This window comes from Alteromonas genovensis (assembly GCF_010500895.1).
Taxonomy (GTDB): domain Bacteria; phylum Pseudomonadota; class Gammaproteobacteria; order Enterobacterales; family Alteromonadaceae; genus Alteromonas; species Alteromonas genovensis.
In genome coordinates this window covers 115,343-173,013 of the sequence record NZ_JAAAWO010000006.1, presented here as the reverse complement: position 1 = coordinate 173,013, position 57,671 = coordinate 115,343, and the positions used below count along the sequence as shown (strand labels likewise).

Annotated in this window: 43 protein-coding genes (1 of these 43 cut by a window edge); 26 read left to right on the top strand and 17 right to left on the bottom strand. The window is 45.5% G+C overall.

The annotated features are described in order from the left end of the window. The first annotated feature begins 8 nt into the window (after positions 1 to 8). The 4 genes from dapF (at position 9) to GTQ48_RS10195 (ending at position 3,280) form a co-directional block, all read left to right on the top strand. Positions 9 to 839, top strand: a complete 831-nt coding sequence (gene dapF / locus GTQ48_RS10210) for a diaminopimelate epimerase (protein WP_163106595.1) — start codon at positions 9 to 11, stop codon at positions 837 to 839. After that, the gene (locus GTQ48_RS10205; protein ID WP_032094641.1) at positions 836 to 1,531 is read left to right on the top strand and encodes a DUF484 family protein; all 696 of its coding nucleotides are present in this window, start codon (positions 836 to 838) and stop codon (positions 1,529 to 1,531) included. The genes dapF and GTQ48_RS10205 overlap by 4 nt, the downstream gene beginning before the upstream one ends. A 62-nt stretch (positions 1,532 to 1,593) precedes the next feature. Beyond that, a complete protein-coding gene (gene xerC, locus GTQ48_RS10200) occupies positions 1,594 to 2,496 on the top strand; it encodes a tyrosine recombinase XerC (protein WP_420837603.1) in 903 nt (300 codons plus the stop codon). Positions 2,497 to 2,536: 40 nt separating this feature from the next. Further along, entirely contained in the window at positions 2,537 to 3,280 is a 744-nt protein-coding gene (locus tag GTQ48_RS10195) for an HAD-IA family hydrolase (RefSeq protein ID WP_163106594.1), read from the top strand. A 229-nt stretch (positions 3,281 to 3,509) separates the two neighbouring features. Here the strand turns inward: GTQ48_RS10195 and cysE are convergent, their stop codons facing one another. Continuing rightward, positions 3,510 to 4,310: a serine O-acetyltransferase gene (gene cysE, locus GTQ48_RS10190; RefSeq protein ID WP_163106593.1), complete on the bottom strand. Its 801-nt coding sequence runs from the start codon at positions 4,308 to 4,310 to the stop codon at positions 3,510 to 3,512. Positions 4,311 to 4,641: 331 nt separating this feature from the next. On the opposite strand from cysE, the gene uvrD reads away from it, so the two are divergent. Then, positions 4,642 to 6,813, top strand: coding sequence for a DNA helicase II (uvrD, locus tag GTQ48_RS10185; protein WP_163106592.1), 2,172 nt, complete (start codon positions 4,642 to 4,644; stop codon positions 6,811 to 6,813). A 40-nt stretch (positions 6,814 to 6,853) separates the two neighbouring features. Continuing rightward, complete coding sequence (locus GTQ48_RS10180; protein ID WP_163106591.1) at positions 6,854 to 8,116, top strand: GGDEF domain-containing response regulator; 1,263 nt, start codon at positions 6,854 to 6,856, stop codon at positions 8,114 to 8,116. Between the two features lie 77 nt (positions 8,117 to 8,193). Here the strand turns inward: GTQ48_RS10180 and rarD are convergent, their stop codons facing one another. Both rarD and GTQ48_RS10170 read right to left on the bottom strand, forming a co-directional pair. Next, entirely contained in the window at positions 8,194 to 9,156 is a 963-nt protein-coding gene (rarD, locus tag GTQ48_RS10175; protein WP_163106590.1) for an EamA family transporter RarD, read from the bottom strand. A 180-nt stretch (positions 9,157 to 9,336) separates the two neighbouring features. Next, the gene (locus GTQ48_RS10170) at positions 9,337 to 10,674 is read right to left on the bottom strand and encodes a magnesium transporter (RefSeq protein WP_163106589.1); all 1,338 of its coding nucleotides are present in this window, start codon (positions 10,672 to 10,674) and stop codon (positions 9,337 to 9,339) included. Between the two features lie 242 nt (positions 10,675 to 10,916). Here GTQ48_RS10170 and recQ point away from each other — a divergent pair, with 242 nt between their 5' ends. Further along, positions 10,917 to 12,755 carry a DNA helicase RecQ gene (gene recQ / locus GTQ48_RS10165; protein WP_163106588.1) on the top strand — a complete coding sequence of 613 codons (1,839 nt, stop codon included), beginning with the start codon at positions 10,917 to 10,919 and terminating at the stop codon, positions 12,753 to 12,755. A gap of 1 nt (position 12,756) precedes the next feature. On the opposite strand, the gene GTQ48_RS10160 is transcribed toward recQ, so the two are convergent. Beyond that, entirely contained in the window at positions 12,757 to 13,425 is a 669-nt protein-coding gene (locus tag GTQ48_RS10160) for a glutathione S-transferase (protein WP_163106587.1), read from the bottom strand. 487 nt (positions 13,426 to 13,912) lie between these two features. Here GTQ48_RS10160 and GTQ48_RS10155 point away from each other — a divergent pair, with 487 nt between their 5' ends. From GTQ48_RS10155 to GTQ48_RS10140, 4 genes are all read left to right on the top strand, one after another. After that, positions 13,913 to 14,245, top strand: coding sequence for a hypothetical protein (locus GTQ48_RS10155; protein WP_163106586.1), 333 nt, complete (start codon positions 13,913 to 13,915; stop codon positions 14,243 to 14,245). 63 nt (positions 14,246 to 14,308) lie between these two features. Further along, positions 14,309 to 17,326 (top strand): EAL domain-containing protein, encoded by a 3,018-nt coding sequence (locus tag GTQ48_RS10150; protein ID WP_239060071.1) that lies wholly within the window; start codon positions 14,309 to 14,311, stop codon positions 17,324 to 17,326. 315 nt (positions 17,327 to 17,641) lie between these two features. Further along, positions 17,642 to 18,256, top strand: coding sequence for a GTP cyclohydrolase II (gene ribA / locus GTQ48_RS10145; protein ID WP_032094651.1), 615 nt, complete (start codon positions 17,642 to 17,644; stop codon positions 18,254 to 18,256). A 217-nt stretch (positions 18,257 to 18,473) separates the two neighbouring features. Next, a complete protein-coding gene (locus GTQ48_RS10140) occupies positions 18,474 to 20,057 on the top strand; it encodes a DUF3300 domain-containing protein (RefSeq protein WP_163106585.1) in 1,584 nt (527 codons plus the stop codon). 128 nt (positions 20,058 to 20,185) lie between these two features. On the opposite strand, the gene GTQ48_RS10135 is transcribed toward GTQ48_RS10140, so the two are convergent. After that, complete coding sequence (locus GTQ48_RS10135) at positions 20,186 to 21,055, bottom strand: ATP-grasp domain-containing protein (RefSeq protein ID WP_163106584.1); 870 nt, start codon at positions 21,053 to 21,055, stop codon at positions 20,186 to 20,188. A 192-nt stretch (positions 21,056 to 21,247) separates the two neighbouring features. On the opposite strand from GTQ48_RS10135, the gene GTQ48_RS10130 reads away from it, so the two are divergent. From GTQ48_RS10130 to GTQ48_RS10120, 3 genes are all read left to right on the top strand, one after another. After that, entirely contained in the window at positions 21,248 to 22,732 is a 1,485-nt protein-coding gene (locus GTQ48_RS10130; protein ID WP_163106583.1) for a methyl-accepting chemotaxis protein, read from the top strand. After that, positions 22,729 to 23,250, top strand: coding sequence for a DUF6436 domain-containing protein (locus GTQ48_RS10125; RefSeq protein WP_163106582.1), 522 nt, complete (start codon positions 22,729 to 22,731; stop codon positions 23,248 to 23,250). Before GTQ48_RS10130 ends, GTQ48_RS10125 begins: the two co-directional genes overlap by 4 nt. Positions 23,251 to 23,373: 123 nt before the next feature. Continuing rightward, positions 23,374 to 24,162, top strand: a complete 789-nt coding sequence (locus GTQ48_RS10120) for a MauE/DoxX family redox-associated membrane protein (RefSeq protein ID WP_163106581.1) — start codon at positions 23,374 to 23,376, stop codon at positions 24,160 to 24,162. On the opposite strand, the gene GTQ48_RS10115 is transcribed toward GTQ48_RS10120, so the two are convergent. The 6 genes from GTQ48_RS10115 to GTQ48_RS10090 all read right to left on the bottom strand — a co-directional run bounded on the left by GTQ48_RS10115 (position 24,159) and on the right by GTQ48_RS10090 (position 33,196). Next, the gene (locus tag GTQ48_RS10115; protein ID WP_163106580.1) at positions 24,159 to 25,124 is read right to left on the bottom strand and encodes a histone deacetylase family protein; all 966 of its coding nucleotides are present in this window, start codon (positions 25,122 to 25,124) and stop codon (positions 24,159 to 24,161) included. The two genes, GTQ48_RS10120 and GTQ48_RS10115, sit on opposite strands and share 4 nt — an antisense overlap. Next, the gene (locus tag GTQ48_RS10110) at positions 25,121 to 26,962 is read right to left on the bottom strand and encodes a bifunctional acetyl-CoA hydrolase/transferase family protein/GNAT family N-acetyltransferase (RefSeq protein WP_163106579.1); all 1,842 of its coding nucleotides are present in this window, start codon (positions 26,960 to 26,962) and stop codon (positions 25,121 to 25,123) included. The genes GTQ48_RS10115 and GTQ48_RS10110 overlap by 4 nt, the downstream gene beginning before the upstream one ends. A gap of 213 nt (positions 26,963 to 27,175) precedes the next feature. Then, positions 27,176 to 27,676, bottom strand: coding sequence for an alpha/beta hydrolase (locus tag GTQ48_RS10105; RefSeq protein ID WP_163106578.1), 501 nt, complete (start codon positions 27,674 to 27,676; stop codon positions 27,176 to 27,178). Positions 27,677 to 27,774: 98 nt separating this feature from the next. Then, positions 27,775 to 30,876: an efflux RND transporter permease subunit gene (locus GTQ48_RS10100; protein ID WP_163106577.1), complete on the bottom strand. Its 3,102-nt coding sequence runs from the start codon at positions 30,874 to 30,876 to the stop codon at positions 27,775 to 27,777. Positions 30,877 to 30,897: 21 nt separating this feature from the next. Continuing rightward, positions 30,898 to 32,040, bottom strand: coding sequence for an efflux RND transporter periplasmic adaptor subunit (locus GTQ48_RS10095; protein ID WP_163106576.1), 1,143 nt, complete (start codon positions 32,038 to 32,040; stop codon positions 30,898 to 30,900). 352 nt (positions 32,041 to 32,392) lie between these two features. Next, a complete protein-coding gene (locus GTQ48_RS10090; RefSeq protein ID WP_287009514.1) occupies positions 32,393 to 33,196 on the bottom strand; it encodes a DNA-J related domain-containing protein in 804 nt (267 codons plus the stop codon). A 192-nt stretch (positions 33,197 to 33,388) separates the two neighbouring features. Between GTQ48_RS10090 and GTQ48_RS10085 the strand changes: the two genes are divergently transcribed. The 7 genes from GTQ48_RS10085 to GTQ48_RS10055 all read left to right on the top strand — a co-directional run bounded on the left by GTQ48_RS10085 (position 33,389) and on the right by GTQ48_RS10055 (position 44,560). Continuing rightward, positions 33,389 to 34,099: a DUF1499 domain-containing protein gene (locus GTQ48_RS10085; RefSeq protein WP_163106575.1), complete on the top strand. Its 711-nt coding sequence runs from the start codon at positions 33,389 to 33,391 to the stop codon at positions 34,097 to 34,099. Between the two features lie 237 nt (positions 34,100 to 34,336). Beyond that, positions 34,337 to 36,415, top strand: a complete 2,079-nt coding sequence (locus tag GTQ48_RS10080) for a TonB-dependent receptor (protein ID WP_163106574.1) — start codon at positions 34,337 to 34,339, stop codon at positions 36,413 to 36,415. A gap of 222 nt (positions 36,416 to 36,637) precedes the next feature. Next, positions 36,638 to 37,285 carry a chalcone isomerase family protein gene (locus tag GTQ48_RS10075; RefSeq protein WP_163106573.1) on the top strand — a complete coding sequence of 216 codons (648 nt, stop codon included), beginning with the start codon at positions 36,638 to 36,640 and terminating at the stop codon, positions 37,283 to 37,285. An 18-nt stretch (positions 37,286 to 37,303) separates the two neighbouring features. After that, positions 37,304 to 38,125: an alpha/beta fold hydrolase gene (locus tag GTQ48_RS10070; RefSeq protein WP_163106572.1), complete on the top strand. Its 822-nt coding sequence runs from the start codon at positions 37,304 to 37,306 to the stop codon at positions 38,123 to 38,125. 320 nt (positions 38,126 to 38,445) lie between these two features. Continuing rightward, a complete protein-coding gene (locus tag GTQ48_RS10065; RefSeq protein WP_163106571.1) occupies positions 38,446 to 41,325 on the top strand; it encodes a M14 family metallopeptidase in 2,880 nt (959 codons plus the stop codon). A gap of 338 nt (positions 41,326 to 41,663) precedes the next feature. Beyond that, positions 41,664 to 42,140 carry a hypothetical protein gene (locus tag GTQ48_RS10060; RefSeq protein ID WP_163106570.1) on the top strand — a complete coding sequence of 159 codons (477 nt, stop codon included), beginning with the start codon at positions 41,664 to 41,666 and terminating at the stop codon, positions 42,138 to 42,140. Between the two features lie 35 nt (positions 42,141 to 42,175). Next, a complete protein-coding gene (locus tag GTQ48_RS10055; RefSeq protein ID WP_163106569.1) occupies positions 42,176 to 44,560 on the top strand; it encodes an EAL domain-containing protein in 2,385 nt (794 codons plus the stop codon). Between the two features lie 94 nt (positions 44,561 to 44,654). On the opposite strand, the gene GTQ48_RS10050 is transcribed toward GTQ48_RS10055, so the two are convergent. Genes GTQ48_RS10050 through GTQ48_RS10040 form a run of 3 tightly spaced genes read right to left on the bottom strand, consistent with a single transcriptional unit; the run spans position 44,655 to position 49,986 of the window. Further along, on the bottom strand, positions 44,655 to 46,271 hold the full coding sequence (locus GTQ48_RS10050) for a phytase (protein ID WP_163106568.1): 1,617 nt from the start codon (positions 46,269 to 46,271) through the stop codon (positions 44,655 to 44,657). Then, positions 46,271 to 47,266 carry a metallophosphoesterase gene (locus GTQ48_RS10045; RefSeq protein WP_163106567.1) on the bottom strand — a complete coding sequence of 332 codons (996 nt, stop codon included), beginning with the start codon at positions 47,264 to 47,266 and terminating at the stop codon, positions 46,271 to 46,273. The genes GTQ48_RS10050 and GTQ48_RS10045 overlap by 1 nt, the downstream gene beginning before the upstream one ends. A gap of 17 nt (positions 47,267 to 47,283) precedes the next feature. Then, on the bottom strand, positions 47,284 to 49,986 hold the full coding sequence (locus GTQ48_RS10040; protein ID WP_163106566.1) for a TonB-dependent receptor: 2,703 nt from the start codon (positions 49,984 to 49,986) through the stop codon (positions 47,284 to 47,286). Between the two features lie 306 nt (positions 49,987 to 50,292). On the opposite strand from GTQ48_RS10040, the gene GTQ48_RS10035 reads away from it, so the two are divergent. The 3 genes from GTQ48_RS10035 (at position 50,293) to GTQ48_RS10025 (ending at position 52,531) form a co-directional block, all read left to right on the top strand. After that, positions 50,293 to 51,192, top strand: coding sequence for a GGDEF domain-containing protein (locus tag GTQ48_RS10035; protein WP_163106565.1), 900 nt, complete (start codon positions 50,293 to 50,295; stop codon positions 51,190 to 51,192). Beyond that, positions 51,176 to 52,210, top strand: a complete 1,035-nt coding sequence (locus GTQ48_RS10030; protein ID WP_163106564.1) for an AraC family transcriptional regulator ligand-binding domain-containing protein — start codon at positions 51,176 to 51,178, stop codon at positions 52,208 to 52,210. The genes GTQ48_RS10035 and GTQ48_RS10030 overlap by 17 nt, the downstream gene beginning before the upstream one ends. 126 nt (positions 52,211 to 52,336) lie before the next feature. Then, a complete protein-coding gene (locus GTQ48_RS10025; protein ID WP_163106563.1) occupies positions 52,337 to 52,531 on the top strand; it encodes a hypothetical protein in 195 nt (64 codons plus the stop codon). A gap of 18 nt (positions 52,532 to 52,549) precedes the next feature. Here the strand turns inward: GTQ48_RS10025 and GTQ48_RS10020 are convergent, their stop codons facing one another. Further along, the gene (locus GTQ48_RS10020) at positions 52,550 to 53,794 is read right to left on the bottom strand and encodes a peptidase C39 family protein (protein ID WP_163106562.1); all 1,245 of its coding nucleotides are present in this window, start codon (positions 53,792 to 53,794) and stop codon (positions 52,550 to 52,552) included. Further along, positions 53,784 to 55,250, bottom strand: coding sequence for a RimK family protein (locus tag GTQ48_RS10015; protein WP_163106561.1), 1,467 nt, complete (start codon positions 55,248 to 55,250; stop codon positions 53,784 to 53,786). Before GTQ48_RS10015 ends, GTQ48_RS10020 begins: the two co-directional genes overlap by 11 nt. 209 nt (positions 55,251 to 55,459) lie before the next feature. On the opposite strand from GTQ48_RS10015, the gene GTQ48_RS10010 reads away from it, so the two are divergent. Next, positions 55,460 to 55,687, top strand: coding sequence for a hypothetical protein (locus GTQ48_RS10010; protein ID WP_163106560.1), 228 nt, complete (start codon positions 55,460 to 55,462; stop codon positions 55,685 to 55,687). Positions 55,688 to 55,891: 204 nt separating this feature from the next. Beyond that, positions 55,892 to 56,524 (top strand): MCP four helix bundle domain-containing protein, encoded by a 633-nt coding sequence (locus GTQ48_RS10005; RefSeq protein ID WP_163106559.1) that lies wholly within the window; start codon positions 55,892 to 55,894, stop codon positions 56,522 to 56,524. Between the two features lie 51 nt (positions 56,525 to 56,575). Here the strand turns inward: GTQ48_RS10005 and GTQ48_RS10000 are convergent, their stop codons facing one another. Continuing rightward, a protein-coding gene (locus GTQ48_RS10000) for an aminoacetone oxidase family FAD-binding enzyme (protein WP_163106558.1) crosses the window boundary here: on the bottom strand, positions 56,576 to 57,671 show its 3' portion. 86 nt of this gene lie beyond the right edge of the window; 1,096 of the gene's 1,182 nt are visible here — the last part of the coding sequence; its start codon lies off the right edge, out of view — the gene reads right to left on this strand; its stop codon occupies positions 56,576 to 56,578.

The window sequence follows — 57,671 nt, the reverse complement described above, 5'->3', positions numbered from 1 at the left end:
CACCGTTAATGCAGGTTCAATTTTCTAAAATGCACGGTTTGGGTAACGATTTCATGGTGATTGATAACGTTACCCAGAATGTGTTTTTCTCAAAAGATAAAATAAAACAGCTGGCCGACCGGAACTTCGGTATTGGCTTCGACCAACTATTGATGGTTGAGCCTCCTTATGACCCAGAGCAAGACTTCCACTATCGCATCTTTAATGCAGACGGTTCGGAAGTGGAGCAGTGTGGTAACGGCGCGCGGTGTTTTGCGCGTTTTGTAAAACAACATGGCCTTATTAACCGCAACAAAATTGTGGTAAGCACCAAAGCCGGAAAAATGGTGCTGTATCTCGAAAAAGATGGTCAGGTTACCGTTAATATGGGTAAGCCCATGTTTGAGCCAGCATCTGTTCCTTTAAAAGCGAATAAGCAAGAAAATACCTACATTTTACGAGTAGGTGAGAAAACCTTATTTATTGGCGCCGCTTCAATGGGCAACCCCCATTGTGTAATGGAAGTCGATGATGTTGATACCGCCGCCGTACATGAAATTGGCCCACTGGTAGAGCGACACGAGCGTTTTCCTGAAGGTGTGAATGTTGGTTTTATGCAGGTTATCAACGAGTCGCATATTAAACTTCGTGTATTTGAACGTGGCTCAGGTGAAACCTTGGCCTGTGGTAGCGGCGCATGCGCGACAGTTGCAATTGGTCAAATACAAGGTAAATTAGGAACCGATGTGCGGGTAGATTTGCCCGGAGGCAGTTTACGTATTCGCTGGCCAGGCCCAGATAGCGTGATGAAAATGACTGGACCTGCTGAACACGTATATGACGGACAGATAATGATATGAGCGAATTACTAGGGCAATCTAACGCAACTCAAATTATTGAGCCCTTTACAGACACCTCTGCACTAACCCCAGCGCAGGTGCGTGACTATTTGTTAGAAAACCCTGAGCTCTTTGTGCAATACCCCGAGCTTCTCGAGAAAATAAACCTTCCCCATGAACAAAAAGGAAGTGTTTCTCTGGTAGAAATTCAAAGTGAACAGCTTAGAAAAAAAGTACGTCAGCTTAACTTCAAGCTTAACCAGTTGGTTTCTATTGCTAAGCAAAATGAAAAAATATACCGCGTTTACACCGATTTAAATGTTCAGTTGCTTCGCTGTGAAAGTGTTGCAGAAGTGCAGTTTACGCTTGAAGACGTGTTGCAAGAACGTCTTCAGTTATCTTCTGCGGTTATCAAAAGCTTCAAAGGCCCTCACGCCATTCCAGAGCTACAGCAGCGTTTGTTCACAGAAAAGCGCTTTAAAGAATCTAATTTCTTCTTCGGACGACTTTCTCAACACGAAAGACAGCTGTTGTTTGGTGAAAGCAGCGCCGAATCAGTTGCACTAATGCTGCTTGGCGACAACCGCGAACTAGGCATATTGGGAATAAGCAGTAACGATGCCAGCCATTTCACGCCTGAGATGGATACCTTGTTACTTCAACAGCTTCAGCAAGTACTCAACATTATATTGCCAGAGATGATGGGGTATTAGCCCCCGTGCCGGACGATTATCACGCTAGCTCAGGTGACATCCAGCCTGGTTCTAACGAGGCCATTTTAAGCGATGCCTGTCAGCACTGGCTTGATAAGTTTTTGCTACACCTTCAAGTAGAGCGCGGCTTGTCTACTCACACCGTAAAAAATTATCAACGACAACTCACTGAAGTGGCAAAGCTGCTTGGCTTATTTGAATGGTCAGGGCTAACCCCAAGCGATATTAAACGCGTTATGGCCGACTCAAAAATGTCGGGGCACAGCGCTCGCAGCATCGCGCTTAGACTTTCTGCGCTTCGCACCTTCTGCCGCTATTTAATTGAGCAGAAACAGCTTTTCAGCAACCCCTTAGAGGGTATCCATGCGCCTAAGCAAGGAAAACCCTTACCTAAACAGTTAAGCGTTGATGAAATGCAGCAATTGCTTACTGCTCGGCCATCAAGTGATGACGACGAGGGAATGCAGCTTCGCGATAACGCCATGTTTGAATTGATGTACGGCTGCGGATTGCGATTAAACGAGCTTACCGGCCTTGATCTCGCCGACTGTTTGAAAGACGGCACAGTGAGAGTAACCGGTAAAGGTAGCAAACAACGCATTTTGCCCTTAGGTCGCCACGCTCAAAAAGCCCTAAACGCCTGGTTAAAAGTAAGGCCGGCCCTTGCCTCGCCTTATGAGAGAGCGGTGTTTGTTAGCAAGCGAAAAACGCGGATATCTAACCGCCAAGTTGCCAATCGTCTTGATAGAATGGCCCAAGAGCAATCTATATCCCAAAAAGTAAGCCCCCATAAATTGCGCCATTCCTTTGCAACCCACGTACTAGAGTCGAGTGGTGATTTACGAGCGGTTCAAGAGTTACTTGGGCACGCCAACTTGTCGACAACGCAGGTATATACCCACCTCGACTTTCAACATCTCGCTAATGTTTATGATGCAGCCCATCCGCGGGCACATAAAAAGTAAACACGACATTTAAACGCGACACATTAAGGCCCGCTAGTTTATGCAGTTTTACAGACCCCTTAACGAAGTAAAGGCCATGACCTTTGACCTCGATGACACCCTATACAATAACGAACCCGTTATTCGGCAAGCCGAAGCTGCCCTAGCCGCCCATTTAAAAGCCCATCACAGTGACGCCGCGGCGCTTAGCCCTCGCGACTGGTACCTACTTAAGCAAGCTGCCGTTAATCTAGACGGTCGCTTAGCCTCTGACATGGGGCAACTGCGCAAGGTGATATTAACGGCAGCGCTTTCTGGCAAAACTGCAAAAACGCTTTCTGTAGAAATACCGAAGGATGAAGAGTTAAATAGCGCTGTGGATGCATGCTTTAATTGTTTTTACGATGCGAGAAGTGATTTAACCTTAGATGATGAGGTGCACAACGTACTCAAACTGCTGAGTGATAATATGCCCCTTGTTGGCATAACCAACGGTAATGTCAACGCCGATAAAATAGGCATCACGCCCTATTTTGAGACTATTTTGCATGCCAGTACAACTAGGCCGATGAAACCTGCACCGGATATGTTTAACGAAGCAGCCGCAATATTAGATATTCCTGCCGGCAACATATTGCATGTGGGCGATAACATTATTAAGGATGTACTGGGGGCAATAAATGCTCAATTTCAGGCAGCTTGGTTTGCCTGCAACAGGCCAATGGCGCTGCGAAACGAGCCTGTTTCGGTGCTGCCACATGTATCGCTATGCACATTGTCAGAACTCGCTCACTTTTGTCGTTAATAGGTAAAGCAGCCTAACGTTTTTTCTAAAACCATGCGCTATAAGCAAGGTGCTATACGCAGGGAGTTTTAAGTAGGGCACTTTAATTAGAGAGCTTTAATTAGGGAGCTTTAAAAAAAAGAGCACAGTCCCGTAAGCTTAGCGAATTGCTTAAACTTGGGACTGAAATTAAAGGCTGGGGGCTGAGTTTAAAAACTAAAAACTCGACTTGAATGCCTAAACATATTGTTTAGACATTATCCTCAAGCACGTTTTGCTGCATAGACTCGCAAGGGTGTTGACACACTGGGCGGCCCACCACTTTTGCCGGCACGCCAACTACGGTGACATGGGGAGGTACGTCGTTTAGCACCACGCTTCCTGCGCCAACTTTCGACCCTTCGCCCACTTCAATATTGCCTAGAATTTTAGCCCCTGCTCCCACTAAAACGCCTTGGCGAATTTTAGGGTGACGATCGCCAGACTCGTTGCCGGTTCCGCCTAACGTAACGCTTTGTAGCAAGGACACGTTATCCTCAACTACAGCGGTCTCACCAATAACGATACCTGTCGCATGGTCAAACATCACGCCTTTACCAATTTTCGCAGCCGGATGAATATCAACACTAAAGCTAGCTGAATTGCGGCTTTGAAGAAAAAGAGCAAGCTGATGACGACCGTGCATCCATAAATAATGCGCCATACGATGAACTTGAACAGCGTGAAAACCTTTAAAATGAAGCAGCGGCGTTAAGAAGTCGCCTACCGCCGCATCACGCGCTTTAATAGCTAAAATGTCTGCCGTTGCCGCTTCACTTATTCCAGGCTCTAACAAGTAAGCCTCATCAAATACCTCACGAATAGCGAGAGCAGGCATCACGTCGTCTGCCATTTTATTGGAAAGAATAAAGCTCAAGCACGATTCAAAGTTATGATGCGCCAATACACTTGCATGAACATAGCTTGATAATAACGGTTCATTATCTGCAACAACTTTTGCTTCTTGTTTCAAAGTAGACCAAAAATCGATGGGCGTAGAGGTAACAGACATAGCATTTCCCGTTGGTGTTTATCTTAGGCGCAGTGATATCGAATAGCGAAGCGTAAACGGTAGAGTTTACCTGAGATTGACGAATTGCAATATGACAGTGATACCTGCCGGCAGTCGATTTCGATCAACTTAGCTAAACAATTTATTATTAGTTATTCCATTAGGTTTTTTTCTGTCAATTTTCACCTTCCGCTTCACAAAAGTCCCAACAGTACTTGCACGCCTATTGAAGACATAAGAAGCCAAAACTTGACTGTATAAATTAACAGGCAGCTGGCATAATAGCCACGCTTTTCATTTGTGAATAAAATAAGATAACAGGTGCCACACTATGGATGTATCCAGACTGCTAGACGAGCTTAACGACAAACAACGTGAGGCTGTAGCAGCACCGCTCTCAAACGCGCTGGTATTAGCAGGCGCTGGTAGTGGCAAAACCCGCGTACTCGTTCACCGCATAGCGTGGTTGATGGAAGTCGAAAACATCGCGCCTTTCTCGATTTTAGCCGTTACGTTCACAAATAAAGCCGCTAAAGAGATGCGCGGTCGTATAGAGTCGCTCATGGGAAAGAGCCTGCACAACATGTGGATTGGCACGTTCCACGGGTTAGCCCACCGCCTGTTGCGCGCTCACCACGGTGAAGCACGACTGCCAGAGAATTTTCAAATCATTGACTCTGACGATCAGTATCGCCTAATTCGTCGAATTTTAAAGGCCATGAATTTAGACGAAAAGCACTATCCACCTCGCCAAATTCAATGGTATATCAACGGTAACAAAGACGAAGGACTTCGCCCTCAGCACATTGAAACCTTCGACGACCCTATTCAAAAAACCATGCGCGAAGTGTATACCGCTTATCAAGATGCCTGCGATCGCTCAGGCCTTGTAGACTTTGCTGAATTACTGCTGCGCGCTCATGAACTGTGGGCCAAAAACCCTGAAGTATTAGCCCACTACCAGCGTCGTTTTCGCGCGGTGTTAGTTGACGAATTTCAAGATACCAACAACATTCAATACGCTTGGTTACGCATGCTGAGCAGCGGCGATAATAACAATATTATGATTGTGGGCGACGACGACCAATCTATATACGGTTGGCGTGGCGCGAATGTAGACAACATTCAGCACTTTCTAAAAGACTTTGAATCACCAGCAACCATTCGCCTAGAGCAAAACTATCGCTCTACGGGCAACATACTGAAAGCGGCCAATACCGTTATCGATAACAACACAGGTCGTTTAGGTAAAGAGCTTTGGACTGAAGATAGTCAAGGTGAGCCCATTTCGGTGTATGCGGGCTTCAACGAGCTGGATGAAGCTCGTTTTATTGTGTCGAAAATCAAAGACTGGCTTAACCAAGGTAATGCACTTAGCGATACCGCCATTTTATATCGAAACAACGCCCAATCTCGTGTGCTGGAAGAAGCATTGCTTCACGAAGGGCTGGCCTACCGTATATATGGCGGCCTGCGCTTCTTCGAACGCCAAGAAATAAGAGATGCGCTAGGCTATATGCGCATGGTAAGTCACCCTCACGACGACGCTGCCTTTGAGCGTGTGGTGAATACACCAAGTCGTGGCATTGGTGAGAAGACCTTGTCTCAAGTTCGCGACGCTGCCAGAACCCACAACTGTTCTATGTGGCAAGCAAGCCAACTGCTGATTAACGAAGCCTCATTAAAGGGACGGGCTCTAAATGCTATTCAAAGCTTCGTGTTACTTATTACCGAGCTCGAGCAATCTACCGTTGACGATCCTTTAGAACAACAGGCAGACAAAGCTATTCGCCAGTCTGGGCTGTACGCCATGTACCAGTCTGAGCGCGGTGAGAAAGCGCAAGCCCGTTTAGAAAACTTGGAAGAACTGGTTACTGCGTGCAAAACCTTTATTGTGCCCGATGAAGCAGAAGAAATGACGCCACTGGCGGCCTTTTTAGCTCACGCGTCGCTTGAGGCAGGCGACACCCAAGCCGATAAAGATCAAGATGCAGTGCAAATGATGACTATCCACACAGCGAAAGGCTTAGAGTTTCCTTTGGTATTTTTGGCAGGTGTTGAAGAAGGCATGTTCCCCAGCCAAATGACCAATGATGAGCCTGGACGAATGGAAGAAGAACGTCGTCTCTGCTATGTTGGAATGACGCGGGCTATGCAAAAGTTGTATATCACTTATGCAGAGAATCGTAGATTATATGGTCAAGACAAATACCACACCGCGTCGCGCTTTATTCGCGAAATGCCAGAGGACTGTATTGAAGAAGTGCGCTTAAAGTCCACTATTTCGCGTCCTGTACACAATCGATTTAATCAGATGACGTCTCATGCGTCGTTTGAAGAAACCGGTTTTAAGCTTGGCGAACGAGTAGTGCACCGCAAGTTTGGTGAAGGTATTGTGCTAAATTATGAAGGTAGTGGCGAGCACGCTCGCGTGCAGGTAAACTTCGATGAGTTTGGCAGTAAATGGTTAGTTCTCGCCTACGCAAAATTGGACAAAGCGTAGTAATTATTCGGCAAGGTAGCCTATATCCAAGTTGGACTATATGCAGCAACATGTGCTGGTCATTGAAAATGGCGACAACAACCTTGAGATTATTTCCAGGCTCGTGAGGCGCGCAGGGCTCACACCTGTGGGCGCCACCTCGCTGACCGAGGGAAGAGCCCGCTTTGCGCAAAACACGCCAGAAACCTTTTTATGTGCCATTGTGGCTTACACATTACCAGACGCACCGAAAGGCGAAGCTATCGACTTTGCCATTGATGCCTATATCCCCACTATTGCCACAACAGAGAGTTTAGACACCTTTACTCGCGACAAAGTACTCGAAAGAAATGTGGTCGACTATATCCCCAAAGAAAACGCACAAAATTACGATTACCTCATTCGCTTAATATCCCGACTTGAAAAGAATAAATCTACCGGCGTAGTAGTAGTAAGTACCAACAGAGTGCAGCGAACGCGAACCTTATCGTTACTTGAGCGTCATAACTTTGTGGTATATGAATGCCTGACCGCCAGTGAGGCCATGACGACACTATCGACACACAAGCACATTCGACTCGTTATTACCGATAATACGCTTCCTGATATGTCCGGTACCGTATTTGTTGCCAGTCTTCGTAAAGCGTTCTCAAAAGAGCAATTGGCGGTTATGGGTATTGCCGGAGGTCATGGCATGCTGATGTCTGCCCACTTTATTAAAAGCGGAGCCAACGACTTTTTGCGCATCCCCTATTGTCATGAAGAGTTTTTGTGCCGTGTAATGCAAAACGTGGAATACATTGAAAGCGTTGAAGCAATAAGGCGCGCTGCAAATACCGATTATTTAACCGGCCTGCCAAATAGAAGACATTTCTTTTATACCGTTACCATGCAGTATCAGCAGTTGTCCGACAACCATGCACTGGCGCTCATTGATTTAGATTTTTTCAAGTCAATTAACGATACTCATGGGCATGACGCTGGAGATGCGGTATTAAAAGTCGTGGCCGCACTCATTGAGTTTTATTTTCCCGACGAAATCATTTCGCGGTTTGGCGGCGAAGAGTTTTGTATTTACCTGCCTAACACACCTTTTGAGCAAGCCTGCGAACGCTTAGATGACTTTAGAAAGGTAGTGGAAAATGAATCTATCGAGCTTCCCAAAGGGACTACCCACGTCACATGCAGCATTGGCATGAGCGGCGCAGTTACCCAGCGTATCGACAGGCTAATCAGCGATGCCGATAAGCAGCTTTATGCAGCCAAAAACAGTGGCCGCAACAAAGTGATGTCTAGCGAGGCGCTACACGCCACCCATCAGTAGCCGCCGTTTTTTCAGCACAGTTTACACCTACGTATCTACGCCCCTGAGCTCTACCTTTCTCATACTACGTGTATACCCTACTTGTCAGGTGTTGACTCAAGTTCAGCTGCCCGAATTTCTGCTGCCTGAAGCGCAGCAGCCCGCGCTTGTATTCGCTGTCTGCGAAAGTTGAATATCGAGTCTGCACTGAATACAGCGAGTGCCAACCATACAAATGCAAAAGTGGTTAGCCTAGCCTCTTCTAACGGTTCGCCGTAGAGATAAACCGCTAAAATAAACATCAGTGTTGGACCAATGTATTGGAAAAACCCTAAGGTGGAATACATGATGCGCCTCGCTGCAGCGGTGAAGCACAATAGCGGCGCTGTAGTTACTATACCGGCGGCGAAGATAAGCAGATTTAAGTCGATGCTATTGTTAAATAAGTTGCTGTATTGAGAGCCATAAAGCACCCAATACCCTATAGCCAGCGGCGATAACATGAGTGTTTCGATAAATAAGCCTGGCAGGGAGTCTACGGCCACCTGCTTACGCAGCAAGCCATACACACTGAAGCTTGATGCCAATACCAGCGCAATCCATGGTATTTCACCATAGGAAAGCACTAAAATACCGACGCCTACTACCGCTAAAATAACCGCCGTTCTCTGCAGATTGCGAAGCCGTTCGCCCAAGAATACCCGTCCTAAAAACACATTAATAAGCGGATTAATGTAATAGCCTAAGCTAGCGTCGAGCAGGTGGTCATTGTTTATGGCCCAAATAAACAGTAACCAATTGGCCCCTAGCAATAGGCCAGCGAAAAAGAGAATGACCATTACCCGCTTATCTTTTAATGCGGAGATCACTTTAGGCCATTGCTTTAGCGCAGCGATAAACCCTACAAGCAGCACCACCGACCAAATGACGCGATGCATTAATATTTCGGCAGCGGGAAGTACCATTAACTGTTTAAAATAAACAGGTGCTACGCCCCACATACTGTAAGCGGCTATCGCACAGATAACGCCCACTTGGGCGGCAGAAGCTGGCTTAGACAATGATAACTCCAAAACGAAATAGGCTATGAGCGCGCTATTGTTTAATACAACGCTATTTTAAACAAGCGCTCTGTTGTGCTTGCGGCCCAAAGTGCCACATATTTGGGTTAAACATCGTTAACCCCGTCGGTGAATATGGCTCAGTGCATTAGAGCATTAGTGCTTTAGAGCATTAGTGCTTTAGAGCAAAAATAATGTACCCAGCCCTAAGAAGGCAACAAAGCCTACAATGTCGGTTACCGTGGTTAAAATAACCGACCCCGACAGCGCAGGATCTATTTTTAATTTATCCAAAATAATCGGCACAAATACACCGGCAATAGCCGCCGCCACGATATTGAATAAAATGGCTAAGCAAATAACCACGCCCAGCATCACATCGGTAAACCAAAAATAGGCAACAATACCAATAACTAAGGCCCATATAACGCCATTAACGCCGCCTACTTTTAGCTCTTTGATCATTAATGCTTTAATATTGGCGGGCGTAACTTGCCCTAATGCCAAACCTCGCACAATAAGCGTTAACGTTTGACTACCCGCAATACCACCCATGCTTGCTACTACTGGCATCAGTACTGCCAGTGCAACTACCTGCTGAAGCGTGCCTTCAAACAGGCCAATAAACCACGACGCCATAAATGCGGTCAGTAAGTTTATACCCAGCCAAAGTGCCCTATTTCTGGCACTTTTCGCCACAGGCGAGAACAAATCTTCGTCTTCATCCATACCTGCTGAGGCCATGACTTGACGCTCATAAAACTCATTCACCAGTTCGCTTGCTGCGGTAATGTCTAATCTGCCAAGCAGGGTATTGTTTTCATCCACCACGGGCAGTGATGCCAGCCCCGAACGCTGCACTATTAGTGATGCATTCATGGCATCGTCGTCGCCTTTAAATGTCGTAATATTTTCTTCTGCAAGAGACAGTAACGCTTTGTCCTCAGTGGCAGAAAACAAGTTGTTAATTTTAACGAGCGCCGCAAACTGCCCCGTTCGATTAACGAGATAAATACTGTCGCAGTGCTGAGGGATGTCTTTTTTCAATAAGCGCAATGCCTCTCTAACTTTGGCGTTTGAAGGCAGCACCAGTTGCTCATGGTTTATCCAGTGACCTATCTGATTATCGGGGAAAAGTGAGGCTTCTCTGAAGTATTTTCGTTCTTTGGAGTCGAGTGACTCGTAGGCCAAATCAACAAGTCGCTTAGGTAAAGAGTCGAGAAGTTCAAGTAAGTCATCGGCATAAATGTCGGCAAAAATGGACGCCCATTCATTGTGCGGCGTATTATCGATAAGAATTTCACGGGGGTCGCTACGCATCTCAACCAACACGTTCAGCTTTTGATCTCGCGGAATTCCCTCCCACACTACTAGCCGTGGCTCTACAGGCAACGATTCTAGCAGCGTAGCAATATATACATTGTCTTGACCACTTAGCGCAGCTAATAGCGACGCAGGGTCATCCGCCATACCTTCGGTAACAATCTCTTCGATTAAATCTGGTAATTGGTCAGCCACACTATACCTCCTGTTGACACATGCTTTTATCAATTCTACAGCCCTTAGATTATCATGTTGCTGCGTATGAAAATATGACGGACTAATTTATACACGCGCTTTTACGTTTTTGTTTATTCACCCTTTCTTAGGCGGTTATGCTTTGTCGCTCTATTTAATGTGAGGGCCTTGCGCTGAATTTTAGTCTAGTTTTTGCAAATGCCCCGTGAAGACAGAGCAAAAAAAGCGTAAAATCCTCAGCTATGACAACTGCATTAGCCACCACAGAATTATCGCCCCACTCTGACAACATCGAATCGCCAGAAAACGTACTCAAAAACGTTTTCGGTTACGGTGAATTTCGCGATGGCCAAGGGGAAGTCATTCACCATGTGTGTAACGGTGGTGACGCACTTGTGCTGCTACCTACCGGCGGTGGAAAGTCGTTGTGTTATCAAATACCCGCATTAGTTCGCGACGGTACCGCCATTGTGGTGTCGCCACTGATATCCCTAATGCAAGATCAGGTAGAGCAGCTTAAAGCCCTTGGTGTGAAGGCTGATTATCTCAACTCCACACTCGACGCTGAAGCTCAGGCCAACATCAACGATGCGCTCATTGCAGGAAAGCTAGATTTACTCTACGTGTCTCCTGAGCGCCTAATGCAGTATGCATTTCAGCAATTACTCAACAGAGCGGAAATTGCCTTATTTGCGATTGATGAAGCCCACTGCGTATCCCATTGGGGCCATGACTTTCGTCAAGATTATCGCGCTTTAGGTAAAATAAAATCTCGTTTTTCACATATTCCCGTTATTGGCTTAACCGCTACTGCAGACACCGCCACTCAAGCCGACATTTTAAATCAGCTCACTTTACATGAGCCGCTAGTGTATAAAGGCAGTTTCGACAGACCCAATATTCGCTACCGCGTTATGTCGAAATACAAAGCCTTCGATCAAGTCGTTAGCTACGTAAAGCAGCAAGAAGGCAGCGGTATTATTTATTGTAATAGCCGAGCCAAAGTTGACGATTTACGCGACAAACTCTTCAGGCTTGGCTTTCGCTGCGCTGCCTATCATGCAGGCATGGATAGCGATGAACGAGAATTGGTGCAGCGTCAGTTCCTCAATGACAAGATTGATATTGTGGTAGCAACAGTGGCCTTTGGCATGGGCATTAACAAGTCTAACGTTCGTTACGTGGTGCATCACGATGTGCCTCGCAGTGTTGAGAGCTATTATCAGGAAACCGGGCGCGCTGGACGAGACGGGCTGGAATCGGAAGCGCTTTTATTGTTCGACGAAAAAGATGCCGCCAGAGTGAGGCAGTGGATTGAACAAGGCGAAAGCGGTGATAGAAATCACATAGAGCTTCAAAAGTTTGCTGCTATGGAAGCCTTTTCAGAAGCGCAAACATGCCGACGACAAGTTTTGCTTAACTACTTTTCTCAGTTTAGCGATAGTGCCTGCGGGAATTGTGATATTTGTTTAGATCCCCCCAAAATGGTGGATGGCCTTGTTATCGCACAAAAAGCCTTATCATGCATTTTGCGCTTATCTCAGCAGGCATCAAGTCAATACGTTATTGATGTTTTACGAGGCAAACAGCTTCGCAGGCTGCAAGAGGCGGGGCATCATCAACTTTCCACTTATGGAATAGGAAAGGACAAATCAGACAGCTATTGGCATAACATTTTGAATCAGCTGGTTCATAAAGGGCTGATACGCGTTGATATTACTGCACATGCGTCACTGCGACTTACAGAGGCCTCGCGCCCTGTACTAAAAGGCGAAGTACCGGTACAGCTTGCAGTACCGCGACTTGAATTTAAGCCTGACAAAAAAGCCAAACAAGCGCCTGCCAATTACGACCGCACCTTATTTACGCGACTTAAGCATTTACGCAAAGTGCTGGCCGAAGAAAACGAAGTGCCGCCGTATGTGGTATTCAGTGACGCGACCTTGGTGGATATGGCGTGTAAGCTGCCCGTCACTCGCAATACCTTGCTTGAAGTAAGCGGTGTTGGGCAAACCAAATTAGAGCGCTACGGCGATGCCTTTATCAAACTTATCGACGACTACATTTCTCGCAACGATTAAACTAAGCGTAGGCGTATTCGCCGCCTTTTTCTAGAGCGCGCTGATAGGCTGGTCTTTCATGTACACGCTTAACGTACCCGCGAATTGCTGTGAAATCATCAGCTCGACCACTCGCAACGAGAGACTCTAACGGGAATATCATTTGTATATCAGCTCCCGTTGGTTCTTCACCTGCAAACCATGTGTTACTAGCAAGGTACGATTCTACATAGCGAAGGCTCTGCGCCAAGTTAGGGCCGTAATACGCATTAATGATTCCATCGACTAACTTGTCTGTGATGGGCTTTATGAAAAACGGTTTAGAGCCTTTCTGACGCGCTTTTTCTAAAACAAGATTAGCCACAAGCGGCGGCATCAAAGACCCTTCGGCAAAGTGAAGCCAAAATAGATAGTCTTGCAACGCTTTGCCCTCTTCAGGCACAGTAAAGCCAGATTCAGCATGATTACGCACTAAATATTCGACGATAGCGCCAGATTCAGCGATGGCACCATGTGGCGTAGTAAGCACCGGTGAACGTCCTAGGGGGTGGACTGCTCGCAGTGAATCGGGCGCCAAATTCGTTTGACTGTCTCGTTCATAAAACGCGATTTTGTATTCAACACCGAGCTCCTCTAGCAACCACAGAATACGCTGAGAGCGAGAGTTATTTAAATGATGTAGTGTTAACATACCCCTTCCTTAATTTGCGTTGTCATAACGCATATAAAAACTATTGTTGTTGTGCTGTAATGTATACATGGATAATCGGCGGCAGGTTTACTTCTAATTAGACCTTTACTTATCGATTTAAGCCGTTGCAAATACTTATCCTTGCAAGTGCTTGAGCTTGCAAGTGTCGTTCATGCGCTTACGGTGCTTAACCATGCAATGCCTAAACCTACAGATGGGACTCTTGAGGCGATTTTACATAAAGCGTGTTTAGAAGCGCCAGAGATTCATGCTGCATGTAATTGCGGATAAAGTCTGCTTTTCATTTACTATGTGGATATATTATCGCTATGAATTAAGCAGCTGGGAATCAAGAAGCTGGGAATTAAACAGCTGCGAATTAGCTCACCGTAAATGAGCTTTTGCATTGCACCAGCCGTTTATTCAACAGCACCGTATACGTACACCTTACATAGATAACAGGTTAAAATAACAAGGGTTTCAAATTATGCAGCAGTTACTTGCATCAAGTGTCATCGCCGAACTTCACAACACCGAGTCAAGCGTTCAGATAACCCTTCCCCTTCCTACAACGCCGCTAAAAACCGAGCAGTGGTTGACTCAGTTTGTGTCACTATTTCATTTTCAAGCGTCACAAGCTGATTGGGGTGCTGATAGGTTTCAGGTGGTATTAACTTCTTTAAAAGGCCACCCGCCTTTTCAGTGCTTATTATGCATAGAATGGCTATGCGAAGCGATATGGCTTGAGCCTATTGGTAGCGAGCAACGCCCTCAAATCATTAGCGATTATCTAAAGGAACAGGGAGGCGCTTTTTCGTAAGCATCACTCTAAACTTACATTTCTTTGTTGCCACCTATGAATTACTATTAAGCAATGAACGCCATGTCACTGTTGTTTTCACCGTCAATGCTTACTCGCTCTTTTGCGCTAGTGTGGCTTGCTATGGCATTACTGCTATCGCTTGCGTCTGCTGGCTTTCGCAGAATCAATGGGATTGCAAAGTCAGACCGAATAAGAATGTCCACGTTAAAACAGAGCCAGAACCACTCTGCGCTTTTGTATGTTCTCGCATTGACCGGACTGTTGCTTGTTTCATTTTCTGCTATCGCTAAAAATGACGAGGCTAATAATGCGACAAATAGCACGACAAATAACATACGTATTGATGAGTCTTTTAAACATATTCTTGTTAATCATCATAGCAGCATAACTTACGCTCCTGACTCGGCGACGTACTTTGATGTATTAGAAGGCGCGAGTGCGTTTTCAGGCCAACAGATCACATCCACAAACTCTAGGCAGTGGCTGTCTACCGATATACAACACAGCGGCTTTAGCCCTGTCTCCCTTGTGGTTAATGTAGACCGATTGAACATTGACGACCTGCAGCTTTATCTGCTCAACAACAATGAACGCATTATCAAAACGTATCGCTATCAAGCAGGAAAAGGCGACCTTTCTCTGCCACAACCCGTGCCCAGCATTCGATTGTCTTTTACACTACAGCCCTATCAAAATGTGCGCTTGCTCATTGGCATTAAAGACGCAGGGTTAAGCAACATACCTGTTACGCTGTGGGAAAGGGATGCACTGGAGCAATACGATACTAATATGCTGGTTGCCTTAGGTGCAGTGCTTGGCGTGTTCGCACTTATTATCACCTACTTCCTTCTTTCCTACTTCAACCAACGTATTGCCATTCGGTTTTGGCTTACGATGTCATCATTGGCCATGCTGACGCTTTTTTTCATTTTTCAAAGCGGACTGGGTGTGTGGCCAAGCTTGACCAACACTACTGAAGCGGCATTCATAATTGCATCAACCTTGCTGTTGCTGTGCTTTGCCAAGGTAACCCATCACCTATTTCCTCGAGTGCCCGCTTTCCTCAAAGGACTTAATTTTGCGATTCCTTTTGTGTGTTTATATTGCTTTTTCATCGAGCCCACTGTGGCAATTGTAGTTCTGCTTAGCACTATTGCGATAATGGGTGTAAGCCAAGTTGCTTTGGCGCTAACGTTTAAAGAAAATCGACAAACAAGTCGCTTGTTCTCAATTGGATGGCTCTCGTTTTTTGTCTTGTTTGCAATATCGATTCAAGGCCTCTATCACTTAATGGTTTATACCTTCAGTGTCTATTTGGTTATGCTGTTTTTTACCGCCTTTGGGCTGTTGTGTTTAGGCATGGCCGCGGCAACAAAAGAACGGTTTTACAACAAAAAGCAGTTGGTAAAAAAAGAAGAGATCATTACCAACTTAAACCATTTCTATCATTTATTTAGAAACTCAGCAGAAGGACATTACACCTCAACTTGGGACGGTAATTTAGTGTCTGTAAACCCGGCTATGTATAAGCTTTTTGGGTATACCGATGAAGACGACATGCTGGAAACCGGCGCAAAAACATCGGTTTTCTATGCTAACGCTGATGACAGGCAGCTTCTCTTAGGCGAGCTGTCTCAAACCGGTCACTTAACTGGCAAAGAAATAAGAGCAAAAAGAAAAAATGGTGAAGAGTTTTGGATTTCGTTGTCTTGCCGTTTGCAAGAAAATGGTGATGGTCCCTATATTTTCGGCTCAATTATCGACATCACCGAGAAAAAACAATCGGATCTTAATTTACGCTATTTAGCTACTCATGACTCTCTTACAGGGACGTATAATCGTCGCCAGTTTGAATCCGAGTTTAAGAGTAAGGTGGCATCAGTATCTAGACCACCTGTGTGTCTACTGTATTTAGATTTGGATAGATTCAAGGTGGTTAACGATACCTGCGGTCATAAGGCGGGTGACGTACTCATAAAAGATATAGCCAGACTGATAGAAAACACGCTTTTAAAAAACGCTCTTCTTGCCCGTTTAGGCGGCGATGAGTTTGGTATCATCTACTCAGATTATGATGAGAAACGTGTTTTTGAGAACGCAGAAAAAATACTTAATGCAGTGCAAGACTATCGCTTTATGTGGAACAACCGCATTTTCAATTTAGGCGTGAGCATTGGCATGGTGGTATGCGATGAAAATACTACAAGTGCTGGGCAATACTTAAGCATGGCAGATGCGGCGTGTTATTTCGCCAAAGACCAAGGCCGTAATCAAATTCATCGATACAACAGCAATGAAGAGAGTACTCAGCGTTATCAGCGCGAGTTAGATTGGGTATCGACCATTAACAACGCGTTAGAAGAAAACCGATTTGAACTATATTACCAACCGCTGCGACCACTTAGCCAGGCAAATGAAGGGTATTATTATGAGGTGCTGCTTCGTTTGCGAGAAAGCGACGGTAACATTGTAGAGCCTGCAAACTTTCTGCCTACTGCAGAGCGTTTTGAAATGAACGTGAACGTAGACAAGTGGGTAGTAACGAATACATTTAAGTGGCTATCAGAAAACCCTGAGCATTTGAGCAATCTTAAACGCTGTAGTATCAACTTAAACTGCCACTCCCTGGCCGATAGAGATTTTACGCTGTTCATTCTAAATGCGTTTGAAACCTTCGGTATTGCGTATAACAAGATTTGCTTTGAGGTTATTGAGTCTGTGGCCATTATTAAAATGGACGACACGTTGGCCTTTATGCAGACATTCAAAAACTTAGGCTGCACATTTTCTCTTGATGACTTTGGCAGCGGCTTTTCATCCTATAACTATCTTAAAAGCCTTCCTGTGGATCAGGTAAAAATAGACGGTATGTTCATAAAGGATATGCTTAACGACAGCGTAGACACTGCGATGGTTGCATCGATAAAGGATGTGGCGAAGGCCATGGGCATGCAGACAGTGGCAGAGTTCGTGGAAAATGAAGCCACAATGACCCAATTAGGCAACATGGGAATCGATTTCGCTCAGGGCTACGGTGTTGCAGTACCAGCCCCTCTCGTCGACTTCATCCCGCTGTAAGGCCCTTATTCCCTTGGGCTCATATCGTTGATCTCGCTTTCGATTTATAACAAATAAAAAAGAGTGATAGAGCAAATACCCCAAAACCGGATGAAATGCGTATAATCATAGGCCGTTGGTAGCAATGCATTGTTATTAACGTACAACATTACACTCTATAAATGATACAATGTAACACTTTATAGTTAGAATGATATTGTAAAGACGACCTAAAAAAGATGCTGCCAAATTCGGTAGCGATCAGTGCAGATATCAGGCTTGCAAAAGCTGTGATTATCCCCACATATGGCCTACTGTCCTAAGCGTAGAAGTAACATGAGTAGCAAACAGCCTAAATACGAATTTGTCAGTTCAGCAAAATTGCCAACGCGGCTTGGTGATTTCAAAATACACGGTTTCGTTGAAGCCAGTGGTCAAGAGCACGTTGCCCTGTCTTACGGCAACTGGAAGAAAGGCGATATTGTGCCAATTCGTATCCACTCAGAGTGCCTGACCGGAGATTCTCTTTTCAGTACCCGCTGCGACTGCGGTTTTCAATTAGAAAAAGCCATGCAAAACATCGTCGATAACGGCTTTGGCTTACTACTATACCTTCGCCAAGAGGGGCGTGGCATTGGACTGCTTAATAAAATACGTGCCTACAATCTTCAAGACAGCGGCATGGACACGGTAGAAGCTAACGAACATTTAGGCTTTGATGCCGACCTTCGTAGTTACGACATCTGTAAACTCATGCTAGATACGCTAGACGTTACCCGCGTAGAGTTAATGACGAACAACCCTAAGAAGCTAGCGGCACTTGAAGCCCTTGGAATAGACGTTGTATCGCGCAAACCTATCGACCATGGCGTAACGAAAGACAATAAAAACTATTTAAAAACTAAAACAGAAAAGCTGGGGCACGCATTCGACCCTCACATTTTTAAATAGGATTGCAAGGGCGTGCTGATTTTTGCTGTACAATTAGCCCAAAAATCGCACAACAAAGTTCAACACGCCCTAAACGCCCGATGCTTCAACTTCACTGCAGCCAGCGGGCGTTTTTTATTCAGCTTAGGTTAATTAACCGCGGGTTATAACGTATACAGACTTACCCACATTGTTTGTTCGCTACAGTAAGCGCGCAATGACAATGTAAGGAGAATGTATGAAAAACATAGCCCTATCTATCGTGATTGCCCTTGGCGGTACTGCCGTTGGTTTACCGGTAATTGCTCAACAATCAACCGTTGATACTTCTGCCAATCAAACGTTGGCCACTAGCCAAACTGAAGTTTCCGATGCGCAATTGGACAGTCTTCTCGCCCCTATTGCGTTATATCCAGATACCTTACTTACCCACATACTCATCGCCTCTACCTACCCCCTTGATGTGATTTCAGCAGATAGGTGGCGACAAAGTAACAAACACCTTACGCCGGAGCAGGTTGAAGATGTATTAGAAGATGTAGATTGGGATCCAAGCGTGAAGGCGCTCGCCGCATTTACTGATTTGCTCAACACCATGGCCAGTGACCTAGACTGGCTGCAGCAGCTTGGCGACAGTGTATTAGTAAGCCAAGATAGAGTACTCGACCGAGTACAAGTACTGCGTCAGCATGCGAGAAACACTGGGAACTTAGATACTAACGACTATGTTGAAGTAGAAACAGAGCAAAGCAATTCTAGAGAGATCATCTATATCGCTCCCCGTCAGCGAGAGGTGGTGTATGTGCCTTACTACGACCCGCAAATTGTGTACGGCAACTGGTGGCACCCTATTGCACCCATATTCTGGTCTCACCACGTTAATTACCATCGTCATAGAAACGTATATTGGTCGCCGCGAGTGAGAATATCGGCCTTTTTCTCATTCGGTGCCGTGCACTGGAATAACCGCCATGTGGTTGTGCATCGCCAGCCAGTACGCAGGTTTTATAGAGGTAGCCAGCGCAAACGAGTCATTAGCAATGATTATCAGCGCTGGGAGCATCGCGTTGACCACAGACGTGCTCGCTACTCACAGCGCGTAGTGCAAACTAAACCCACACGTTTTGTGCACAGCAGTAATAGACATGTATCGACAAGTCGCCTTGCTGCCTCGCCAGGTTCAAGGTCGATAACAAAAGCGCGCTCTGTTTCAAACGCACAATTAAAAGCGCCGAACCAAGGTCGCGCGTTGTCAAGTAATCGAAGCGTACGCACTAACAAAACAAATAAGAGGCTTGATGAAAAAAAGCAGTACAACAAGCAGGCAATCTTAAACAAGCTCGATGCTAATAAGCGCCACTTTGCGAAAACATCGGCGGAAACATCTACAAAATCTCAGCTTTCAAAACCCCAGCCTATAAAACCAGGATCTGCGATACGCAAAATAGAGACTAAAAAGGCAGTTAAAGATAAAGCGCGAACGTACAGGACAGAGGCTTACCGTGGTAAAGCGTCACAAAACCGGACTTCTCAAATAGTAAGGAAAGACACTATCTTTAATAAAGGGGGCTCGAATAAAGGGGGCTTGAACAAAAGAGCCATGGACAAACGAGTCTCGAACAAACAAACAGTCACTCGGACAAGCAAGCAAACCGTCTCTCGTAACGTATCGCCAAAAAGAAGTGTGAGCCGTAACGAGGGGCGCAGCAATATTAGAACTGGTAGCGCCCAGTCTCGAAATACCCAGTCTCGAAATACGCAATCTCGAAAAGCATTGTCTCAAAGAACTCAGTCTCAAAATAGACTTTCTAGAGATAAATAACGTAAACGAACAGTGGCGACTACTAGGGCGTGTTAATCTTTGTTGTACGAGTTTTGGGCTAAAATGTACAGCAAAGATCAACACGCCCTAATTAACAGACGTTGATAAAAGTAGTAGCCACCTTTCATTTACTCAGTCTCAGAAAAAGTGGACAGTGCCTTTACAAAACGAGAGGGTGATGACGTATCTAGGTTGAAGTACAGTGAGGGCTCTATAAGTTCTAGTTCCATAATTGCCCACTCATTTTCTTGACGAACCAGGTCGACACGCGCGTACAGAGCTTGAGCCGGCATTGCCTCTAGTGCTCGCTGTGCTATTTCTTGCTGAGCAATATTTGCTTCAACGGCCAGTAACTGCCCGCCATGCTCCTCCTGAACTCGAAAGTCTCCTTGTTGAGGCACTTTCAATATGGCATGGCTATAACACCCTCCAAAGTAAAACAGAGAGTATTCCCCCTCCTCAACCACGCTAGATAAAAAGGGTTGAATCATATATCGACGAGCGGCAAAGGTAGTCAGCAGTGAAGGCATTATCTCGGCCATATTTGATGAGGAGACTCTAAAGGTGTCATCGGCGTTTGCACTCAGTGTCGGCTTAATAACAACTTCTTCAGTGTTAAACCGTGCAAAAGCATTGTGTATATCTTGCGCCACAAAACACTCTCCCCAAAGGGTATCTACTATGGGGATCCCTGCCCCTGCGAGGTCCTTCAAATACTGCTTTTCTATATTCCATCTAATCAGCGCTAAAGGATTTAATAAGATAGCCGAAGATTTATTAATGATCTCTAATGTATTAAGAAAGGTATCAGGATGCTGTTGGTAATCCCACGTACTGCGCACAATGACGTAATCGTACTGGTCCCAATTCACGTTCTGTTCGTGCCATGAGATTGTCTCTACCGACCATCCTATGTCCTTAAAATGAGGAATAAGCAATTCGTCATAAACGAAGAAATCTTCCAAATTATCGGTAGAAAGAAAAACTATTTGTGACATGAATGTCTCATTTATGACTTGAAAATTAACACTATTTTAGCGGTTTTTAATAACCTTAACCAACTGAAAAAGCGAAAAAATGTAGACCAAAGTTACATATAACCAACCTCAGCAATAGTTTATTATTCGGTCAACTTAGCAGGATGCTTACATTTCATCTACACTCAAACTAAACATATGGTGGAAACCTGTATGCAGTATCCTTGGCTTTTAGAAGGTCAGAAAATATTTCGCGTCGTTATCATTGCTCAACTGGTTATTTCAGTTGTCATTGGCCTTATTACCGGAGAACTCCTGCCCGCGTTTATTTTTGGTATACCCATCGCCGCAGTGCCTTTGGTATTGAGTTTGCAATCCCCTTATTCAGCATTAAGCCGCCATGCTATGGCCATTGGTGTGCAGCTGCTTACCGCACTGCATATCCATCAGTCATTTGGGCTTATTGAGATTCATTTTGAGATTTTTGTACTTCTTGCTTTCTTATCGGTTTTTAGAGATTGGAAGGTGATTGCCACCGGTACGGCAGTCGTCGCGGTACATCACATTAGCTTCTTTCTATTACAATCGAGTGGTGCCCCGCTTGTGATTTTCGAAGAGGGCCACGTTACGTTCACTATTTTGCTTTTACATGCTGCGTTCGCTGTAGCGGAAGGTGGTGTACTGATGTATATCGCAAAAACTGCCCATGAAGAGGGTGCAGGAGCCGCTGAACTGTCCTTAGCCATTAACGAGATGCAAAGGGAAAATAACAGGCTGGACTTAACGGTTGCTATAGACAGAGACAACAAGCTCCTCCGCCCCTTTGGCGAATTGATTGACCAAGTCAAAGAGTTGGTTCAACTGGCTTCATCATTAACTGACGACGTGGTTAAGGGCTGCGGTAATATGGAACAAGCTGCTAACAGCATGTTCGATATAAGCCACAAAACTGACCAAGAGTTAGCCATGGTGTCCGCTTCGTCAGAAGAAATTGCGCAAACCATGCAGATGTCGACAGAACAGACGACTAAAGCCAGTGATAAGGCCTCGGCGGCTCAAGCGTCATCACAAAACACCAAGGATTCAATTGCCACTACCAGTAATACGATTAATTCATTGCGAAGCACCCTCAATGATGCAGAAAAAACTAATTCCGCATTAAACGAGCAATGCTCGCATATCTCCGACGCCATGCGCTCTATTACAGCCGTAGCGGAACAAACTAATTTGCTAGCCCTTAACGCAGCCATTGAGTCAGCCCGAGCGGGAGAGCACGGTAGAGGGTTTGCTGTGGTTGCAGACGAAGTGCGTACGCTTGCTATTCGTTCGAAAGAAAGTGCGGAACAAATCACGAGTATCACTGAGCAGCTTGTTTCTCAAACAGCAAGCTCGGTAGATCAGATGCAGTCTTGTATCAGTCTTGTTGATGAGGCAGTCATGTCGAGTGAAAGTGCAACTAACGCAATGGCTGAAATTATGCTGCAAATCAACGATGCAAGTGAAAGCATGACAGAAATCGCGACATCTGCGGTAGAGCAAGAAACAGCGTCTGCATCCATTGCTGAAAGTACAGCTCGTCTAAGCGAATTTACTTCTGAAGAGCTCGCGACCGCAGAATCTCTTGCTGGCGAAGTGCAGGTGCTTACACAAATATCACAAAAAATGCGCAATGCCATCGAGCGCTTTAAACTGCAATGACAAAAGGCCTTTCTTGGGCGCTGCTTGCTTTATGGGCAAGCAGCCTGCTGGCCGCCATGTTAGTATATGGTCAGCGTCAGCTATCAGAATTCGATCCTGATGGCATACTGCTTCATCAATCAACTTCACCCACATTTGACAGTGAACTTACACAACTGCTTAAAAAAAGTAATGTACCCAGTGCTAGCATTATCCACATTGGCTCATCTGAAAGTTGCTACTGCGAAACACTCACCGCCCCTCATCAAACACAGTTGCTTAATCGCCTTGGCGAGTCACAGTACAGCGTTGTAGACATTGCGCTAGACTCTGTAAAAGGGCTAAGCAATATAATCACTACCGTTCCTGCATTAATTGTTATTGATGAGAGCTACCAGTTGCGCTACGTAGGCCCATACGCCACAGGCTATGGGTGCTTTACTGGCAAAAACTTGGTGGACCAAGTAGTAAGCTACACGCATCAATTCCCCTATAATGGCGCTATTATCAACAGCGACGCCACCGGTTGCTTTTGTTGATTGGCACGCAATATGTATATAACCATTAGTTAACCTTTAAAGAGGCCTACGCACTGCGTAACTGCGAAAAATTTACGTATGCGCGTATCGAGTCTGAAAAATATTTAGGGAGTGATGGCCGTTATGCAAACCGAGCAAAATACAAAGCAAGTCGCACATAACAGTAATCAAGTCGCAACGCTTTATAGGATGGTGACAGATGAGCATATCTGTCCATTCGGCTTAAAGTCTAAAGATCTACTTAAGCGCAAAGGTTACACGGTGAATGACCATCATCTCAGCACCCGTGAACAAACCGACGCTTTTAAAGAAAAGCATAATGTCACGACCACGCCTCAAACCTTTATTAATGACGAACGTGTTGGCGGATACGATGACCTTCGCGACTTTTTTAACCTAAAGCAAGAGGATAAAAAAGGCTCTCGATATACTCCCATTATCGTCACTTTTTCACTTGCGGCTCTAATGGTAATTGCACTGCTGCTAAATGGTAGCGGTGTTGGACTCTCATTGAGTCCAGAGCATGTCGTTATGTCGTTTATTGGCATTACCATGGTGTTGTTGGCCATGCAAAAACTGCAAGATCTCGTGGCATTTTCAAATCAGTTTATTACCTACGACCTTTTTGCCATGCGACATGTTCGTTATGCTTATGTTTACCCTTTTGCCGAGGCTTATGCTGGCTTAGGAATGCTAGCAAACTTTCCAGCATATTTAGTCGCTCCTATTTCATTGTGTATTGGTATAGTGGGGGCAATCTCGGTGGTTAAAGCTGTTTATATTGATAAACGAGAACTAAAATGCGCCTGTGTGGGCGGTAATTCTGACTTACCTCTAGGTTTCATCTCATTGACTGAAAACCTCGCTATGGCAGGTGCCGGGATTTATATGCTAGGACGTTGGCTGGGCTAAGGCCGACTTAGGCCTTTGAGGTGCGCCACTACGCTTCGCCCTAGTGCGCTTAGGTCATAGCCGCCTTCAAGCATGCTTACGATACGTCCTTCACAACAGCTATCAGCCACACGCCTTAGTGCTTGGCTTATCCAAAAATAATCGTCTTCCACCAAACGTAAATGGGCCATAGGATCTTCAGCGTGGGCATCAAAGCCTGCCGAAATGAGAATGAGCTGAGGCTGAAAATTAGAAAGCGCATTAAACCAGTGCTGTACTTTTTCTCTAAATACATCGCCAGTGATACCCGCTTCAAGGGGCACCGCTAAAATATTACTCGCCAAAACCGGCGCTCCGCTATGGGGGTAAAAAGGATGTTGGAAGCTTGAACACAGCATAATGCGCTGGTCGCCCGCTACTATCTGCTCTGTGCCGTTGCCATGGTGAACATCAAAATCCACAATGGCGACCCGCTGTAGATTATAGTTTTGCAATGCATAGCGCGCTGCCAATACTATGTTATTGAATACACAAAAGCCCATCGCGCTATCGTAGGTAGCGTGATGCCCTGGGGGCCTAGTGGCGCAAAAGGCCTGCCTTTCTGTGCCCGCCATAACGTAGTCTACGGCATTACAGCCAGCACCAGCAGACTCCAACGCTGCCGTTAAACTGTGCTTCATTAAGCCAGTATCTTCGTCGAGCCAAGCTGTAGGGGTTTCTTTACCTGCGTACACGGTCTTTTCATCATCACTAAAGGACACCTGCGCAGCACGGTGGAATACACTTTTAATGTAGTAAGGGTCGTGAGCCAATGATAGATATGCCTCAGGGATTGGCGTAGCATCACCATGCTCACAAATCATCTCTAGTCCAGATGATAACAGCTGATCGTCTATAGCAAATAGGCGGTCTGGTGATTCTGGATGTTCATTGCCGAGGTCGTGTTTAGTGCCGTGCTTACCACGGAAAATTTTTATTGTCATGTCAGCGACGCCACATCAAGCACCAGTTCAACATCACTCGGGTCACCGGTAAATTTGCGCTTAAACTTTGCTTGTTCAAAAATAGCAATCATGGGCATGTTATCTCCGCGAACGTACGCCATCATCTTGCTAATCTCGCGCTTTTTCGCAATATTGATGAGCTCTTTTAACAGTAGTTTTGCCATGCCTTTTCCTTGCTGAGTCTCACGAGTAACAAATGCAGCTTCACAGGTATTATCTGACGGATTAAAGTAGAATCGCCCAACTGCGTGAATGGTGATACGAGAGCCCTCTTGGCGCACAATACACAGCCCAGCATCAGAGCTTTGATCCACACTGACTAAATTGCAGGATTTCTCGCGGGACATTTGCTTTGGGTCGTAGTTATAGCGCAGTCGCAAAGTTTCTTTAGTATGAGAGTAAAAGAACTCTTGCAGCCGACGTTCGTCGGCAGGGTTGAGCGGTCGCATGTAGAAGCGCTCGCCCCGTATATCTAGTTTTTTAAGCTGAATAGCGCCTAACTCAGGAATGTCGGTAGGGTACTTTTCCTGATAGTGCGGTACCCAGTAATGCTGCCTGACTTCCTCTAGTAGCGCCGAACGAAACTTAGGGTGGGCAACTCGAATAAGCTCTAGCGCTCGCTCTCGAATACTTTTTCCTTTTAGCGAAGCGATACCGTATTCCGTTACCACATATTGCACGTTACCCCGCGACGTGACAACGCCAGCGCCCTCACTAATTTGCGGCGTAATTCGGGAAATGGTCTCATTTTGGGCAGTAGAAGGCAGTGCAATGATAGCCTTGCCCCCTTTGCTAATAGAGGCGCCAGTGACAAAGTCTACCTGCCCCCCTATGCCACTATAAAAGTCATAACCTAAAGAATCAGCAACAACTTGCCCAGTAAGGTCCACCTCAAGTGCACTGTTAATGGCCACCATATTGTCATTTTTCGCAATATTGGTGGGCTTATTAACGTAACTACTCGGATAGAATTCTATGTGTGGGTTGTTATCAATCAGCTCGTACAGCTTGCTCGTGCCAATGGCAAAACTGGTTACTACCTTACCGGGGTGGAACGTCTTTTTCTTATTGGTAACGGCACCTGAGGCCAGCAACTCTATAATACTGTCGGTGAGCATTTCGCTGTGAATACCCAAATCTTTATGGGTACAAAGGTACTTAAGGGTAGCGCTGGGTATTTTTCCAATGCCAAATTGCAGTGTGGCGCCGTCATTCACCAGCATAGCTACATACTGCCCAATTCGCTCCGCTACGCTATCTATGGGTGGTGTTGACACTTCCACCAGCGGTTCATCCGCTTCAATACAGGCGTGAATCTCGCTAATATGAATATAGGAATGACCCGCTGTTCGCGGCACTTGCGGGTTAATTTGGGCAATCACTTTTTTGCTGTGACGTATGGCAGACATGGCAATATCAACCGATGCACCTAGCGAACAATAGCCAAACTCGTCTGGAGGGCTTACGTTTACCATCGCCGCGTCCAGGGCTAATATCCCGTCGCTAAATAAGCTGGATATTTCCGACAGAAACACCGGTGTATAGTCGGCACGCCCCTCATCAACCGCTTTGCGCATGGCACTTCCGCCAATAAAGAAGGTATTTGCCTTAAATAGGTTTTTGTATTCTTGTTTTACCCAGCGGGTATCGCCTAACGCCAGCATGTGCACTAATTCAATGTCGCTAAATCCCTCACTATTATGAATGAGGTGCTGCACAAGTGCGTGGGGCACTGATGCGTTACCGCCGACAAAAACACGACAACCTGATTTTATCAACGCGGGCCAATCTGGCGCTGGGGGTAAGCGTAATGCCATACTTTTCTGCCTCTATGAGCTAGCGAAGCCAATACATCAATAATGCCATAAATTCAGAGACTTTCCCGCCTCAATCAACGAATTCCTGCCTAAGCGATTAGTCTTAGAGGACACGTTACTCTATTTACAAAAACGCCCACTAGCGTGGGCGTATTACATGATGATTTTGCCTAGGCCTTATTTGCCTATTGTCTCTTCGGCTACTTCTAAGGCTTATTGATATCGGAACTTTTCTAACCAGTTTCTGAAAAAGGGCGAAATCACCGACTTACTATTGGCTAAACGATGGCCGTCGTTTAATAGCAGCAACTGCGCTTTTTGATGACGAGCATACTTAAGGCTATTTTCAATAGGAATGATATCGTCATTCCAACCATGCACTAAGCTTACGTACCCGTCATAGGGAAAGCGCTGAATTTCGTAGTCTGGCATATACAAAGCCGGCGCCATTAAAAACACACCGCGAGCAGAAATTTGACTTGCTGCCGCCAGCGACACATAGCCGCCCATACTAGAGCCCACTAAAATGACATCGTTGCACTTTTCAGCAATGGTTTCTTTAAGGCGCGATAAACGCGCTTCTGGGCACTCGAGATCTTGATAATCAATACTCTCCACACCAAAGCCCATATCACTTGCTACATTCGAAAGCGTAGTAATTTTACTGCCCCAAGGGCCACTTTCTTTCCCGTGCGAAAAAACAACGGTTGTCATTGCTCATGTCCTTATTGCATGTACTTATTGTATTTTTTAACTGAAACTACAATTTCATTAAAAGTATAAAAGATAAAAATTTACTGTATCGTAAATCCTCACTGCTTGTCTTCTTTATGAAACAGTTTTTCAACCATTACATAAAACATAGGCACAAAGAAGATAGCTAAGAAGGTAGCTGCAAACATGCCGCCCATTACAGCGATACCAATTGCATTTTGACTCGCCGCACCTGCACCGCTGGCTAAGGCCAGTGGTGTTACGCCTAAAATGAAGGCCATTGAGGTCATAAGAATAGGGCGAAAGCGCTGAGACGCTGCATTTGAAACAGCGGTCATTAGGTCTACACCATTCTCGTACTCTTCTTTGGCAAATTCCACAATCAAAATAGCGTTCTTCGCAGCCAAACCTACGGTGGTTAAAAATGCCACCTGCAAATAGACATCGTTGGCTAAATTAAAGATAAACGCCGCTGTCACCGAGCCTAAAATACCTAACGGCACAACTAACATTACCGCAAAAGGCACCGACCAGCTTTCGTACAATGCAGCAAGACATAAAAATACCACCAGTATTGAAATAGCGTACAGCATTGGCGCTTGCGACCCCGCTTGTTGCTCTTCAAAAGATAATCCCGACCACTCAATGCCATAGCCTGGCGGAAGTTGTGCAACAAGCTTTTCCATTTCGGTGATCGCTTCACCTGAGGATATACCTTCAGCAGGGCTACCCTGAATATTTACCGATGATATGCCGTTAAAGCGTTCCAGCTTAGGTGAACCGTATACCCACTCTGTGGTGGCGAAAGTGCTAAACGCCACCATCTCACCGTCGCTGTTGCGCACATACCACTTTTCTAAGTCATCTGGCGTCATACGATGGGGCACGTCACCCTGCATATACACTCGCTTTATACGGCCTTTGTCAATAAAGTCATTCACGTAGCTCGAGCCCCATGCAATTTGAAGCGTACGGTTAATATCACTCAAGTTCAGTCCAAGTGCAGAGGCTTTTTCGCTATCAATTTTAATTTTGAACTGAGGCACGTCGCTAAGCCCGTTAGGACGCACACCTGCCAGCTTCGGATTTTGCGCCGCCATTCCCAACAGCTGATTACGCGCATTCATCAGGGCTTCATGGCCGTTGCCCGCTCTGTCAACTAGCTGCATGTCAAAGCCTGTGGCATTACCTAATTCCATAATAGGCGGCGGTACAATGGGAAACGCAGAGGCATCCTCAATTTGACTAAAGGCACCAAAGGCTCTTCCTAGCACGGCAAACGCCGAACTGTCATCATCTCGCTCGCTCCAGTCATTTAAGTTAATAAATGCCATACCTGCATTTTGCGCCTGGCCTGCGAAACTAAAACCAACCACTGAAAACAGACCGTTTACTGCTTCTTGCTCTTCGTTAAGGAAATAGTCTTCTGCTTGCTTGATCGATTCCAGAGTTCTGCCAGCGGTAGCACCTGGGGGAGTGCTCACTAGTACCATCATTCGCCCTTGGTCTTCATCGGGTAGAAAGGCCCCTGGTAGCTGACTGAAAATAAGCGCCATGCCCCCCACTAATAATCCGTAGACCACAAAGTAACGTTTAACCCGTTTCGCCATGTGCGTCGTGGTGCGCTGGTAAGAGTCGCGCCCTTTGTTAAAATTACGATTAAACCAGCCAAAGAAGCCTTTGTTTTTATCCTGATCTTCTGGGTGCTTTTTCAATAATGTGGCACAAAGAGACGGCGACAGAACGATAGCAACCAACACAGAGAACGCCATTGCAGACACAATGGTTACCGAGAACTGACGATAAATAGCCCCCGCCGAGCCGCTAAAAAAGGCCATGGGAATAAATACGGTAGAAAGCACGGCGGCAATGCCCACCAGCGCGCCGGTAATTTGTGTCATCGACTTTTTGGTGGCTTCGGCAGGCGGTAGCCCTTCCTCTTCCATAATTCGTTCAACGTTTTCTACCACGACAATGGCATCATCAACCAGAAGACCAATGGCCAGTACCATGGCAAACATGGTGAGAACATTAATACTAAAACCAAACAGCGACAGAACCGCAAAGGTCCCTAGCAGAACCACCGGAACGGCGATGGTAGGAATGAGCGTTGCTCGCCAGTTTTGCAGGAAAAGCAGCATGACTAAAAACACCAACACCACGGCTTCTATTAGGGTTTCCACCACCGACTGAATCGACAGTTCGATGAAAGGTGAACTGTCTACCGGATACACCACTTTTACGCTGTCTGGCAAGTTAGCGCGCAGCTCTTCTACCCGAGCTTTTACCGCTTCAATAGTATCTAAAGCGTTGGCGCCAGAAGTAAGGCTAATCGCCATACCCGATGCTGGCCTTCTGTCGTAGCGTACAATGACATCGTAACTTTGTGCGCCCAACTCAACGCGAGCAACGTCGCGCACGCGCACTTGAGAGCCATCGGTATTTACCCGCAATACAATGTTTTCAAAATCTTTTTCAGTTTGTAAGCGGCTTTGCGCCTGAATGGTTGCGTTTATCTGTTGATTACTAATGGCTGGCAATCCGCCTAACTGACCTGCAGATACATCGGTGTTTTGCACCTGAACCGCAGCTTGCACATCGACAGGGGTAAGGTTGTAGCTGTAAAGCTTGTTAGGATCTAACCAAATACGCATAGAGCGCTGGGCACCAAACACGCGTACGCTGCCCACGCCGTTAACCCGCGATATGGGGTCTTGAAACTGAGACACGAGAAGGTCGCTTAAATCGAACTGGTCCATCGAGTCGTCTTCAGAATAAAAGCCAACGGCTAAGGCAAAAGAGCTGTTCGACTTCGACACCGTCACCCCCTGCTGCTGCACTTCGCCAGGCAATAAAGGTAACGCTCCCTGTACTTTGTTTTGGGTTTGAACCTGCGCAATATCAGGGTCGGTACCCGGCTCAAAGGTCAGGCTAATAGAGACACTGCTGTTTGAGCTACTAGCGGAAAAGTAGCGCATGTTATCAATGCCCGAGAGGCTCTGTTCAATCACTTGGGTAACCGAGTTTTCTACCGTCTCGGCTGATGCACCAGGGTACGCAGCACTTATGGTTACCGTAGGGGGAGCTACTTTAGGATATTGCTCAATAGGAAGCGTATAGATGGCAAGTACACCTGCCATCATCGTAATAATTGCTAATACCCATGCAAACACGGGCCTGTCTATAAAAAAGCGAGCCATAACTAAAAATTCCTTGCTTGCTTATCGTGAGCCGCGTGATGAAGGTTGCCATTCAGATGCATTCACTTTTGCACCTGGTTTTACTTTTTGATATCCGGTAACAATGATTTGCTCGCCTTCGCTTACCCCATCGTTTACCACATATTGATCGCGATAAATTTGCCCAACGCTGAGGGTTCGGCCCTCAACTTCACCGCGGCTATTCACCACATACACTGAAAGCGAACCGTCGGTTTGGCGGGTTGTAGCTCGCTGTGGCACAAGCAGCGCATTTTCGCGACCTGTGATCACATGACCTTTAACAAATAAACCTGGTAACAAGATACTGTCGGGATTAGGCATTTCGGCGCGCAACGTCACTGAGCCCGTGCTTTCATCAACGGTGACTTCAGAAAACTTAACGCTACCTGTGTGTGAGTACTTTTCTCCACTCACTTCATCCACCGTTAGCTCTACATCAAGTGCGCCTTGGTTTCGCATAGATTGGCGTAACGTGAGAATAGAAGCGCCCGACTCCTGCATATCGATAAATACAGGGTCGAGCTGTGTGATGATGGCAAGTTGCTGGGCTTGGTTAGTGGTAACAAGAGTACCTTCGGTTACAAAAGAACGGCTGATTTGCCCGCTTATAGGTGCGTATACTTTGGTGTAACCCATATTGACTTTGGCAACATCCACCGCAGCGTCAGCAACGCTAATAGCGGCTTCGGCCTGTTCTTTTTGCGCAATAACATCGTCGTATTCTTGTTTGCTAACGGCGTTTTTCTCGACCAGGTCGTCGTAGCGACGTGCCTTTGCCTCTAAGGTTTTTAAGTTAGCCTGCGCACTTTTTAAATCTGCTTTTGCACTGTTGAGCTGCGCTAGATACCGAGCCTGATCAATTTGATAAAGCTGCTGGCCTTTTTTTACCTGCGCCCCCTCTTCGAAAAGGCGGTCTGTAATAACACCATCTACCTGCGGACGAACCTGTGATTGACGAGATGGACTCACTCGGCCCGGCAACACCATTTCGTGCTGCACTGGCTGCCTTTTGAGGGTTACTACAGAAACAGAAGGCGCGGGCATTGACTGCTGCGAGTCTGGCGATTGTGCTGATTCGTTTGAACATGCTGCAACGCCGAAAAGTGTCAGTAGCGCTGCAGTAAGGTAAAAAATGCGACTCATAAATCTTCTATTTCCCAATAACTAGTTTAATGCAGACGGTCGAACGCCATCTGAAATACGTCATCTGCGATATGCCATCTGCAATAACGCAATGAATGTTTGCAAAGCTTGTCTATTTTACTGTGCCGAGATACTCACTTTTGGCGAGGCGAAAGTGGCTGTTGAGTACCGGTATTGATGTGACATAGTTTGGAATTCGAATATATACGAAGCTATGTTCTTATTAACTCTATTTTGCGCTCTTACACTAAAGATTAAAAGGCTGAGTAGCCGAGTTTACAAATGTCGTCGTTAAATAACTAACGACTTTCCCTTTATCCTGAGATTTAGTTAGCTTTGACGCCCCAACATCCTATTTAAACGAATAGAAGCGTACTAATAATTGGTATGCCGAAATGACCTGTTGAGCTTGTTCGCGACTTCCTCCTTTATCGGGGTGCAGCTGCTGTAGCTTTTTTCTGTAGTGTTTTTTAATCTCTTTCAAAGAATAGGCGTTATGTTCTTCACGTGGTAATGCAGCGCAGGGCCAGGTGAGCCCGAGTATGCGATGGGCTGCTTCAATATCACCATCGTTGAAAGAAGCGTATTGGGCGTTTCCCATTGTTGACCAAAAGCTGGTTAGTAAAGCCTCAACACTCTCTTGGTCAGTTTGTTCGAAATTGTTCCAATCTAAGTAATAAGAAGCCAACGCGTCGTGAGAGCCTACCTTGTGCGCATGCTCTGTTATTGCTAATTCATTTTCAGGTGCAAGTGCAGCCCCGGGTGCAAGCACTTGTTTAGGCACAGTGGCACCTGCATCCACATCTGCACCTGCAAATAAATCTATACGAATATTAAGCGTATAAATATCAAGCTTGCCTACCCCGTCCTTAAGCCATATCGAACGCAGTTGATAGAGCGCGTTAAACAGAATGAAGTGGGTTTTAAACAGCATAAGCGGGTCACGCAGAGCCTCCTCATCAAAAACCGTATAAGGCGGCTTTTTTAACATCGAAATAAGGGTGTACTCACTGACGCCCTCCTCAAACATGCTCACCATGGTCGATAGAATATCGACTAACATGTCAGCAAGAAGTTCGTGTAATGGCGAGTCACCTTGCGCTCTGCTTACGGTATTGGCGTTCAAACTACTACTCTTTAAAAAACTACTCTTCACAATACTCTCTTTGAGAGTGTTGTTGCTCAAAATCTCATCTCAATAGGCGCACGGTATCACGAGCAATTAAGGAGCCGCCACTTTACAAGCTTGGTGATAACCATTGCACATTTATCTTTTATAAAGTAATCCAAAACACCAAAATGCCTGTTAAAGTATTCCAAAATATAAAACAAAAATAATGGAGTTCCCTTGAAAATATTAGTCGCGTTAACCAGTATCCTTGGTTTTTTGATGGTTGTATTGCCCGGCCCTTTGTATCAGTACGCAGGTGTGGGCTTAGGTACAGCATTTACGTCTTTACGTTACGGAGTTTACGTTGGCGGTGCCGCTCTTATCCTTATCGTGCTTCAGGTGATCATTAATCGTAAAAATATTAGCTGGGGTAGCACTATCGTATGTGCTGTTTTAGCGTTAATTGCGGTTGCAATGCCAGTCAGCATGATGAGCAAGGCAAGTACTGTTCCGCCTATTCACGACATTACCACTGATGTTACAAACCCACCTGAATTTGTTGCTATTGCACCGCTTCGCGAAGGCGCGCCAAACGATGTTAATTATGAAGGCGGCGATATTACTAAGCAGCAGTTAGAAGCGTACCCAGAAATTAAAACGCAGCTACTTCCGCAGCCTGTAAGTGAAGTGTACGTTGCTGCAGAAAAAGCCATTGCCACCCTTGGTTGGGACAACGTTACCGCTGGCGCTCTACCTAACACATTAGAAGCCACAGATACCACTACGTGGTTTGGCTTTAAAGACGATGTGGTGATCAGGCTAACAGAAAAGGGCGACAACACGCTGGTTGATGTTCGTAGTAAGTCTCGGGTAGGTCAAAGCGATTTAGGTAAAAATGCAGAACGCATTAATGCCTTTATGGCAGAGCTTCGGAAACAGCTTGGCTAAGCCAGTGCCACAACCCACTGACCTAGAATAAATAATTGAAATATAAGTATTAAAGTAAGATTAGCGTTCTAAAGGCTAATATAAAAAAGCTCGGCTTGCTCAGCAAGGCGGGCTTTTTAATGTCTGTTATACAGGGCTGTGCGTTTTAGGCTGGGTAAAACACACACATTTTATTTGCATCCAAAGCATCGCATCAAACGTTTTACTACTGAACTTGTTTTTGCTTTAAGGATAATTATGGCTTCAGGTTATGCAATTTCAGCGCTATCTCTAAGCGTTGCATCAATACTTTGCGCGTCCCCCTCTTTTGCACTCGCCTTTGCACTTGACGATCCCGCAGAAGGCGATATCGAACACATACGCGTGAACGGTGATATGTCTCAGAAAAGTGGCGAATTTGTGTCTGCATCCCAAGGCTGGGTTTCAGGCGATACGTTACTTGAGCGCCCCATGTTGCGCACGGGCGAAATGCTTGAATTCATACCAGGCATGATGGTGACTCAACATAGTGGTTCAGGTAAGGCTAACCAGTATTTTCTCCGTGGTTTTAACTTAGACCACGGCACAGACTTTACCGTTAGCGTTGACGGCATGCCTATCAATATGCGTAGCCATGGTCATGGACAAGGCTATAGCGACCTTAACTTTGTGATCCCCGAAATGGTGGATAACTTGAGTTACTTTAAAGGCACCTACTATGCCAATATTGGCGACTTCTCTAGTGCCGGTGGTGCATTTTTCAATTTAAAAGATTCTATCGACGACAATCGTCTATTTTTCACCCTTGGTGAATACGGCTATCAGCGACTTGCAACACTCAACCACGCTGACATTGGCGAAGGTAAGGCCATTGCCGCGTTTGAGTACCAGACATACGACGGACCATGGACTGATATCAACGAAGATGTGCGAAAAAAGAATGCCAACATTCGCTATATTACGCCCTTATTCGACGGTGAGTTAACGGTAACGGGAATGGCATACGATAACAGCTGGAACGGTGCCGACCAAGTACCTGCCCGCGCTATTGAAAGCGGCCTCATCGATCGCCTTGGCTCTATTGACACCGACGTTGGTGGAGAGTCTTCACGCTATTCACTATCGGCAAACTATACCAGCGATGGCATTAATGCTTCGTTTTATGCCATTGATACCGATTTAACGCTTTTTTCTAACTTTACCTATTTCTTAGATAATCCAGAAACGGGAGACCAGTTCGAACAAGCAGACGACCGGCAAATTTATGGTGGTGAACTATTTACCACAGTACCGCTGGCGGTAACCGATGGCAGTACCATTACCATGGGGGCTCAATGGCGCTTCGACGATATTGAGAATGTAGGCCTTTATCGCACACGGAACTTGCAACGTGTAGGCACGATTAGAGAAGACGCCATAAAAAGTAGTAGCTATTCCTTATTTGCACAGTCAAACATACTGCTTACAGATGCCCTTAGCCTATCTCTCGGTGGTCGTTACGATTACTTAGATGTGGATGTTACAAGCGACCTTGCGGCAAATAGCGGTGAAGAAAGTGATGGCCTATTCACGCTAAAAGCAGCACTAAAATACGCCGTTACCGACGACATCACAGCGTTTGCTAACATTGGCCAAGGCTTTCATTCTAATGACGCCCGCGGTGCAACCATAAGCATCGACCCTGTAAGCTCAGAGTCAACACCGGCATCACCATTGTTGGTCAAATCGTTAGGTTATGAGGCAGGTGTTAACTATACAGACGGAAGAACCTTCAACGTATCTGCCGCATTATGGCGACTAGAGTTAGACAGCGAGTTGCTGTATGTAGGCGATGCAGGCTTTACCGAGGCAAGCCGTCCATCCGAGCGTCACGGTATTGAGCTAAGCGCGTACTACTGGATAAGCCACCACCTTACCACCGATATTGAAGCGGCCTACACCAATGCCCGCTTCAGCGATAGGGTTGAGGGCGAAGGACGACATATTGATGGCACTGTTCCCGGCGTTGTCAGCGCAGGGGCGACCTACTATCAAAATAACGACCAATTGGGCATGAGCTATACACTTCGAGCTCGCTACTTAAGCTCGCGAACGGTAGAAAGCTTTGATGAGGTTTCGCCTCCAGCAACGTTCTTACTTAATACCCAAGTCGCCTACCGCCAGCCAACCTGGGATGTCACCCTTGAAGTGTTAAATGCCTTGGATAGCGACGATCACGATATTGACTATTTCTATGCATCACGGCTGCCTGGCGAACCTGAAGGAGGCATTGAAGATTTGCATTATCACCCTGTAGAGCCTCGCAACGTGCGCGTTACGTTCTCTTTGCGGTACTAAAACTTATTGCTAAAAGCTAGAACTTAAAACCAGAGGAAGCGTATTTGTGCGCTTCCTCTGCTTTTCTATTCTTCTTATTCTCTTATTAAAAGCCCCTTAAAACGGAAAACACCACCCCGCCCTCTCACTCACATTAATTATTTGTTAATATGCTTTTTAAACGCAACTGAACCACGTACTCTCGCACTGGCTTCAGAAGTTAATTATTAGAATAGGCTAGCTATGAAATGGATATGTCATAACGGCGTTTTAGCCTTAATTTGGGCTGCTTTGAGCACTGCCTCATGGGCTACGATAGCCGCAAGTGCTAACGTAAGTGCTAACGCAAATGTCAACGAAAGTGCTGAGGCTCATGCTGAAACCGTCTCGTCGACTCAGTATGCAGAGCCTACTAAGCCATTAGCGTTTAGTGGTGCAACGGTGAGAAAACGCTTTTTCTTCAGTGTGTATAAAATTAGCCACTTTATGGCTTGGCCTCAAGAAACTTCCGATAACCCTGATGAACTCATCAAACTTATTTCTTCTGGGCAGCTTTCACAGCGGGTAGAGATAGAGTTTCTGCGAGATGTCTCTCGCGAACAAGTTGAAGAGGCATTAATGGACGGCATAGAGCGCAATAACCCTGATGTCGACTTGAGCAATATAAAGACCGAAATAATGCGATTATCAGATGGTTTTGATAACGATATTACTGAAAATTCGCGGTTAGTATTATCGCGTGTGAATGTGGGTAAACTTATAGTATATTTCAATGAGCGAAAAATCGTTGAAACAGACAACAGCGAGCTTACCAGAGCCCTGTGGTCAATATGGTTTGGTCAAAAGCCAATAGTAGATAATAAAGCATTGATAGCAAATCAAATGCAATAAGAGTAATGGGGCGATTGAGTGAAGGTTGTAAAAGGCAGTATACGTTGTGATAGATTCCTTGTTCCCTACCGTATTTATGGAGACAAACCAGACACTATTGTATGCATAAGCGGTGCAAAACAAACCATGGCAGTATGGCGAAGTTTTGTTAAACGCTTTGTACCCTCTTTCTCTGTCGTTGTATTTGACTTGCCCGGTACCGGTCGCGCAGAGATACTTTCAGGCGCTCCACAAGTGACTTTTGAAGAGCAGCAACAAGTACTGCTTGATGTTATAGGAGACACCGCGAAAACTGACAAAGTTGTACTTGCCGCAGCGTCATGGGGCACTATATTAGCGGCATACATTGCAGCAAAATATCCAACTAAAATTGAAAAAATGATATTGGGAAGCTTTGGTGTCTCTACCAACGACACAATTTTAGAGCTTATTCACCGCGGACAATCAGCATTTAAAACCGGCGATGTTGAAAACATTGCACCTTTGATGATTGAGTGTTTTGGACAATATATTCCTGAATCGCAGAAGCAACAAATGATCAGCCAATTTTCAAATATGGATGAGAAAGAATTGCTTAATTTCTACGAGCACTGCGAGTTTGTAAAAACCAGTCGAGACATTAGCAAGCTAATTAACTTACGCGAAATTGAAGCAAAGACCCTCGTTATCTGCGGTGAGCATGACACCATTTTAGACCACGATGGTATTCGTGCGGCAGTGACTAAAATTCCCAATTGCGTGTATAAACTCGTACCGGATACTGGCCACTTCTTACATTGGGAAAAACCATCAATTCTAGACACTTACAGTAACTTTCTTCACTCTACAGAAAGTGCGTAAAATCTAGAATAATTAAAGGCGAAGCCTCGGGGTCACTTAACTTCAGAGCTTACGCCTTTTTACCTGCTATTTGTTGCCACCGCTACACTCATCTCTCGACACTGAACTCTTAACAAACTCTTGATTCACAGAAAAAGTAAATCGTGATAACCCCTGCGTTCATCGCAGTCTCATTGACTGTTCAATTTATACGCTACAGTATAAGAGCATCAAAATGGTGAGAAGCTATCTCGAATGTTCATAGTGAGACATCTTAGCGAGAAGTCGCCATAAACAATAAGATCAAAAACGATAAGATCAAAAACGATAAGGGAACACTCATGCAATCCATCACAAAGTGGTTCACGCTATTGTTAGGGCTGGCCGTTGTGCCCACTTACTCAGCAATATTAATGAAACCAATTAACGACCCAGATTTAGCGTATTCTGGCGAGTTACTTTCTGGCACTTATAATCAGCAAATAACCCATCCCGATACCTTGCTCGGCTTTCCCATTGGCTCTCGCGTTGCCGACCCAGCGCAAATACACAGTGCAGTCATGCATTGGGCTGAGCAAAGCGATAGGTTGCATGTAGTCGAGTATGCACGCACCCATGAAGGTCGCCCACTGATTGCCGCGTTTATATCAACACCGGCGTTACTCAGTGAGCTTGATACTATTAAAAGTAATATCGATAAGCTTGCTAACCCGTTAAATACCAGCGACAGCCAAGCCAGCAACATCATCGATTCGCTGCCCGCCGTTGCCTGGATGGCATACTCTATTCATGGCAATGAAACATCAGGCGCAGATGCAGCGTTAACCGCTATCTACCATCTGATTGCCAGTGAAGACAAAGACGTGGAAGCGCTGCTTGATGATATGGTGGTTGTTATCGACCCCATGATGAACCCTGATGGCCGCGCTCGATTTGCCAAATCACTGGAGCAGTATCGCGGCACGGCACCCAATGTTGACGACCAGTCGTTGTTACACCGTGGTGACTGGCCTTACGGCAGAACAAATCACTACTTTTTCGATTTAAACCGAGATTTCTTTTATCTCACGCAGCCTGAAACCGTCGGTCGCGTTGAAATGATCAATGACTGGCGGCCCCAGCTCATGATTGATGGCCATGAAATGGGAAGCCAAGACACCTATCTGATGGGCCCACCGCGCCAACCATTAAATCAAAACATTGATCCTAATTTGCAAAAATGGGCAAAAACCTTTGCCCGTGATCAGTCTGCGGCTTTTGATGAGAAAGGCTGGCGCTACTACACCGGCGAATGGTTTGAAAACTGGTACCCAGGGTATTCAAACTACTCTGAATATCGCGGCACCATGCACATTCTTTACGAGCAATCTCGTATGGCGGAAGACGGCGTGCGCCGACCTGAAGGCACGGTGCAAACCTATATCGAATCGGTGCATCATCAGTTTATATCCACCCTTGCCAACCTCAAGACGTTGGATAAAAACAGTAAAGCCATGTACCAAGATTACTGGCAGGGTCGTAAGAACAACGTTGCCTCTAAAGGAAAATTTGCTAACCGCACCTACGTGATTATGGCGAATGACAACATTGGCAGAACCGACGCATTGGTGAGCCGTTTGTTGGCTCAAGATATCAAGGTGTATATTACCGATAAAGATATGGAAGTGGACGAGGCCACCACGCATTTAGGCGACGTGAAAGAAGATATTGTTATTCCCAAAGGCAGTATTGTTGTGCCTAACCGCCAAGCCGAGGCGCCGTTAATTGCTGCCATCATGGAGTTTGACGCAGGTGTCAACAACGCTGTACTACTAGAAGAACGCCAGAAAACCTTGCGTGACGGTTCATCGCTAATGTATGACACCACTGCATGGAATTTAACCATGATGTACGGTCTAGAAAGTGTCACTGTGAGTGAGCACCTCACTAGTAATATGAGCCCGTATAAGCCAAGTACCCACACCCATACATTGCTTGATAATGCTATTGCATGGATGGTAGACGGTGCAGATGATAGATCTGTCGCCTTTGCAGCAAGGCTGATGGAGCGCGGTATCCACGTTCGCTATATTGACCGCGAATCAGAGTTTGAAAACACGGTTTTCAATCGAGGCTCTATTGCGGTAACGGTCACCGATAACCCCAATACAGAAAACCTTGCAAGCCTAATAAAGCAAACCGCCGATGAGCTTATGGTGTCGGTAATCGCCACAACAAGCGGCTTTGGCGAGGGTGAGTTACCTGAATGGGGAGGCAAGCATTTTGATCTTCTTACTCGGCCCCAGGTGGCTATTTTAAGCCACGGCAATATGTCTAGCTACGATGTGGGCGCAACCTGGTACAGCATCGATGCTAATTTGGGCATTCGCCACAGCCAAATAGACGTTAACTCTTTAAACCGAACTGACTTGCGTCGTTACAATGTCATTGTTCTCCCCACCAGCTATGGAGCACTAGATAAGTCTAAGCAGGCGCTTTTAGATGAATGGGTTAACAACGGCGGAACGCTTATCGCTCACGGCAGAAGTGCGGCAGCGTTAGCGGGTAAAGATGGCATTGCCAATGTGAAAACCATTGAGAATAGCTTTGAGAAGGCGCTCGATTACGATATTTCTTTAAACCGTGAATATATGGCGAATTTAAACAAGGTAGATACTAAGGCAGCAATGTCTCACACCTTAAATGCAGACTTCGCGTTTCCATGGGACGATTTACCTAAACCGCTTAAAGAGGAAGAGCTAACCCGCCGCGATAAATGGTTAAGCCACTTTATGCCAAGTGGCGCTATGGTAGCCGGCAGAACCGACCAACAGCACTGGCTAACAGCGGGTACGCCCGAAGTACTGCCATTACTTTACAGCAATCAACCGCTATTAATGTCGGCAGATAATAGCGAAGCCGTGGTTAGAGCGGGTGTATTTAGCCCAAGTCCTAACAAGAAAAAAGGGGACAGTGAGAGTAAGAAAAACGCCGATCGCTGGTTCACACTGCCACAAGATAAAGCACTTAAGGTTCGCATGAGTGGCTTGTTGTGGCCAGAAGCACAGCAGCGTATTGCGAATACGGCTTACTTAACTCGCGAACGCAGTGGCAAGGGGCAAATTATTTTGTTTTCTGGCCAACCTAACTTCCGCGGTGCCGCGCTAGGTACCAACAGGTTACTGCTTAATGCCATTGTTTATGGTCCAGGCCTAGGTAGCCAAGAAAACGTAAGCTTGTAAAAAAAAGTAAAGGCAATAAAAACAGAGAGGGGCCGCATGGCCCCTCTCTGCTTCATCAACATCGTAGATAGTTCCGTCATTTATAAACGCACTACGGCATACAGTATGAAGATAGGCTGTCAAAAGGTTGAATTAGGAACTTTCGTTTTCCTTTAGACGCCTTTCTCTACGAAAGTCTATAGTTATAAAGCGCTACTCTCAAAGCAAAATCGATAGTTATAAACTATTGTTATTTTCAAGGGCGTGTCTACTGTCGATGCTTAGCAAACATCGATGCCCCCTTTATAGGTAATTTAGTTAGCCGTTCTGTTTTTTGAGCCGTAGAAGAGTGTTCCCACATGCGCCTACCATTTAGAGTTATTCTTTTTGTTTTGTTGATTCTGCCGAACGCTGTGCGTGCAAGCACAGCAAATGAAGAACATCACCATTGGCAACAGTCTCCACACCACCTCTCACTTTTAGTAGCAACAACGAATACCGATGAACACGGTGACGCATTCACGCTAGGCGTTGATTATGAATATCGTGTTAACGACTTTTTAGGAATAGGGTTAGTCGCAGAATATGCCTTTGGTGATATAGAGGCATTTACCTACTTAGCAGTAGCAGATTTACATATCACCAATAACTTTATTGCCCAAGTGGGACCAGGTGTAGAGTTTTTTGACGGCGAGGAAATTCCCGTGGCGCGTGTGGGTTTGCTTTACGAGTTTGAGTTGTCGGGTCTTACGCTTTCACCACAACTTCATTATGACTACCATCACGATCACGACGATGCCATAGTGGCAGGTTTAGCCTTCGGCATCGCGTTTTAGCAGTCGTTTTTTCAATCTTCACACTGAGATCTCCATTGACGCCATTTAACAATAAAAAGAACAAACGAAAAGTTTCCTATAGCTACCTCATTATTTTGATGCTTATAGTATTGATAGTAGGCGTTATTTATACCGGCATTTCGGCGATTTTAAGCGAGTCGCGTCAGGTTAGAAATAATTATGAGCTGTTAAGATTATCCGAATCTGTCGATGACACCTTGATGGAAGTTAACGCTGATTACAGCGACTTTATGCTCACCGGCGAAGACATCAAACTAGAAAAATTTAATCGCCACAAAAAGCAGCTTGATAAGTTGATAGGCAAAGGTAAACAACTCGTTACTGGTGAGGGTCAGCAAGCCGCCCGCTGGTCGAAAGTGGCAGAGCTCATGACTCGATGGGAGCAGCAAGTTGTTCAACCTGAAATAGCGGTAAGGCAACAGATCGAGCAAAATGATGTAGCCCTAGCCCATTTTGAAACCTTATCGTCCAGACTAGTAGGTAAGGCTATTTTTGACGACATTCGAGGTTTACTGTCTGCTTTACATGATAAGTTTGAGGAGCGAAGCAATGAAAAAGGTAAAGCGCTAATCGACCTAATAACCCTGAGCTTAGTCAATATGGAAACCGGTCAGCGCGGTTTTTTACTTTCTGGCACAGAGGAGTCACTAGAGCCATTTGAAGAAGGTAAAATGCGATTAGCTATACAGCTAGAGCGCTTTCGCAGCCACGCAGCCAGTGGTAACGTAAATGCATCAGATATTGATGCATTGGAACGCCGCATTGACGATTGGCTGCGCAAAGCTGCTATACCAGAAATTCAAGCGAGAAGAGAGCTTAATAATAAATCAGTGTCCAATGAGGATTTGACAACAATGCTTGCTGGGGGGCTAACCCAACAATACATTGGCAATGTTCGCGACCTCTTGAAAGAAATCATCATTGACGAAGAGTTAACATTAAACACACGTAAAGTAGAAGAGGCTTCAACTGACCTATTTATAAAGATAGCTATCGTACTTGGCATATTGGTTTTGTTCATGGTCTTGATGCTGGGCTTTATGCGAACACAGGCTTTCAAACTTGTAAATTATCGTTCAAAACTGGAACACCTAGCCCATTACGACACCCTTACAAACCTGCCAAATCGTGTATTACTTGCCAATCAATTAAGTCAGTCGATGGCTCAATGTCGTCGCCGTAAACAATCGTTAGCCGTTGCCTTTATGGATCTCGATGGATTCAAAGCCATTAACGACAATCATGGCCATAAGGTGGGAGATGAACTTTTAGTCGCGGTGTCACAACGGATGAAAAACAGCTTAAGAGAGGGAGACATGCTGGCTCGTATTGGCGGCGACGAGTTTATTGCTGTTATGGTTGACTTAAGTGGGCCGCATGACAGCGAACCAGCGCTACAGCGGCTACTTGACGCGGCAGCAAAGCCCGTGCTCATTGGTGACGATGTGCTGAATGTAACAACTAGCATAGGGGTTAACTTTTATCCCGAAGATAGCTCGGACGCAGAGCAGCTTATGCGACATGCTGATCAAGCCATGTATTTAGCCAAGCAAGCAGGTAAGAATCAGTTCTATATCTTCGATACCAAAAAAGACAGTGCGTACAAGGCATTGGGGGAAAGAATCGGCCACATTCGAAGCGCTCTTGAACAAGAGCACTTTGTATTGCACTACCAGCCACAGGTAAATATGTGCACAGGAGACGTTATTGGCGTTGAGGCCCTAATTCGTTGGCAACACCCAGAACGTGGACTTATTCCACCGTTAGAGTTTCTGCCCGCTATAGAAAGTCATAATCTGAGTATAAAGCTAGGTGAATGGGTGATAAGCAGTGCCCTAGCCCAAATTAAGCAATGGCATGATGACGGCCTCAGTTTTACAATAAGTGTGAATATTAGCGCCTACCAGCTTACTCAAAGCGATTTTCCAGAACGGCTGGCATTATTGTTACACCAGCACGCAGATGTAGATTCAAACCTACTGGAATTAGAAATTTTAGAAACCGCTGCGCTTAGCGACATCACGCAAGTGTCAGACGTTATGGACGCTTGTCATAAGCTAGGCGTGCGTTTTGCGCTAGATGACTTTGGCACGGGGTACTCCTCCTTAACGTACCTGAGAAGGCTTCCCGCACAACAGGTAAAAATAGACCAAAGCTTTGTTCGTGACATGCTAGAAGATCCTGACGACTTAGCAATTATCAAAGGCGTAGTGGGTTTAGCCAACGCTTTTAAACGGGACGTTATTGCAGAAGGAGTTGAAACTCGCGCCCACGGAAAAGCGCTGCTTGCGCTTGGCTGCGAGCAAGCCCAAGGATACGGTATCGCCCGTCCCATGCCAGCTGGAGATATTCACCCATGGGTTCAAACATGGCAACAAACGCAGTCATGGCAAAGCTAAGCACTTATCGCCAATGTGGACAAATACTTGATTGGTGCCACTGATTCGTGACGCCAATCGCGTTTTTTACACGGCTCTTTTTTACGGCTTTTGTTTAACGGTGCTTTCGAATAAATTCAGCCAGCTTTGAGCCTGATACCAGCTTAAAGTTTTGCTTATCGCTAGGCATAACGTTTCGGCCATCTTGCACAACTAGCAGTCCCTGGGGATAGCGGCTACCAAGATTTACACTGCTTATGGCAAGACCATCGGTCTCGGATGCGCCATCAATGCCGTTCTCGATATCTGCAGTAATACGAAAGCTTCCCAGCCAGTCAAAATCATTATCGATTGCATAAACCGCATAGCTATCGTTTCCCTGACTAGAAGCAACTAAATAACGTTTGCCATCAACATGATAGATATCCATTCCTTCAATATCTGCATGTACTGAATCGCTCAAACCGGCTATTCGCGTGCTTGTTTGCTGAACGCCTGCCAAACTGCGCAGCCAAATACCGCTTGCTTCTTCCCCGTAGAATAGCTGTTGGTGTTTATCGTCAGCTACACAACCCTCAGGTTGGCTCGGTACATTAAATTGCTCCATTAGCGATGCACTTACCGTGTCACCGGCTACGGTTAACGCGTAGCGCAAATAGGTTCCGTCAGTGTCGTTAACTAGTACCTCTAGGCCTTGTTCTGGTTGGTAAAGGCAAAGACCATAAATATCATTTAATGGTGTCGACACATCGCCAATATGCATTACACTGCGGTTTTTTCCGTTTATAGCAAATACACTTAGCAGATTGCCGCTACGATTGCTCGCTACCGCTAAATCCATCCTATTTTCACCAAATTGCACCGACTGTCGAACATCAACGTTATTTACTTTTCCAATGGGAAGGTGCTGTAACCGTTTACCGTTCAAATCGAAAACATCAAGCCCCGCTTTTTTGTCAGTTCCAATAATAAGACTACGCCCAGGTGTTTCATTGTTTACCCAAATAGCAGGGTCGTCAGCAGCGTCACCGAATCGCTGTACCGGGTCAGTTTGTCCATCGGCAATCAACATAGGTAAATCACCGCGTTGATAGTCCGGTGGCTTAACATTAAACGAATGCACCCTGCCCATTTCGTCAGATAACTCGCCTTTTTCCGCCGATATCAGCGCAATAGAAACAGTATCTTCATCTAGCTCTAACGGTGATAAATATCGCGTCAGCTCAGATTCGGGTGCTACCGACATTTGCCACACTCCTATCCCTTCTTCAGCAATGTAGATTTGACCAGAAGCGTTATCCACCATGCAGTATTCTGGCTCGCCACCCATCGAAAAATCACGAATGGCTACCTGTCGCCATTGTGCGTTAGATTGAAGGTAGAGGTATTGTTGTGAGGCCATCCCTCGTGCGTCGAAAACAAACGCGCCAATACCCTGTGTATCTTGGAATACACACAGTGTTTCAACGTCGGCATCAGGTGGTGGTGAGCGGTATTGCTCTCTAATATCAAAGCGGCTATTTAATGAAGTAACGGCACTTACCACCAGCGCTTGTGTAAGTGGGTCGATATGCACCAACAATTGATTGTTTTCATCAATGCTATGACTTGCATAAATTTCCACATTCTCTGAAATATGGGTAAGAAGAGGCTTGGGGGCGGCCTGACACACGAGGGCACACACTGCCAAACAAGGCCCAACAACACTATAAGTCAAAAAGCGATGAAACATTACTTATCCTTACTAAGAGAAATGGTATAGCGATAAATCACTTCTCCACTATTATTAACAAATTGTACTAGGCACTGAGTACTGTCCATCGACACTATTGCAAAACCCGCTTGAGACTCAGCAAACAAGGTGAATTCCCGCTGCTTAACGGGCCGCAGCTCAGAACCGGCACCAGAAACAAAGTGCTCCACCTGTTTATTGGCAGCGCGATTGTGCTGCAAATCGTGCTCATGACCCGCAAAATACGCCTGAACGCCGTACTGCTCTAGCACTGGTTCAATCACATTGCGAATACCGCTCGTTTTGCCATAGCGCTTGCCGCTGGAATACAACGGATGGTGACCTATTACAATTTTCCATTCTGCCTTTGATTCGCTAAGCTGCTTATGGATCCAAGCGAGTTGCGCATCGCCATCTTGCGCCATCGCCGCCGCATATTTTTCCTCTGACTCATATGCAGGGTTAAGGGGGCTAGTATCTACAAACAATAGAAGCGCAGACGCATTATCGGAAACATCAACTGTTTTAGCGTAGTAAGGCGCCGGCATTTGCCACCGACGACTGATGTCGCTGTAATCAATTTGCGCTTGCCAATTTCCTCTGTAATCGTGATTGCCCAATGTGGCATACCAGTCGATAAACAAATTTGGGCCGGTATACACGTCTTCAAATGAACTGCGCCAGTAAGGGTCGTGAATAGAGGCTATACCGTTGCTGTAAAAGTTATCTCCCGTTGTAGCAACAAATTCAGCATCTGCTTGTGCCGCTGCAATATCCATCCATTTCGCTACCGTTCGTTGATGAAAGTGGCCATTTCGGCCCCAATCACCTAGTACCAGAAAGCTAAAGCCGTCTTCTACTGTCTCAAGGCCTTTAATCGCATTTTCGCTATAGTACTCGTTATCGTAGATCTCGTGGTTCTCGTGGCTTGCTAGCGAAAAGCTAGCAAGGCCTATAAGAACGATGGAAAGCGTAAACAAGAAAGTCTTTTTCATGTTTGCATTACATCCCATTACTGAGTACGCCAAATAAAGCCAATTTCAAAGGTACGGCCATACTGTTCGAATTGGGCATTGCGATTACGCTCATCAAAATAGTGGTACATAGGTTCGTCACCTAAGTTGATGCCATTGAAATACACCTGCATATCGTTGTTTATGTAATATTTGGCAACGAAGTCAATTTGCTGGTGATCATCTTCAATGCGCAACATGCCATCATCAATTTCTTCAAGGTTGTCACTTTTGTAAGTCATACTTAAACGCAGACTTAGCGAGTCATTCTCATAACCTACAACCACATTACCAACCGTGTCAGATTGATTGGGTAACTTAGTTTCAAAGCGTTCGCCATCAAGAATAGTGAGCGCGTCAGAATCAGAAAATGTGCTGTTTACCGAGAATAAAAGTCCATTGTTGAAACTCTTAACCCAGCTTAGTTCTAACCCTGTAAGGGTGGCTTCTTCACCATTAACGGGTTGAAAAGCTTCTTCGAACCCTTCCCATGGCCCAGTGCCCGCCACATTTGCCTCAACAATAAAGTTGTCGATACGCTTGTGGAATAATCCGGCAGACAAAACGCCAATACTCCCTGGATAGTACTCAAGCATTAGGTCGAAGTTATCAGCCTCATAGGGCAATAGCTCAGGATTGCCTACGCTTGCCTCACGCTCAATTACCTGCTCGCCATCCTCCGTTCTCACATTCGCCTCAATAATTTGAAACGCTGCTGCATCTTCAAAACTTGGACGGGAAAGGGTTTGAGTAAAAGCCGCGCGACCTATGAGTTTTTCAGAAAACGCATAACGCACGTTAATACTAGGGAAAAGGTTGTCGTAGTCGCGGGAGGCGTTGACTGGCTCAATAGTTAAATCAACGCTATCTGTGTCTTCATTCTCGGTTAACGATACTTGAGAGCCAGCGGTACTGTACGACGTGCTCTCATAACGCAAACCAGCCACTAAGCGAAGTTTTTCCCAGTCAAAGCGGGTCATGGCATAGGCAGCAAAGATATCTTCATCATTGCTAAAGGAATTGCCCTGAGACTCTATGCGAGAATCTAACTCAGCCAATTCAAGCCGACTGCGTTGCTGATTGAAGTTGTCTCTTAGCGCACCGCGATTAAGCCCTGGTCCAAAATTTCCGAGGGTGTACTCTGGAGAAGCGGTGGCAAATGTGGCGTTATCAAAACCATCAAACCCACCGTCAAAAATCGAAATATTGGCCGCAGCGTTTTTTTCTCGTGCTCGATATTTAGAGCCAAACTTCATTTCACCTTCACTGCTTAACCAGTCTACCCTTCTAGCGATATCGAGACGGAAACTCAACTCCGTATCTTTTGCGTTATTGCGCTCGAAACTCATTTGATCGAGTTCGTAGTTGCCAAGGTCGTTAAGTGCTTCAGGTACCGTAAGTTGGGGAATACGTTGTTCTAAATCGCCATCAATACCTGCATCTGCACCGGTGAAAACATAGTAAAGCGCATCAGGTTCGTCTTCGTCAGAGCGCGAATAGCCAGCTTGGTAACTTATCGTCCATGCGTCGCGTTCATGCTCTGCACCGGCAGATATGCTTAAAATACTTTGTTCTTCAAATCGGTCTTTACTTTCGCGCTCTACTTCTGAGTCATCGCCATCGAATACGAAAACGTTGGCTTGTCTGAACTCTGAGTCTGAAAAGCGACTATATAAGGTGCGTAAATAATACTGATTATTAAAATCTGGACGAAAATCAATGTTTACCGCTCCACCAAGACGCTCTCGCGTTATGGAATAATGACGCTGCTCAATTTCATCATCGCCATTACTTTCAATGTTGTCCGAGCCGAATTCACGATCAAAGTAGCTTAGTGCAGCAGCAATGCCCCATTTATCGTTTATTTTATGGGTGACGCTGCCTGCAAGCTTCGGGCTCAAGGCGTCGCGAAGTTCGTTTTGACTTAATTGTGCCGTAAATGAGGCGCTGTCAGTGGCTCGGTCAAACGCGCTCACACTTTTTACTTCAATATTACCGCCAATGGTATCGGCATCCATATCAGAGGTGACAGACTTTGAAACTGTTAAACTGCTAATGAGTTCAGAAGGAATAACATCGAGGGCTACCGACCTAACGCCGCCTTCAGGAGAAGGAATATTCAAACCGTTAATGGTGACATTGTTCAAATTCGGGTCGATTCCGCGAATACCTACAAAGCGCCCTTCACCCTGATCACGCTCAATTGAAAGGCCCGGTAAGCGCTGTAAAGACTCCGCAGCGTTCTGGTCTGGGAACTGACCAATCGCATCCGAAGACACGACTGATGTTATGCCATCAGCCATGCGCTGTTTGTTAATTGCTGTCGCTTGCCCACTTCGTTGCCCACGTACCAGTAGCTCTTCAATAGTATCGTTGGCAGCACCAACCAATAAGGTAACATTGGTAATATCATCGCCAACGACAATTGTTTGCGTGGAAGGCTCTGTACCTAAATAATCAATTTCAACCGTATAAGTGCCTGGTGCAATGCGTGGAATTCTAAAACGACCTTCTTTATCGGCATAAACACTTATGCCCAACTCCTGAATATCGATTTTGGCGCCAGCAAATAATTTGCTGCTGTTTACGTTGGTGACTACGCCTACTACCTGCGACGCATCGGCCGCTATTGCCTGAGGTGCCGTAAATTGCAACGCTGCCGAGCAAGCAATGGCGATAAGAGATAATTTTCTAGTGTGCATACCTGAGTTCTTCTGATTGTGTGAGAGCCAGCACAAAGTAGGATGAATAAATGACGTTTCCGTGACAGTTTTTTGACCTAACCGCCAAAAGTACACAGATAAACATAAACAAAGCCCTACTCGCCATTTCCCTGAGCCAAAATGACCTGCACCCAAACCACTGTTTACATTGAATTAATAGCCAAAATATCGACTATCAGGGTGCTGCACATCGTTAAACTGTCATAATCGTGAGCCAAAATAACACTACTACGCCAAGGTAGATTACGTTAAACAGCACATATCACGGTATTTAGGTTATTCATCATGGTTTCACATTTAAGACGGCATCAAGGTTTGTTCTTGTTGTCACTAACACTTCCTATACTCGCCTTTGCGATGTGCGTTTTAGCGGGCACGCCAGAATCCTCAGGTATTGAATGGCTTGATGTATTGGGTGAAGGGAGTGTGACCCTAGTCTTATTGCTGTGGATATTGGCACTTCTGATTAGTCGTCCTTCGGGGAAGTTAACTCAATTGCTAGTGATAGGCCTTAACCTTATCCTGTTTTCTTCACTTTTGGATTTGATGGATGAGTTTATGGACTACTCAGCCTCGTCTAATTGGGTTTCTATGATGGAATCTATCCCTGCCTCTATCGGCATGGTAATGACCACTTTTGCTGTTTGGCAATGGCATAAAGAACAGTTGACGCTTAACGCGCAGTGGCAAACAAGAGAGGGCTTTGTTCGCAATACGGAAGACCTCGATCCGGTAACTCAGTTATACAGCGGAGAGCACTGGATGATGCGTTTAGAACAAGCATTCGCCCATAAACCTCGCTCATATAAAACGTTAGTGATGTTAGACATTAATGACTTTAGTCAGTTTAATAGCCAGTACGGGCATAATGAAGGTAACCGCTACTTACGAGGATTGTCCTCAATGCTATCGCTATCACTTCCAAGTGGCGCGCTAGTTTGCCGGTTTGCTGGAGACCGCTTCGCTATTTTATTGCTGCAAGATGAAAAGGTTGATTCAGCAAACTGCATACACCAACTCAGCGAAAGTATTCATCATTTTGCTTTTTATCCCCACCAGTGTAATACCGCTATTTGTTTGAGTGCTCGTCACGCTGCAATGGAAATAGTAAGTATGGCTGACATAAACGCAACCATCCTAAAACTCAATCAAAGCTTAGATAAGCAGCATGCACACGCAGCCTAATCACCCTAACACCATACCCAAATCATCGCTTCTAGGTGTTACTGACAAACACTTAACCGCCTGGCCTCTAGCGCAGGCTATGGTTGATGTGAGTATTTCACAACATATCGAAAGCGATGCATTGCTAAGGGGTACAGGGCTTTTCATAGAAGATATTGCTAACGGCAGAAGTTTAAGTGCTAAACAGCTTCTACTATTGAGCCAGCGAGTTCAAAAGAGTGTGAAGAGCCGAGACGCAGGATTACAAATAGGGCGAATGCTAACCTCTAGTCACATGCTAGGCGTGCTATCTATCCTATTGAGATGCCGTAACGTAGCGCATTGTGTTGAGCTTCTTTCTCAAATGCGCTGGAGCTGTATGCCACTTATTCACTGGCGAACGTATTATCACGACGATACGGTTTACCTTGTACCTCAAGATAGTTTTGGTGCAAAAGAGAACTGGTCTTTTCAGGTAGAAATAGCCTTTGCTTGGATGGTATCTATTGTTCGTCAAGGAACAGACAAACGGTTCCCTTTAAGTTTTGATTTTGAATGGGCTCGTCCACGCAATATCTACGATTACGAGGAGTTTTTAGGTACGCGGCTTTCTTTTGAACAACCTGTGACAATGATCAAAATTCCTCGTGAGGCGTGGGAGAAGCGCTTTTCACTTGCCGATGAGGAGTGGGTTACAACCGGTGTGGCATCGTGGTCCAGGCAACCTATATATGCATTGACCGAACGGATCCAAGATTTACTAGTACAAAAGCCTGACTTAACAGCAGCGCAAATTGCTTCAACACTTTCCATGAGTCTTGCCACCTTGAAGCGTCGTTTAGCTGAGCACAACATGAGCTTCAAGCAACTTAGCGACAGCATTCAAAAGCAACACGCTATTATGATGGTAAAAACATGTAGGGCAAACACCCAACAGCTCGCAGAGGCATTCTCTGTAACTGATACTACGAACCTTCGGCGCTTTATTAAACGCCTTACCGGTATGACATTAACCCAAATTCGCAACTCTATTTCTTAATTTACCAAGGCCGCTAGGTCACCACCCGTATAAGTATTTTTGATAATCCCCTCAAAACTTGGCAAGCAAATTGTAAGTCTATGTTCAGTTAACTTAAACCTGAGCTAAAACGACGAGAATTTGACTATGCGTTTACCCACTAAGCAACTCATCAATAAAATTGAACACCTTTCTAAAGACCTATCTCCTGCTCAACTTGGGCGTTTTCTCGATATTATCGATGCAATGACTGCGTTAGTTGAGGACGCCGCCACGGTTGATTTAGGCCATGACAAAAACGCTAAATCAAGTGAGCAGAGTACATCATCTGTTATTCATTAGTAGAGATAGAAGACCAAGTTACGAACCCCGAGGCTTAATCACCAAGCACGTTCGTAGCTTTGTTTTGCCAAACACAGACAATGATGCAAAGTCTTGCTTTAGAATAGGCAGGTGCTGATAATCTAAATCAATATCTTCGCTATCGGCTGTATCTGCGTCACTCACAGCTATGCCGTTTAAGCCAAGGCCACCATTGTGATTCGTACTATCTAGCCTCACGCCGGCCTCATCATAAAACCCTTCGCTTCCGTCAGGATCGTGTAAATACAAGCAACGTTCATCAGCATGAGTTATTACCACCCAGTGGGGTGCTTTTATCCCGTGAAATTGATATGTACTAATAAGGCAAATAACGCCGTAACCTTTGCTTAGTGCCGCTTCAATTTCAGCCAGCTGAATGTCTGTTTTATGTACTACTATATTGGCCTTTAAAGCCCGTTCAATAAAATCCTGCTCTACAATGCGCATAATCGATTTTTTGTGTTCGCTGCGCACGCCATCTACAAATAAGTCATTTATTTGTGTGGAATATACTTCAACGTCGAAACCCCGCTGGTGCCCAGCTAACGCCAAACCTAAGGGATGGCAACCGCCGTGTCCTGAGGTCATGAAAATAGTGGTGGCCTGGCGCCAAATGGCTATTTCAGTGGTTTGGTCAAACCGCGTATCCTCTTGCACATACTTCATTGCCATCATTAAGGCACTTGGTCCACACGTAAACGCCGTAGTTTGCTTGTACCACGGGTAGTGCTGTTGAGGGCCAATAGCGCTTGCATACTGTATGGGCTTTTGAAAGCGCAGCGCATCGGCACCTGTTGCATAGTACTGCCGATAAATACCAAACTTGCGATAACCTAACTGCTTATACATTTTGATTGCTGCTTTGTTATCTTCGGCCACTTCTAAGCGAATAAACAGCTTTTGTTTCTCGGCCGCTAACGCTTCAAGCTTTTGCAAAAGCGAGGGCGCTATACGCTGCCCCCTAGCTTCACCGAGTACCGCTAGAGAATACAGGCGAGCAGAACGACTGCCTTTGCGCAAAATAACCAGGCCGTAACCTACAATGCCGCTGCCACTTTCAGCTAGCAGTAAAATGCCGTGCTCCGCCTTTATCCAATAGCGCATACGCCTGCGCGAAAGCCTGTCGCTATCAAAGCTGCGTTGCTCAATGTGTTCTAGGGCATCTAAATCGCTTGCCTTTGCCAGTCGAAAACTAACCTCAGATGGACAATGTTGTGCCTGGCTCTTAAAGCTAGCGTCCACGGGCTTCCAACCTGTTTACAAACTCCTGCATAATGCTCATATAAAGCTCTTTTCCAAGGTAAAGGTCTTCAACCTTAGCCTCAATGCTGGGGTTGTCGTTCACCTCAATGACATACACTTTGCCGTTGGCCTGCTTAATATCAACGCCGTACAGGCTTTTACCAATCATTGAGCATGCTTTTATCGCTGCATCTAACACCGGCTTAGGCACTTCAAAGGTTGGCAGAGTTTCAAACCCACCTGACGTATTGGTTTTCGCGTCATGGTTGTATATTTGCCAGTGCCCTCGGGCCATGTGATATCGACATGCATAAATAGGCCGGCCATTTAATACGCCAATGCGCCAATCAAATTCGGTAAAGATATATTCTTGAACTAACACCAGTGCAGATTCGTTTAGCATGGTTTCAAGCTTATCTTTCAGCTCGTCATTATCCTTTACTTTAAATACGCCCATTGAAAATGAGCTTTCTGGCAGTTTCAGTACCATTGGAAAACCAAATTCATCCGCTAGCATTTGGCACGTTGATGCCGTATTGTCAGACACAAAGTGACTGCGTGGCGAAGGCACCTTGTGATAGCTAAACGCATCGTGCAAATACACCTTATTACAGCACTTCAAAATACTGGTCGCGTCGTCTATCACCACTAACCCTTCCTGCTCTGCCTTGCGAGCAATATGATAAGTCGGGTGGTTAATAGCCGTGGTTTCACGAATGAAAAGCGCATCATAATGAGTAATGTTAGCTGCTGCTTGGGCCGCATTGACTACTTCAGCGTTAATACCCACAAGCTTTGCCGCTTTAATAAAATGCTTAATTGCTTTAGCGTCGCTAGGCGGTGTCGCTTCATTCTCATTACATAAAATCGCCATATCCCAGCGGGCTTGTTTTTGCTTACTTCCACGTAGCCAGGTTTTTGCTACGTAGTGTTGAAGCGCATTGGCTAACTCTGATTTATCTTCGCCGTTAGCCGTGCACCAATCGCCAAAACCTACCGTCATTACCGTAGCGCTCGATTGTTTACTTACCGAAACACGCAAAAAGGGCGCTGGAAAACGTTCGAAGGCAAACTTGGCGATTGCGCTCATCGATACAGCTTTAGTGGTACCAAAAAACACATCACAGCTACTGCCATCAATAGCTTCATCGCTCAACAATTTAGGTAGCGTAACGGTTTTCATTTGAAGCGACTGCTCTTCACTTTCAATGATCAAATTATTAATGGTATTCACGCTTGGCAGTACTTTGTGCGTGCGCGCTTCAGCTAACAATGAACAGTAATAGCCCTTACTTAAATAGCGATCGGTGGCGCACAAATTGATAACGCGCATTTTGCCTTCCCCACGCTTGGGGAATTGTGAAAGGTATTGCTCAAAATCAACCACTTCGCAATTTTGAAAGTGCAGTTGATGAGCATCAGATAGCGAATCGACAACAATTAATGTTGTTATCATTTTTAATTCCAAATAAGTACATGTCGCACACTACGTGCGACATTGAGTTAATTGCGCGGAATATAGACTTTTTTGATGCTATATCAATGGATGAACAGCAGTATTTGAACGAAATAATTTGTCCTTAACGGTCATATTATTTTGCTCGTATTTTGGCCAATTAATTTTAAGCTTAATCCGTTCACTGAATGAACTTATTGGGAGATAACATGAAATATATTTGGTTAGTGGCAGGGTTAGTTTTTTCTGCAACCGCGTTTGCTGACGATAGACCCGTTGCAAGCAAAGAACTTGTTCTTGAGTACAAAGCTTACTGTGCAGAACTTGCCGAAGATGAAGGCACAGACGGCTTATCACTTGACGAATATTTACTTATTTGTATCAATGAAGAGCTAGATATAGAGGGTTATCAACCCATTACGTCTATTCCTAGTTAACACTTTGTACACATCCTTTTTTGCGCCTACATGTTAGGCGCCCTCATATACCAGCGACAACATTGCGATTAGCAACCTTGTATCTGCGCGCCGCTGCACCTATCATTTCACAAATGGTAAACATAAAACTTACAGCCCTATAAACGACTAACGAACTAGCGTTGGTGTTCAGCGTGTCTGTAAAGTAGCGTGAAAGGAGGTATCATGAGCTGGGCAAGTAAAGGGCTATGTATCGTTGTTTTTCTTACGTCACTTGCATTGGTGTATGCAATGGGCGAGACCAACTTAAATAGCTTTAACAATGTGAAGGACTCTATCGAGGAGATTTACGAAGATCGTCTTGTAGTTAACGGAATGATTTACGAACTCGCTGGTTTCTTGCATGAGAAGGAAGTCGCACTTGCGGCTCAAAACTATACTTTTTTCACGAGCGAGAACGAAAAGGTTAACAAGCAAGCCTTTGCCATTATTAATGCGTTTAAGAAAACTTATTTAACTGATTTTGAAGCGTTCACGCTGAATCACTTTGAAACTAGTTTTAATGAGCTTGTGACTTTAGAAAAAGAAATCTCATTTGCTGAAGAGCAGCCAGTCGATACCGCCGCCATTGCAACACTACTGCTCGAACTCAAGGCGCTAAATAGTGACTTGGATAAACTTTCAGATATTCAGCTTGCTGAAGGAAAGAACAAGCTAGCAATCAGTAAAAATGCCGCTGAAGCCATGGAAACCTATCGTTCTCTGGAAAAGTATTTTCTAATCATTACAGCAGTGCTCATTTTTATTATTATCTTGCTGCCCTCTTCGAAGGAAAAAGATGAGTTTGTGTCTGAGTAAAACGAGTTTGTGCGGGCAGACGCTAGTTGCGCACTTTACTGCCGCAAAAAACTACACCACCTGCCCGGCTGCCCAGCCGCTGCTCCACGCCCATTGGAAGTTATAGCCTCCTAACCAGCCTGTTACATCAACCACTTCGCCAATAAAATACAGCCCTTCAACGTTGTTGGCCATCATGGTTTTTGACGATAACTCATTGGTATTCACACCTCCAATCGTCACTTCAGCTGTGCGGTAGCCCTCTGTGCCGTTTGGCTTGATATGCCAGTTTTCTAACGTGTTTGCGATACTCTCGCATTCCCCGTGAGAGAGTTGCTTAACTGGCACGTTGCGCCATTCGTTTAACTCGATAAAACTTTGCGAAACACGTTTAGGAAAAATCTTATTTAAGCAGGTAGCAAGCAACGCATCGGGAGTTTGTGCCCTCGCGCTATTTAATACCTCGTGAGGGTCATTATCAGGAGTGGTGTTAATACTTAACGTATCTCCTGCTTCCCAGTAGCTGGATATTTGCAGCATAGAAGGGCCACTTAGCCCTCGATGAGTAAACAACATGGCTTCTTTAAAGGTGGTGTCGTTGCAGCTTGCGTAAACATCTACGGCTACACCACTTAAATCGGCAAGGGTTTCTTTGTCTTTATCGTGTAAGGTAAATGGTACCAGGGCCGCTCTAGTTGGCAGTACATTTAAACCAAATTGCTCAGCAATTTTATAGCCAAAGGGCGTAGCCCCAAGCTTCGGCATACTCAAGCCGCCAGTAGCAACCACTAGAGACTCGCATTCGTAGTCACCATTTGAGGTAGATAGTATGTACTTACTTTCGCGCTTCTCTACCGACAATATTTCGCAGCGCGTAGTGACCGCCACCTTGGCTTTTTCGCACTCTTTTAGCAGTAAATTAACGATGTCTTTTGCACTGTCGTCACAGAAGAGCTGCCCCAGTGTTTTTTCATGATAAGCAATGCCGTGCTCGGCAACTAAGCTAATGAAATCCCACTGGGTATATCGACTCAGGGCAGACTTACAAAAGTGGGGGTTTTGAGACAAAAAGTTTTCTGGGCCTGCGTACATATTGGTGAAGTTGCATCGCCCACCGCCAGACATCAATATTTTACGCCCCACTTTCTTGGCGTGATCAAGCACCTCT

Coding starts and splice junctions, on each gene's coding strand:
- dapF (WP_163106595.1), top strand. CDS start 9: ATGCAGGTTCAATTTTCTAAAATGCACGGTTTGGGTAACGATTTCATG.
- GTQ48_RS10205 (WP_032094641.1), top strand. CDS start 836: ATGAGCGAATTACTAGGGCAATCTAACGCAACTCAAATTATTGAGCCC.
- GTQ48_RS10195 (WP_163106594.1), top strand. CDS start 2,537: ATGCAGTTTTACAGACCCCTTAACGAAGTAAAGGCCATGACCTTTGAC.
- cysE (WP_163106593.1), bottom strand. CDS start 4,310: ATGTCTGTTACCTCTACGCCCATCGATTTTTGGTCTACTTTGAAACAA.
- uvrD (WP_163106592.1), top strand. CDS start 4,642: ATGGATGTATCCAGACTGCTAGACGAGCTTAACGACAAACAACGTGAG.
- GTQ48_RS10180 (WP_163106591.1), top strand. CDS start 6,854: ATGCAGCAACATGTGCTGGTCATTGAAAATGGCGACAACAACCTTGAG.
- recQ (WP_163106588.1), top strand. CDS start 10,917: ATGACAACTGCATTAGCCACCACAGAATTATCGCCCCACTCTGACAAC.
- GTQ48_RS10160 (WP_163106587.1), bottom strand. CDS start 13,425: ATGTTAACACTACATCATTTAAATAACTCTCGCTCTCAGCGTATTCTG.
- GTQ48_RS10155 (WP_163106586.1), top strand. CDS start 13,913: ATGCAGCAGTTACTTGCATCAAGTGTCATCGCCGAACTTCACAACACC.
- GTQ48_RS10150 (WP_239060071.1), top strand. CDS start 14,309: ATGTCACTGTTGTTTTCACCGTCAATGCTTACTCGCTCTTTTGCGCTA.
- ribA (WP_032094651.1), top strand. CDS start 17,642: ATGAGTAGCAAACAGCCTAAATACGAATTTGTCAGTTCAGCAAAATTG.
- GTQ48_RS10140 (WP_163106585.1), top strand. CDS start 18,474: ATGAAAAACATAGCCCTATCTATCGTGATTGCCCTTGGCGGTACTGCC.
- GTQ48_RS10135 (WP_163106584.1), bottom strand. CDS start 21,055: ATGTCACAAATAGTTTTTCTTTCTACCGATAATTTGGAAGATTTCTTC.
- GTQ48_RS10130 (WP_163106583.1), top strand. CDS start 21,248: ATGCAGTATCCTTGGCTTTTAGAAGGTCAGAAAATATTTCGCGTCGTT.
- GTQ48_RS10125 (WP_163106582.1), top strand. CDS start 22,729: ATGACAAAAGGCCTTTCTTGGGCGCTGCTTGCTTTATGGGCAAGCAGC.
- GTQ48_RS10120 (WP_163106581.1), top strand. CDS start 23,374: ATGCAAACCGAGCAAAATACAAAGCAAGTCGCACATAACAGTAATCAA.
- GTQ48_RS10115 (WP_163106580.1), bottom strand. CDS start 25,124: ATGACAATAAAAATTTTCCGTGGTAAGCACGGCACTAAACACGACCTC.
- GTQ48_RS10110 (WP_163106579.1), bottom strand. CDS start 26,962: ATGGCATTACGCTTACCCCCAGCGCCAGATTGGCCCGCGTTGATAAAA.
- GTQ48_RS10105 (WP_163106578.1), bottom strand. CDS start 27,676: ATGACAACCGTTGTTTTTTCGCACGGGAAAGAAAGTGGCCCTTGGGGC.
- GTQ48_RS10100 (WP_163106577.1), bottom strand. CDS start 30,876: ATGGCTCGCTTTTTTATAGACAGGCCCGTGTTTGCATGGGTATTAGCA.
- GTQ48_RS10095 (WP_163106576.1), bottom strand. CDS start 32,040: ATGAGTCGCATTTTTTACCTTACTGCAGCGCTACTGACACTTTTCGGC.
- GTQ48_RS10080 (WP_163106574.1), top strand. CDS start 34,337: ATGGCTTCAGGTTATGCAATTTCAGCGCTATCTCTAAGCGTTGCATCA.
- GTQ48_RS10075 (WP_163106573.1), top strand. CDS start 36,638: ATGAAATGGATATGTCATAACGGCGTTTTAGCCTTAATTTGGGCTGCT.
- GTQ48_RS10065 (WP_163106571.1), top strand. CDS start 38,446: ATGCAATCCATCACAAAGTGGTTCACGCTATTGTTAGGGCTGGCCGTT.
- GTQ48_RS10060 (WP_163106570.1), top strand. CDS start 41,664: ATGCGCCTACCATTTAGAGTTATTCTTTTTGTTTTGTTGATTCTGCCG.
- GTQ48_RS10050 (WP_163106568.1), bottom strand. CDS start 46,271: ATGTTTCATCGCTTTTTGACTTATAGTGTTGTTGGGCCTTGTTTGGCA.
- GTQ48_RS10045 (WP_163106567.1), bottom strand. CDS start 47,266: ATGAAAAAGACTTTCTTGTTTACGCTTTCCATCGTTCTTATAGGCCTT.
- GTQ48_RS10040 (WP_163106566.1), bottom strand. CDS start 49,986: ATGCACACTAGAAAATTATCTCTTATCGCCATTGCTTGCTCGGCAGCG.
- GTQ48_RS10035 (WP_163106565.1), top strand. CDS start 50,293: ATGGTTTCACATTTAAGACGGCATCAAGGTTTGTTCTTGTTGTCACTA.
- GTQ48_RS10030 (WP_163106564.1), top strand. CDS start 51,176: ATGCACACGCAGCCTAATCACCCTAACACCATACCCAAATCATCGCTT.
- GTQ48_RS10025 (WP_163106563.1), top strand. CDS start 52,337: ATGCGTTTACCCACTAAGCAACTCATCAATAAAATTGAACACCTTTCT.
- GTQ48_RS10015 (WP_163106561.1), bottom strand. CDS start 55,250: ATGATAACAACATTAATTGTTGTCGATTCGCTATCTGATGCTCATCAA.
- GTQ48_RS10010 (WP_163106560.1), top strand. CDS start 55,460: ATGAAATATATTTGGTTAGTGGCAGGGTTAGTTTTTTCTGCAACCGCG.
- GTQ48_RS10005 (WP_163106559.1), top strand. CDS start 55,892: ATGAGCTGGGCAAGTAAAGGGCTATGTATCGTTGTTTTTCTTACGTCA.